Below are 55,122 nucleotides of genomic sequence, written 5' to 3' on the forward strand. Positions count from 1 at the left end.
GACGGCTCCCGCGGCGACCACCACGGCGCGGGCGCGCACCGTGAACTCCGCGCCGTCGGCGGTGACCGCGCGGACGCCCTCGGCGCGGCCGCCGGAGACCTCGACGCGGCGGACGTCGGCGCCGACCACCAGGCGCGCGCCGTGCGCGGCCGCGTCGGCCAGCCAGGTCTTGGTCACGGTCTGCTTCGCGCCGAGCCGGCAGCCGTAGCCGCAGCGACCGCACTCGACGCTCGCGTCGCAGGCCGCGGTGACGTTGCGTGGCAGCGGGGCGACGTCCCAGCCCAGCGCCGCGAGCCCGCGCTCGAGCACCCCGTCGCGCGCCGAGCCGGGCGAGCGGTCGTAGGTGACGCCCAGCCGCTGTTCGACGGCGTCGAGGGCGGCGCCGTATTCGCCCTCGGCGAACTGGGTGGCGCCCAGGCTCGCCCATTCCGCGCGCACCTCGTCCGGTGTGCGCAGCGAGGTGCTCCAGTTGACCACCGTGCCGCCGCCGAGGCACGTGCCCGCCACCAGGGTGAGCTGGCCTTCCGCGGTGGCCGCCGGGCCCGGCGCGTACAACCGCAGCAGCGCGTCGAGTTCCCCGGCACCGAAGTCGGCGTCGTCGTAGTACTCGCCGCGCTCCAGCACGATCACGTCGAGGCCCGCCTCGGCGAGCACCGCCGCCGCCGCGCCGCCGCCCGCACCGGAACCGACGACGACCACATCGCAGTCCAGGGCCGCGCCCGCCTCGGGCCGCACCGGATGCAGGGCGGGCTTCGGCGCGTTGGGCAACGGGCCTGGCGGGGAGGGGTAGCCCATCTCCTTCCACAGCGGATTGCTGCCGTCGGGTCCCGGCGTGGTGTAGTACGCCAGCAGCGCGGCTTGCTTGAGCGCCTGGAAGATCGCGCGCTTGGCGCCGAACCGCGATTCGCCGAGCCGAAGCAGCAGCCGTTCGCGGTCGGCCTGCGAGCGGGCCGAGAACCGGCGCGGACCCATGCCCGCGAGCAGGCCGAGGACCGGCGAATCCCACAGGCCGAGGAGCGTCGCCACCTGTTTGCGTTCGGCCTCACGCGGATTGCGGGAGAGCAGTCGGACCACCACGTCGGCGACGCCGAGCTCGGAGGCGGGCGGCAGCGCGAGACCGTCGCCGGGCGCGAACGTGTCGCAGATCAGCTCCAGCGCCGCCCGCTGCCCTGCCGTGAGTTCCATGGCATTCTCCCCGAGACCGGAAAAGTGTGCGGCGCAATCGGAATTGCTGCTCACATACGTTCAACGAGCTCGAACCCTACTCCGGAGTTTTGTGGGCGTAAAGACCGATTGGCAACCGATTGGGGCCGTGTCCTACCGACGCTCACAGAGAATGCGAAACAACTTCCTTGGGCTGCGCCCTCAGGCCGGTTCCGGTTGGCAGCGAGGGCAATAGTAGATGCCGCGCTCGCGCTGCGTGATGCGATCCGAGGCCGGGTTCGTCTCACCGAGCGGCCGCACCTCGATCCGGGTGCCGCAGCGTTGACACGGACGACGCTGGCGGCCGTAGACCAGCGGTCGCCACGGCGGCCGGTGCACCGCCTCGGTGAGCACCCGGTGCGCCTCGTTGACCAGGGCGAGCAGATCCGGCACCGCGGCGACCGGGGTGGCCGGGTGCACTCTGCGGAGGAAGCAGACCTCGCTGCGGTAGATGTTGCCGATGCCCGCCAGATTGCGCTGATCGAGCAGGGCGAGGCCGACGGGTTGCGCGGGATGTCGCGCCAAGCGCCGAACCGCCTCGGCCGCATCCCAATTCGCGCCGAGCAGATCGGGGCCGAGGTGATCGGTCGCGGTGTGCTCGTCGGCGCGGCGCAGCACCTCGACAGTGCCGAGCGAGAAGCCGACGGCCTCGGTGTCGTCGGTGCCGAGCACCACGCGCGCGCTCACCCGCGGCCGGGTCCAGCGCTCGCCCACGCAGTAAGTGCGCCACTCCCCCTCCATCTTCAGATGGGTGTGGATGCTGGCGGTGGTGGTGCGGATGAACAGGTGCTTGCCGTAGCTGCCGACCTCTTCCACCAGATCGCCGACGAGATCCACCGTCGCATAGCGCGGCACCCGGAAATCGCTGCGCACCAGCGTCTTTCCGGAGAGCGCGAGCCGCAGCCGATGCGCGGTCAGAAAGACCGTGTCACCCTCGGGCATTCACCTCTCCCGCCGTCACGGTTGCCTCCGCAGGCGCAGCCCGCGCGGCGTGGCGGAGAAACCCGCCTCGGCGAGGAAGCCCGCGAAGGTGTTGCCGTGCACCGATTCTCCGTCCACCCGGTCGATCACCAGTGAGTCGACCCTCCGGCGGCGGACCAGCTCGGCGAGTTCCGCGGCGGCGGCCTGGCGCGCGTTCGGGTCCTCGGTGAAGGTGAGCAGCGTCTTGCCGCCGCGCTCGAGATAGAGCACGAGGTCACCGTCCACCAGCACGACGAGCGCGCCCGCCTTGCGGCCGGGGCGGTGGCCGCTGTCGCCGTCGCCCTTGGGCCAGCCGAGGGCCGCGCCGTACGGATTGGCTGGGTCGCAGGCGGCTATCGCCAGCGCCTTGCCCCGCCGCGCCGGATCGCCGGAGCGGGCGCGGTCGGTGTCGAAGGAGCGCAGCCGGTCGACCACGTCGGTGGTGGAGAACTGCGCGCCGCCGAGCGAGTCGACGAAATAGCCACGGCGGCACCGGCCGCGATCCTCGAATTCGGTGAGCACCCGGTACATCAGCGCGAAACCGCCCGCCACGCCCTCGTTCTGCACCGATCCCCTGGTCAGCACGCCGTAGCGCTCCAGAAGCATGTCCGCCGTGGCGTGCGCGCGAATCGTGTTGTCGGCGACGCGTTCCGGCAGCAGCGACCAGCGCCCGGCGACCGCGGGCGGACCCGATCGGGTCGGCATGCTCGGGCGGGGCAGGTAGGCGCGGCCGCGTGGTGCGCGACGCGGCGTCCGGTGCGCGGTCGTGGTGCGCGAGGTGCCCGCGAGCAAGGCGCGCACCGGCGCGAAGGTGTCGCCGGAGACCACCCCCGCCCACACCAGCTCCCACAGGGCCGCGGCCACCGCCGTGTCGTCCAGCAGGCCGGTGGCGTCGGAGAGCTGACGGAAGAAGTACGCGCCGCCGCCGTGCAGTACCGGAGGCAGCCGGATGGGCTCGGCATCGGCGCGGAGCGCAGCACCGGCCGGATGCTCGTCCGCCGACGGCGCGGAACCATCGAGCGGCGAGGCGGTGTCTCCTAGGGTGAGCTGTGTCCGCGCCGCCAAGGACGCGCCGAGCGCGTCGAGCAGGCGCAGGTGTGTCTCGGACAGCTCGATCTCGTCCGGCGGCGCCAGCGTGAACGAGGCCTGCTCGGCCAAGTGCAGCGCGATCCACCCGTCCTTGGCCGTGATGGCGCCGTGCCCTGACCACACCACCTCGCCGGTGGCCATCAGCTCGTCCAGCATCGCGGGCGAATAATCGCGGACCCGGGCGGGCAGGATCAGCGACTCCCACGCCGAGGCCGGAATGGGCACTCCGGCAAGCTGTTCCACCACGGCCGCGACACCGTCGACGCCGCGCAGCTCGCCGGTCTCGACATGCTGCCAGGACGGCAGGAAGCGCCCGAAGGCCGCGGTCGCGACGGGCTCCACCTCGTGCCGCGCCGCGGCGAGCGACCGCCGTCGCAGCCGCCGCAGCACCTGGGTGTCGCACCATTCGGCGCCGTTGGCCCCCGGCGTGAATTCGCCTTCCACCGCCCGCTTTTCGGCTACCAGGCGATGCAACGCAGTAGCGGCGACGGCGGGGCCGATACCGAAGCGCGCGGCGACGGCGTCGGTGGTGAACGGTCCGTGCGTGCGGGCATAGCGGCCGACCAGGTCGCCGAGCGGGTCGGCGACCGGTTCGATGAACGCGGCGGGAGTGCCGATCGGCAGCGGGACGCCGAGCGCGTCGCGCAGGCGGGAGGCGTCCTCGACGGCGACCCACCAGGTCCGGCCCGCGAACGAGACCTCCAGCGCGCGCCGGGCTTTCGCGAGTTCGCCGAACCAGGGACGCGGGTCGGCCGCGGGTTCGTCGACCGCACCCGAATCCGCCCCCTCGTCGGCGGCGCTGGGCACCGCGTCATCGACAAGGCTCGGCACCGCCTCATCGGCACCCTGCGGCCGCTCATCATCGACCTCGTGCGCTGACGCACCATCGACCCCGCGCAGCTGCACATCACCGGCAGCATGCGGCAGCGCACCGTCGACACCCTGCAGCCGCACCGCACCGACACAGCGCAACGCCGCCTCTTCCGGGGTCAGCGGCCCGAGCAAGCGCAGCAGGTCCGCGAGGCCCTCGGCGTCGCGCGCGCGGCGTTCCGGCGTGAGCCGTTGCAGTTCACGCTCGGTCTGCGCCAGCACCACCGGGTCGAGCAGCTCACGCAGTTCGACGCGGCCCAGCAGCTCGGCGAGCAACCCGGAATCCAGCGAGAGCGCGGCGGCCCTTCGCTCGGCCAGCGGACTGTCACCCTCGTACATGAACTGGCCGATGTAGTCGAACAGCAGCGCGCCCGCGAACGGCGAGGGCGTCGCGGTCTCCACCTCGACCAGTCGCACCTGCCTGCGCGCGACCCGGCCGAGCAGATCCCGCAGGTTCGGCAGATCGTAGACGTCGCGCAGGCATTCGCGCACCGTCTCCAACAGGATCGGGAAGTCGGGGAACTTGCGCGCCACGTCCAGCAGCTGCGCCGAGCGCTGCCGCTGCTGCCACAGCGGGGCGCGTTTGCCCGGATCGCGCCGTGGCAGCAGCAGCGCCCGCGCCGCGCATTCGCGAAACCGGGACGCGAAAAGCGCGGAGCCGCCGACCTGTTCGGTGACGATGTCGTCGATCTCGTCCTGTTCGAAGACGAACAGCTCCGCGCCGGGCGGATCGTCGGTGGTGTCCGGCAGCCGCACCACGATGCCGTCGTCGGAGGCGGTCGGCGCGGCGTCCACGCCGAACCTTTCGCGCAGCCGGGAGCCGACCGCGAGCGCCCACGGCGCGTGCACCGGCAGACCGTACGGCGAATGCAGCACCAGCCGCCAGTCGCCCAGTTCGTCGCGGAACCGCTCGACGATCAGCGTCCGGTCGGTGGGCAGCTGACCGGTGGCGGTGCGCTGATCCTCCAGCAGAGTGACGAGATTCGCGGTGGCGTTGTCGTCGAGTCCGGCGGCGCGGGCGAGGCGGCCGAGGCCGTCGGTCTCCACATTCGGTGCGGAATCGCCTGCGGCGCCGCCTTTCCCACGTTCGGCGCGCCGGGACGTGCCCTTCCGGGATGCGGACGGTCCCTCGGCGGCGGCCGTCGGGGCGACCGGTCTGGTGAGCGCCTGGGCGGATTCCCGACCCGCATTGCGGATGAATTCGCCCAGCGCCGCGCCCAATTCGGCGGGCCTGCCGAGGCCGTCACCGTGCCAGAACGGCAGCCTGCCCGGCTGTCCGAAGGCGGGCGTCACCATGACCCGGTCGAAGGTGATCTCCTCGATGCGCCAGCTGGTCGCGCCGAGGGCGAACACGTCACCGACGCGGGATTCGTAGACCATCTCCTCGTCGAGTTCGCCGACCCGTGAGTTCCGTTCGCCCACCATGTACACCGCGAACATGCCGCGGTCCGGGATCGCGCCGCCGGAGGTCACCGCCAGCCGCTGCGCGCCGGGGCGGCCGGTGAGCGTGCCCGCGTCGCGATCCCACACCAGCCGGGGGCGCAGTTCCGCGAATTCGTCGGAGGGATAGCGGCCGGAGAGCAGGTCGAGCACCGACTCGTAGGCAGAGCGCGGCAGCCCGGCGTAGCTGCCGGTCCCGCGCACGATGTCGAACCAGGCGTCCACGTCGATCGGTTCGAGCGCGCAGGCCGCGACCGTCTGCTGGGCCAGGATGTCGAGCGGGTGGGCCGGGATCTGAATCGCCTCGATCTGCCCGGTCACCATCCGCTGCGCGGCGACGGCGCAGTGGATGACGTCGGTGCGGTGCTTCGGGAACAGCACGCCGCGGGAGATCTCGCCGACCTGATGACCAGCGCGCCCGATGCGCTGCAAGCCGCTCGCCACCGAGGGCGGCGCCTCGACCTGCACCACCAGGTCGACCGCGCCCATATCGATACCGAGTTCCAGGCTGCTCGTCGCGACCACGCAACGCAGGCGACCGCTCTTCAGATCGTCCTCGATGAGCGCGCGCTGCTCCTTGCTCACCGATCCGTGGTGCGCGCGGGCCAGCAGCTGGCCGGCCCCGTGGATCACCTCGGTGGACGCGCCCAGCTGCGCGGGCGGCGCGGGCGCTGTGTCGATCGGATCACCGAGCCGGGCCGCGTAGGCCTCGTTGAGCCGGGCCGTGAGCCGTTCGGCCAGCCTGCGCGAATTCGCGAACACGATCGAGGAGTTGTGGTCCAGGACCAGATCGACGATGGCCTCGTCCACGTGCGGCCAGATCGAGCCCGGCTGATCGGATTCTCCGGGCTCGGTCATGTCCGCCACCGGCACCCGCACCGACAGGTCGAAGGTCTTGGGGGCGGGCGGGGACACGATGGTGATCGGCGCGTTGCCCACGAGGAACCGGCCCACCTCCTCCGGCGGGCGCACGGTGGCCGAGAGTCCGATGCGCTGGGCGGGCCGCTCGGTCATCAGATCCAGCCGGGCCAGCGACAGCGCCAGGTGCGAGCCGCGCTTGGAACCGGCGATGGCGTGCACCTCGTCCACGATCACCGTCCGCACGGTGCGCAGGGTCTCGCGCGCCGCGGAGGTGAGCATGAGGAACAGCGACTCCGGCGTGGTGATCAGGATGTCGGGCGGCGTGCGCTGCATCGCGCGCCGGTCAGCGGCGCTGGTGTCGCCCGAGCGCACGCCGACGGTGATGTCGGGCGGGTCGAGACCGAGCCGTTTGGCGGTCTGGGTGACGCCGACCAGCGGCGCGCGCAGGTTGCGCTCCACGTCCACCGCGAGCGCCTTCAGCGGCGACACGTACAGCACCGTGGTGCCCGCGTGCTCGACCTTGCCGTCTCCGGTCTCGCCACCTTGACGGCGCGTCCGGCGCTGGGCCGCCTCGCGGTCCCGGCGCTCCCGCGCGGCCAGTTCGTCGATCGCCCACAGAAACGCCGAGAGTGTCTTGCCCGAGCCCGTCGGCGCGACCACCAGGGTGTGTTCTCCGGCCGCGATGGCCTGCCACGCGCCGAGCTGGGCCGAGGTCGGCGCGGGGAAGGCGCCGTCGAACCATTCCTGGGTCGCGCGGGAGAACATGGCGGTGGAGAAGGTGGCCATGCGATCAGTCTGCACCCCGCCACCGACAGGCACCCGGCCGCGCGGCGGCAACCGGCCGCTCGGAGACGCAGTCGCCGTCGAGCCGGGTCGAGGAAGGCATCAACGCCGCCTACAACCTCTCGGACGAACCCGAAAGCATGGCCACATCGACTAGATGACTTTGGGGAGGGCCCGCTCGATGATCGGGGTGGTGTCGAGGGCTGGTGGCAGAGTTCCGTAGGCGGTTCCCCAGTCGCGGTGCAAGCGGGTGGCGCAGAACGCATCCGCCACCGCTGGGTGTCCGTGCCTGACCAGGAGCGAGCCCTGCAGGGTGAGGGCCATGGTTTCGACGAGGCGCCGGGCTCCGGCTTGGACGCCGTCCAGATCGTCGGTGGTGAGCAGGGCGCCGAGTTCGGTACGCAGACGATCGGCGGCAGCATCGAGGTTCCGGTCGGCGCCGGCGGCTTTGTCGACCTCGGCGAGGAAAGCGGCGACCGTCTCCGGCTGTTTGGCCATGGCGCGCAGCACGTCGAGCGCCGCGACGTTGCCGGAGCCTTCCCAGATCCCCAGCACCGGAGCTTCACGGTAGAGCATGGGCATCCCCGATTCCTCGACATAGCCGTTGCCGCCGAGGCATTCGAGGGCTTCGGCGATATGCGCCGGCCAACGCTTGCACAGCCAGTATTTCGACACGGCGAGCGTGAGCCGTTGGAAGTGGTCCTCGGCCTCGTCGCCGTTCTTCGCCCGGTCGGTCGCGGCCGCGAGCCTGGTCATCAAGGTGGTGGCAGCCTCGGCCTCGACGGCCAGATCCGCCAGGACGTTGCGCATGAGCGGCTGGTCGATGAGCTGGCGGCCGAACGCACGGCGGTGAGCGGTGTGGTGGATAGCTCGAGTGAGGCCGGCGCGCATGCCCGAGGCGGCGCCGATCACACAGTCCAATCGGGTCAGGTTGACCATTTGGAGAATCGTCGGCACACCGCGGCCTTCCTCCCCAACCAACCAGGCCGTCGCTTCGTCGTACTCGACCTCGGCGGAGGCGTTGGAGTGGTTGCCGAGTTTGTCCTTGAGCCGCTGCAAGTGCATGCGGTTGCGGGTGCCGTCGGGTAGGACCCGCGGGAGCAGGAAGCACGACAGCCCGCCGGGCGCCTGGGCCAAGAGCAGGAAGATGTCGCTCATCGGCGCCGAGGTGAACCATTTGTGTCCGGTGACCAGATAGGAGCCGTCGGGCTGCGGGACGGCACGAGTGGTGACGGCGCGCAGATCCGAGCCTCCCTGCTTCTCGGTCATCGACATACCCGCGATCAGGCCCGCCTTGGTGAGCGGCGGTCGAAGCCCGAAATCATAAGACCGCGAGACCAGAAGCGGCTCATAGGAACTCGCCAGGGCGGGGCTGTGCCGCAGCGCGGCCACGCTGGCATAGGTCATCGATATCGGGCAGATGTGACCGGCCTCCGTCGGCCAGACGTACAGCTTCGCCGCCCGAGCGAGATGTGCGTAGGGCCGGTCGTCGTCCCAGGCCGATCCGTGCAGCCCGTGGCCGACCGCGCGAGCCATCACCTCGTGCCAGGCGGGGTCGAACTCGACCTCGTCGATGCGGTGCCCATACCGATCGTGGGTGCGCAGGACTGGTGGATGAGCGTTGGCCTGCCGCGCCCACGCCTGGACCCGTTCCGAGGCGGCCATGGCGCCGACCTCCCGAACCTCGGCCTCGGCCTCGCCGCCCCCGTCCCGGTGCAGACCTTCCAGCAGAGCCGGATCGTCGGCCGGATTGTGGCCGGTCAGCGGGGGAACCTGGTTGAAGACCACATGGGTCATTACGTCTCCCAAACATAACGTAGTTGTGTTACGCTAAAACCATGGCACGCGCACCACTGGGACGTCAACAGCTCCTCACCGCGGCTAGGGCCGAGCTCGTAGCCGGGAACGGCAACCTCGACCTCGCCTCGGTCACCCGGCGAGCCGGGGTCACGAGCGGCGCTCTCTACCACCATTTCGGGTCCAAGGCCGGACTGGTCACGGCGATCTACACGGCGTTCTACGACGGTCTCGACGAGCTCTTGTCCGATGAGGGACTGCCGGACGAGTCCGACTGGAGCGCACGGGAGCGCGAACGCACGCGCCGGATCGTCGACTACCACTTCGCCGATCCGCTGGCCGAGATCTTCCTGAATCGCGCGGCCCCCGATCCGCAGATTGCCGAACTGGAACCTCTGCTGATCCAGCGCGTCAGTGACGCCACGGCACGCAACATCCGGCGCGGCCAGCAACTCGGCCAACTCGACGCCGACATCGACCCCGACAGCGCGGGCGCCTACATCATCGGCGGACTGCGTCACGCACTGGCGCAGCAGCTACGAACCGTGCCACGCGTGTCCACGGAGACGGCCACCGCGCTGCTGTGGCGATACGTCGCAGCCACCCTCGGCCTCACCACACCGGAGCGAGGACAGATCTGACGCGCGCCCGGAAGGCAAACCGCGCGCTACTAGGTGGCACCCGTCGAGCCACCTAGCGAGGGATAAGGGCCCGCTCGCGGGCGGCGGGTAATACGCTTCCACCGTGCAGAAGGTGCTCAGACTCGACCTGGTCAGCCATGGCATGACCGAGGCGATGCGAAAGGCACGCTTTCCAGTCGACGAATCTCTCACCGAGGCGGGCCGCCGCGCCATCGCCGCCTGCACGCCGCTGACCGCGCCGCGAGTGCTCACCGGACCGGAGCGTCGCACCGTCGAGACCGCTGCCCTGCTCGGCCTGCCCGGCGAGGAGGACGACCGGCTGCGTGACCTGGACGCGGGCGCGTGGCGCGGCGGCGAGCTGATGTCGGTGCCGCAGGACGAGCTCTACGCCTGGCTGACCAACCCGCAGTTCCGCGGGCACGGCGGGGAATCGGTGACCGACGTGATCGAGCGGACCAGGTACTGGATGGCCGAGATCGCGTCCGCGGGCATGTCCACCGTCGCCGTGACCCACCCCGCGGTGATCCGCGCGGCGCTGCTGGTGACCCTGGACGCCCCGCCGAAATCGTTCTGGCGGATCGACATTCCGCCGGGCAGCGTCACCCGGCTGCACTATCGCGGCGAGTGGACCCTGCACTTCCCGCCGTGAACGTGGCGAGTACTCATTCGGCGGCGCGCACGGGCGTCGACCGTTCGGCGACGCTCAGCAGCAGCCGCACCGCGTCGGTGATCAACCGGGCCGACAGGGACGGGTCGATGGCGCGCTGAATGCCGAGCCCGAGACCGAGGCTGAGCACCGTGGCCGCGGCGTCCTCGGCGGGCATCGGCAGGACCAACCCGAGACTGTCCGCCAGGGTCTGCAACTGCGCGGCCACCGCGCCGCGCACGGCGTCGAGGCTGGACACCAGCGCGGCCCGCAACTCGGGATCGTCGCGGGAGAGCGTGGCGAATTCGAACTCGAGCATGGTCCAGCCGACGTCGCCGAGGGTGCGTTCGGCCCAGTCCTGAAGTCGCGTGAGCCGGTCGTCCAGGCTCTCGTCCGCGGCGACGAGTTCGGCGACCTCGCCGAACTTGGTGGCGTGGATGTGCTCGAGCACCTCGAGGCACAGCTCCTTCTTGGTGCGGAAGTTGGAGTAGACCGCGCCCTTGGAGTAGCCGGCCTCCTCCGCGACCCGCTCCATCGAGGTCTTCGCGTAGCCGTCGGCGAGGAAGAGATCGCGCGCCGTCGCGACCAGATCGGCCCTGGTGCGGGCCTGACTCTCGGAGCGGGTCAGTCGTGCCATGCGGCGATTCTACGTACCGTGAGATTTCGGATACCGAGAGAATTTGGATTCTGCTAGTGTGCGAAACCATGGGTAACAACAACGGGACACAGCGACGTGGCCTGGCCATCGGGTGCGGAGGCACGGTCGGCGCCGCCTGGATCGTCGCCGCACTGGCCGCCGTGCGCGACGCGCTCGACTGGGATCCGCGCGAGGCCGACGTCCTGATCGGCACGTCGGCGGGCGCGGAGCTGGTGGCCATGCTCGGCAGCGGCATCGGCGTCGAGGAACTGGTCGCCATGCAGGAAGGCCGGAGCACGAACCCGATCCTGCTCGAGCACATGCGCGACGCGCCGGGACGATTCCCGCCGCTGCCCCGCCCCCGCCTCGGCGCACCGCGGCTGAGTCTGCGCGCGGCGGGTTCGGCGCAGCGGCTGCTCACCGCGGGCAGCGGCCTGCTGCCGATCGGCGGCGGCGACGCCGGCTGGTTGCAGCGGCTCGCCGAGCGGCTCAACCCGGGCCGCGACTGGACGCCACACCCCGCGACGTGGCTGGTCGCCATGGATTACGCCACGGGACAACGGGTTCCGTTCGGCGCGCCGGACGCGCCCGATGCCACACTCGGGGCGGCGCTGCGCGCGTCCTGGGCTATCCCCGGCTGGCTGCCGCCGGTCTCGATCGCCGGACGCCGGTTCGTCGACGGTGGCGCCGGATCTACCGCGTCGGTGGATCTGCTCACCGGGCAGGGCTTGGATGAGGTCGTGGTGCTCGCACCGATGGCCTCCGCGGCGCGAGTGCCCGCCACCGGTCCCGGCCATTTCCTGGAACGTCAGCTGCGCGACCGGATGAGCGCCCAGCTCGCCGCGGAGATCGCCGAACTGCGCGCCGGGGGCACCCGGGTGCTGCTGCTCGGCGCGACCGCCGAGGACCTCGCGGTGATGGGCCCCAACTTCATGGACGGCCGCCGCCGTCTCGACACCTTCCGGCACAGTCTGCGCAGCACTCGCCGCGCCCTCGAACAAGGAGCGTTCGCATGAGAATTCTCGGTCACGGATATCCAGCCATCGATGTGCGGGACGCCCGGGTGCTGATCACCGGCGCCGGGCGCGGCATCGGCCGGTCCACCGCCCAGATCTTCGCCGACGCCGGAGCCGAGGTGGCCATCGCCGACGTCGACACCGCGGCAGCCGAAGCCGCAGCAGCGGCCATCGGCGCCCGCGCCTTCGAGCTCGACGTACGCGTCCGCGACCAGTGGGACAAGGCCGTCGCCGAGCTCGGTCGCGTCGACATCCTGGTCAACAACGCGGGCGTGATGCCGGCGGGCGCGTTCCTCGACGAGCCCGACGCGGTCGGCCGCGCCACCATCGACATCAATGTCTGGGGTCTGATCCACGGAATGCGCGCGGTGGCGCCGGGGATGATCGCGCGCGGGCGCGGACACATCGTGAACGTCGCCTCCCTGGCGGGCAAGCTCCCGATTCCCGGCCTGGCCGTCTACAACGCCAGCAAGTTCGCCGCCGTCGGCCTCTCGGCCGCAACGCGTTTGGAGTTCGCCGAGCAAGGCGTGAGCGTCAGCTGTGTGCTGCCCTCCGCGGTGCGCACCAGGCTGTCCTCGGGCCTGACCCTGGGGCGCGGGATGCCCACCGTCGACCCGGAAGACGTCGCCGCCGCCATCGTCCAGACCCTCCAGACGCGCAAAGCCGAAGTGGCCGTGCCGAATTACCTCGGTCCTCTCGACATCGCCCTGGCCGCCGCGCCGGAACGCGCTGTCCAGTTGGTTCGCAAACTCTTCGACGGCAACCGTGCGCTGAATCCCGCCGACGCCGGCGTGCGGGCGAAGTACGAGGAACAGGTCCGCGAGATCACGGACTGAACCATCCCCTCGGTATCGGCATCGAAATCCTCTGGCACGCACTGTCATCGATCAGCATCGTCTGTGCGTCGACGGCCTCGCGCGCCCCGGGCCGTCTGTGCCAGGCACGGTCTGAGGAACGATCACGTCGACGCGAGCACCATGCCGAGCGCGGCGGTGCCGTCCAGCAGGGCGCGCGAGCGGGCATCGATGCTCGCGTCTCGCGCGGCCAGCACGGATGAGATCTCGTGCCATCTGTTCGCGCGGCGCAGTTCCGGCATCAGGGCGCGCAACGGGCCGATCCGGTAACCAGCCCGCCGCAGTTGGTTGACGATCCGCGCGTCTCGGACATCGCTCGGCGTGTACTCGCGCGCCCCGCGCGGACTGCCGCGACGCGGCGCGAGGAGTCCCTCGGATTCCCAGTGCCGCAACGCCGACGGCCGCACGCCGAGCGCACCGGCGAGCTCGGCGACGCTCATCGAATCGGCAGGCCGGACGTCGTCCATCGGCTCGACGGTGATCGCACCCGCCGCCCGCTTGGCCAGCTCCAGTTCCCGGCGCTCGGTGTCGAGCCGGGCATGCGCGGCGTCCAGGAGCGCGAGCAGGGCCGAGCCCGGGTAGGCGTGCGCGGCGCGCATGATTCGCTTGGCCTCCACCGGGCCCGCGCCCACCGCGAAGGCGCGATAGGCCACCGCGGAATGCAGGTGCGATTCCGTGTAGGTCCGGTAACCGGCGGCGGTGCGTGTCGCCGGAGGCAGGACGCCGTCGCGTTCCAGGTTGCGCACCTGCTGGACGGAGCACCCCACCCGTCTGGCGACATCGACCGTGCGCAGTCCAGGCGATTTGCGACTTGTCACGTCGGCAACTCGGCGGTCCCGGACCGAAGTCTCCACAAGCACATGAATGAAACGCTAGAACACATGGAGATGGACGAGATCATCGAATTCGTCGCGGGACTCGACGGAGTCCTGACATTGAAGCCGCAACCCGGCGACGGCTCCCCCGAAATAAGCTGGGGCGACGCGTTCTTCTATTTCGCACCCGACGGCGTCGTCCCGCGAACGCAGCCCTTCGCCACGATCCTGACGAAGGACTACCCCGGCGACGAGACCTCGCGCCTGAGCCGCCCCGACACCTTCCGCGTGAACTTCTTCGCCGGAAAGGACGCCTTCCAGAACTGGACCGGCCGCACACCCCGCGACCCCGCCCCGGAGGACACGGACCCAAGCGCCACCGACATCGTCATGGCGCACCCGGTCTACGGCGGCCAGGGGTGGCTTGCCGCGGTGAATCCGGGCCCGCGGACGGAACCAGCGGTCCTCGACCTACTTCGAGCCGCCCACGACCTCGCCCGCTCCCGCTGGCACCGCCGCGCCGGGAACGATCAGCCCGTGCCCGACCAGCCGATACCCGATCGACCCGGCTCCTGATCGAGTTCGGTACCGCGCCGGATCGCTCCCGCGCATTGCGGTATTCGCCCTCGCGCACGTCTTCGCGAAGGATGGCCTGTTGCGCGGAGTGTGGACCGGCAACGGTTTCGAGTTGTAGGTGCTCGGCTGCATCAGCGGTTCCTTCCGTTCGACGGCGGGCATCGAACGGCCGAAGTGGATGCGCGGTGTGCGCCAGGCTCCCGGCCGGGCGTGATGCGATAGCCCTGGCGGACGAGGCGGTCCTGGATCTGCTGCACCTTCGGTCTCGGCGGTTCGTCCTCGGTGCGGAGGCCAACGGCGAGGATCGCGGCGATCATGACGGCCAGGGCGATCAGGACGAGGGGATCGTGTTGGAGCAGAGTCATTTCGGGGTCTCCGGGATGAGGTCGCGAACCGGCGGCCGGGGCTGCCTCGTGCGCTGGCCATCGACGGCCTCGGTCACGAGATCAGCCCAGCGGGTGGCGAGGTAGCCGACGTGCGACCACGCTCGGTGGAGTTCGTCGGCGGTGTGTTCGGCGCCGAGGACGAGTTCGGCGGCGACGTGTGCGGCGGCCATGCCGTCGACCGCCCGGCCGTAGCCGGTCGCCTGCGACCAGGGTTGGCGCGGTTGGATGTGCACGGCCACCCAGTCATCGATCAGAGTGCACAGTGCGCCGCGACGGCCGTCGATCCGGGTTTGTGTGGCGGGGTCGATGATTCGGGTCCGGTGCAGATGAGCCAGTGCGTGTGCCCACCGCAGCACGAGGTGGTCGCCGGGCTGATGTCCGGCGGCGCCGCGGAACGCGGCCGAAAGCTCACGCCATCCAGGAAGCGTCGGCCGGGAACCGTAACCGGCCGCCCGAACGATGTCCTCCGACATTGCCGCTCAGCCCAAAATCGTCGAGACGCGGGAGAGCGCGGCCAGATACTGGCGGCAGCGCGGGCCGTGCTCGGCGTGCTGCGACAGCACCAGCGCAGCGCGCTCGCGGTCCATGACGATCGGCGGACTTGCGCAGTCCCCGTGTTCGGTTTCCCACTGCTGTATGCGGTTCATCAGCGACGACATTTCGTGCCTCTCCCCTGCGATGGTTAGGGCACACCGGCACCGGTCCGACCGCGCCGAGCCATGAGCCCTACACGACGTCCCGTGCGGCCGGTTCACGTATCCGAGACGAGATAGAGGAAACGCCTGCGGTCCGGCACCGGTGTGCTCTGGAACCATCCCCCGTGATCGCCCCTGCTAGAGCGACATTGCGGGCTACCCTGGTCCAATTCGCGGTCTACTCCGGTCTACTTCGGGTTCATTCGGCGTGGTCGAGGGAGTCACAGTTGGGTATGCAGATTGCATGGACCGGCGCGCAGGTGACGGCTCTGCGCGATGCCCTTGGGCTCACGCAACGACGGTTCGCACAGAAGTCGGGCGTAGGGCTTTCCACCGTGAAGAAGTGGCGGGCAGAAGGCGACACCGTACTCAACGCGAGTTCCGCGAGCATCATGGACACGCTGCTCGCGCGGGCCACCCCCGAACAGCGTGAACGGTTCACCGAGAACATCAACCCGGCAAGCACGGATGCGGTAGTGGCGCAGTGGCCTCCCGATATGTGGACGGCTGAGGCAACGGTGGTCGCCGCCGATCTGACCCGAGAGGACCTGATGATTGATCGCCGCATGATCAGCCGCGTGCTACTCGGCGTAGTCGCCGGTGCGCCGCTGCTCGAACCGCTGGAGCGGTGGCTGCGCAGCGCACCGGACACGCTGAAGGTGCCAGGGCGCGCCCGTCCTGGTATCGGTATGCAAGAGGTCGAGGAGTTGCGCAACGCGGCGCGCGTATTCCGGGCATGGGACGACCAGCACGGCGGCGGCCTGCGCCGCAAAGCTGTTGTCGGGCAGCTGGCCGAGGTGAACGAACTACTCACCGAGTCGCATCCGCCGGAAATCCGCCGCGAACTCGCGGCCACGATGGCACAGCTGGCCGAGACCGCGGCGATGATGTCTTGGGACTCCGGGCATCAGCGGCTGGCACAGCGCTACTACGCGCTGGCGGTGCGTGCCGCACGGGAGGCCGACGATCGCGCGTTCGCGGCGGTCGTGTTAGCCGGGATGGTGCGGCAGCTCTTGTCGCTGAAGCAGCCCGCAGACGCTCTCGAACTGGTCCGCCTGGCGCAGGACTACGCGGGCGGGCACCTCACCCCGACGACCGAGGCGATGCTGTTCACGCGGGAGGCCTGGGCGTACGGGCAGCTCGGCCGCCCGACTGCATTCCACAGCACCTGCGACAGGGCGCATGCGGCGTTCGCCGACTCCGACCATTCGATAGATCCGGACTGGATTCGCTACTTCGACAGTGCCGAGCTGGCGGGCACGATCGGCGGCCGGCTGCTGGATATTGCGCGCCGCGACGGCGACCGCGTGACCGCGTCCGAAGCCGCCGAGTACATCGGGCGGGCGATAGAGTCGCGCAGGCCTGGGCGGCGGCGCAGCGCCGCCCTCGATCAGTTGGGCATGGTCGAGGCACGGCTCATCGAAGGAGAGCTCGAGGAGGCCTGCCGAATCGGTCACACTGCGTTGCAGGTCGTCGAGCAGACCGCTTCGGACCGTGTCGCGAGGAAGCTGGCGAGGGTGTACAACCGCACCGGACAGTTCGCGATGGTGGGCGCGGTGGTCGAGTTGCGGGAGCGGATGTGGCCGCTGGTCGCCGCGACAGCGTGAGGAGCGAAAGCATGGTGCGGGTCGGCGTCACCGGGCATATGAACATCACCGAGACCACCGCGTTGATGGTCTACGAGGCGGTGCGGGCATTGATCGCCGACCACGACCCCGGCGAGTTGGTCGGTGTCAGCTGCATTGCCCGCGGGGCCGACTCGGTGTTCGCTCGCGCGGTGCTCGACGCCGGTGCTCGCTTGGAAGTGGTGCTGCCGTCACGAAACTACCGCGAGGCGAAGGTGAAGCCGGAGCACGCCGCCCTTTTCGATGATCTCTCGGCGCGGGCGGCCAGGGTGCTGGTCATGGACTACGACGACGCGGGCCGGGAAGCTTACGAAGCCGCGAACGAGGCGGTGCTCGGCTCGGTCGATCGGTTGGTCGCGGTGTGGGACGGCGAGACAGGACAGGCAGGCAGCACCGGTTCGGTGGTCGACCTCGCACGCGCGAAGGGCGTGCCGGTACATGTGGTGTGGCCGGAGGGTGCAGCGCGCGGATAGCCTCCGAGCCCGGAGGGGCAGATGCAGACACTCGCACCGCCGCTTCCGGGGTTGGCATAGCCAAGTGTCACCGTGAGAAAGAATGCCAAACCCGTTGGTTCACATCGTAAGTCACGGTGCGATCAACACGTTCTGGAAGCTGGTGACCGAGTCGCCACCGTCCGGCCACTGCGGACAGGTCGACGGTTACCGAATCGTCCGACACGGTACCGAGGCGTCCGACCCAGCACGGGCTTTGCTCGATGAGGGTTTCCGCTATCGCGTCATCGGGATCCGGTACGTCGACCGGCGATTCGTCGACCAACGCGGAGCCGACCAGCAGGGCCATCAGGCGGCCGAGAATCGCTGGGGGCACTACCGAGTTCGTCGACTCGACAGTGACGTAGCAGTCGTCGTGTCCAGAGAACCAGACCCGCGAACCAACCATCTCGGGTAAGGCCGGTTCGTCGAGGTTCATTGTGCCCATAGTCAGGGCGATCTCATCTACTTGTTCGGGCGTCGGCGCACCTGGCACGTCAACCCACGCCAGCTCGTACGGCGACCAGTCGGTGAGAAACCGACGCAGATCGTCCCTACGAATCACCAACACCTCCTCGCTCAGACCGACGACACCAGATGCCAGCCCGTCGAGGCGGTGAGTCTCGTGACCGATGCCCTGCGCTGCCGCGATCGCCGACGACGGCCACTGGCGATACTCCCGACACTGTTCACAGCGAACGCGCCATACGGCCCGATCTCGACCACCATCGCCTCCTCGGTGCACAGTCTTCCCGCCGACCGGCTCTCTGTCATCGAACCCGGCAGCGCACCGCATCCCGAACCGGAAATTCACGCGACAGACGCACCCGCGTCGTAACCCGTTCCGGTTCGCATGACAGTCATCTGAGGGAGGGCGCGGCGCCGGGTCGGCAGGGACGCGCGTCCACCGAGTGTTAGTTGCCACTCAGTTGCTAACAGTTCGGCCCTCGCCGACGACAGCCCTTGCGGCCGACCGCCACTCATTCGACAGGAGCAGGACAGATGACGACCCGATCGGCGCGGTGCACGCGCTCGCTCCGAGCGATTGCCGCGCAGTACGTCGCAGCGCTGGTCGCGCTGCTGGCGACGGTCGTCTTCAGCTATCTGCTGCTGCATGCACCGCAGCCCGCGCGCACCGCGGAAGTTCCGCACTCGAGCGTCACCCAGCACTCACGCTGAACATAACTAGACCGGTCGTCATAGTTCGAGGTACCGTGACCTCGTGTCCCCACGAACCGACTCGCGGCAGCGCTTCCTCGACGCCGCCGCCGACCTCTTCCATACCAAGGGCTATCACGCCACCGGCCTCAATCAGCTGGTCAGCGCGGGCGGCGCCCCGAAGGGGTCGCTGTACTTCCACTTCCCCGGCGGGAAGGAGCAGCTCACGGCGGAGGCGCTGACCCAATCCAGCGCGCAAGTGCGCGACATCCTGCGCGCACTGCTCGCCGAGGGCGATACCGACGCGGTGTTCGCCGCCTTGGAGCAGAACCTGATCGACTCCGATTACCAGCGCGGCTGCCCGCTGGCGACGGTCGCGCTGGACGCCGCCGCCGAGAGTGAACCGATCCGGCAGGCCTGCGTCGCCGGATTCGACTCGTGGCGAGCGGCGATCGACGAGTTCCTGCGAGACAAGGGCGTCGACGAGGACCGCGCAGCGCCGCTTTCGGTCGTCGCGCTGAGCATGCTCGAGGGCGCACTGCTGCTCACCAAGACCCAGCGCGACCTCGCCCCGTTGCGCACCGTCGCCGACCACCTCCGCACCACCATCGAACAGGAGCTCTCCTGATGCGCATCCATCACCTCGACTGCGGCACCATGCGCCCCTTCGGCGGGAAGCTGCTCGACGGCGCGCCCGGCCTGCTGCGCCGGGCCGAAATGGTCTGCCACTGCTTGCTTCTCGAACTCGATGATCGGCTCGTCCTCATCGAGACCGGGATGGGCGAGCAGAGCGTGCTCCGCCCGCGCGAATGGCTCGGCCGCCGCTTCATCAACCTCACCCGTCCGGTCTTCGACCTCGAGCGGACCGCGGTGCGACAGGTGGAGGCGCTCGGCTTCCGCCGTGAGGACGTGCGCGACATCGTGCTCACCCACCTCGACCTGGATCACGCGGGCGGCCTCGCCGACTTCCCGCACGCCACCGTGCACGTCTATGACGAAGAGCTGCGCGCCTTCCGCGGCGCACACACCGCGCAGGAGCGATTCCGTTACCGCGCGGCACAATTCGAGCACGGACCGAAGTGGCAGTCCTACGCCGATCACGGCGAGCAGTGGTTCGGCTTCGAGGCCGTCCGCGAACTGGCCGGACTGCCGCCGAGCCTGCTGCTGGTGCCACTGGCCGGGCACACCCGAGGTCACGCGGGCGTCGCCGTCGACACCGGTGACGGCTGGCTGCTGGCCGCGGGCGACGCGTATTTCCACCCCGGCCAATTGGATCTCGCCCATCCGCACCAACCGCTCGGCGTCACGCTGTTCGAGCGCAGCGTCGAGACCCTCGGCGGGCCGCGGCGCGAGAACCAGCAGCGCCTGCGCGATCTGCTCCGCGACCACGGCGCGCAGGTGCGGATCTTCTCCGCGCACAACGCCGCCGAGCTGCACGCGTTCCAGCGCGTATCCGCCTGAAACCCTTGACCGCTCAACCCTTCCCGCTTAACTTGCAATATGTAAGTTAAGCGGGAAGGGTGCGGCCATGGACGATCCGCGGCGCTATGTGGTCATCGGCGGAGGACTGGCGGGGCTCGCGTCCGCGGTCTGGCTGGCCGAAGCAGGGAAACGGGTCACGCTCCTGGAGCGCCGCGGACGGCTCGGCGGGCGCACCCACGCCATGCGCGTCGATGCCGTCGACGATCCGCCCGACAACGGCCAGCACGTGATCGCCAGCGGCTACGAGCATTTGTTCCGCTATCTCACCAGCGTCGGCACCCGCGAATTCGTCGCCTTCCCGCACCGGGCCACGCTGCGCTGGCCGGACGGACGCGCGGCGAGCATGTCCACCAACGGATTCGGGGCGCTGCGCACCTTCCTGGGCGCGCATCCCGACGCGAGCCCCCAGGATCGGCTGCGCGCGGCCCGCGCCACGCTGCGCCTCGGGTGGCAATGTCTGCGCCAGCCGACGGATCTGGCCGATCTCACCACCGAACAGTGGTTCCAGCGGGTCGGCATGCCCGCGACAGCCCGTGAGGCGCTGTGGGATTGGCTGGCGCTCGGCATCGCCGCCGAACCGGTGCAGCGAGAGTCGGCGAAGGTGTTCGCCGACGTGCTGGCGACCGGCATCCGGCTCGGCGTCCGGCACCGCCGCGCGGTCACCATCGGCTACCCGACGACTGACCTCGACACGCTGTATGTCGCTGGGGCACAACGGGTTTTCCAGCGACACGGGGTGGATGTCAGGCATCGCGCCGTGGCGCGGCGCATCCACATCGCCGATGGCAAGGTGACCGGCGTCGCGCTGGCCGACGGCTCGGTGCTGCCCGCCGACGCGGTGGTCTGCGCGGTGCCCAACTCCTCGATCGCGGGCCTGCTCGACGATCTGCCGGAGCACGCCGAAATCTACGCCGCGGCAGACAAACTCGGCTACACGCCGATCGTGAGCACCAACCTCTACCTGGACCGTCCGCTCGGCACGACGGCCGAGTTCGAGGCGCTGATCGGCGGCACCGGCGTCATCGACGAAGTCTTCGATCGTCAGCTGATGACCGGGCGGAGCACCGACAAGGCCTGGTTGTACTGCCTCACCACAAGCGGCGCCTACGAGCAGATCCACAAGACCAACGACGAGATCGTCGCCGAACAAATCGACCTGCTGCGCCGCTACTACCCTGCGGCGGCCTCGGCCCGCGTCGTGCGGGCCCACGTGGTGCGCATGCCGAAGGCGACCTTCTCACAGGTGCTCGGCACCCACGGGCTGCGACCCGAGCAGCGCACCTCGGTTCCCACCCTCGCGCTGGCGGGCGACTGGACCGCCACCGACTGGTCGGCGACCATGGAGAGCGCGGTGCAGAGTGCGGCCAAGGCGGTGGATCTCCTGCTTGCGCTACCGTCTGTGCCGTGACCACGGAGCGAGCCTCCCGCGCGCCGAAGCGGCGCATGTCCGCGGCCGATCGACGCGCCCAACTCCTGGACGTGGCCCGCGATATCGCCGCGGCCGAGGGATTCGGCGCCGTGAGCATCGAGCGCGTCGCCCGCACCGCCGACGTCGCCCGTGCGCTGGTCTATCAGCAGTTCACCGATCTGCCCGGGCTCATGTCCGCACTGCTGGACAGGGAGACCGCGATCGCGCTGGCAGGCGTGCGCAGCGTGGACTGGGTCGGCACCGCCGACGACGTCGACCAGGTCGGCCGCGGAGTACTGGCCTACTTGCACGCCGCGCCGACCAGCTGGCGGATCATGCTCAGCCCGCCCGACGGCGGCCCGCCCGAACTGCGCGACCGGCTCGAGACGGGTCGCGCCTACGCGCGAGCCATCGGCGCGCGGCACCTCTCCCGCTACGCCGGGGTCACCGTCGATCCGAACGGCGCGACGGAACGAATCATGCTGGCCGCCATCGAGGAACTGGCCCGCCTGCATCTCACCGACCCGGTCGCCCATCCGGACGAGCTCGTCCTGCGCTACCTGCGCTCGCTGGTGGACTGGGCGGTCGGCGTCGAGTCGGCGCTCGATCGAACCTGAGCGGGCTGTTCAGCCGTCGGTGGGCACCGGCTCCAGGATCTGCGCGCGCGGCTCGGGCGCGGCGGCCCGCAGTGCGTCGGCCGCGGCGTCGTCCGGCTGGGTCTGCGAGTGGATCTCGGCATCGACCCTGGCCTGATAGGTCCTGATCTCGCGGTCGATCTCGGCCTCGTCCCAGCCGAGCACCGGCGCCACCAGCCGGGCCACCTGTTCGGCGCAGTGCGCGCCGCGGTGCGAGTACTCGATGGAGATCCTGGTGCGCCGGGCCAGAATGTCGTCCAGGTGCAGCGCGCCCTCGGCCGCCGCCGCGTACACCGCCTCCACCTGGAGATACGAGGGCGCCTCGGTGATCGGCTGCAACAGCTCCGGCTTGCCCGCGGCCATCGCCATCACCTCGTCGATGAGCGACCCGTAGCGGTCGAGCAGGTGCTTGACGCGGTACGGGTGCACGCCGTACGCCTCGGCCAGCTGCACGGTTTGATTGACCAGCGCGAAATAGCCGTCCGCGCCGAGCAGCGGCACCTTCTCGGTGATCGACGGCGAGACCCGCGCCGGAATGTCCTGTGCCGCTTCGTCCATCGCGTCGTAGGCCATCACCCGGTAGGTGGTGTACTTGCCGCCCGCGATGGCGACCAGACCCGGCGCGATCCGGGCGACGGCGTGCTCCCTGGAGAGCTTGGAGGTGGAATCGCTCTCACCTGCCAGCAGCGGCCGCAGGCCCGCGTAGACGCCGGTGATGTCGTCGCTCGTCAGCGGGGTGACGAGCACCTGATTCACCCGGTCGAGCAGGTAGTCGATGTCGGCTTTGGTGGCGGCCGGGTGCGCCAGGTCCAGATTCCAGTCGGTGTCGGTGGTGCCGATGATCCAGAACGCGCCCCACGGGATGACGAAGAGCACCGAGGTGGCCGTGCGCAGGATGATCGCGGTGTCGCTGACGATCCGGTCGCGCGGCACCACGATGTGCACGCCCTTGGAGGCGCGCACGTGGAACCGGCCGCGGTTGTGCGAGAGCGCCTGGACCTCGTCGGTCCACACGCCGGTCGCGTTGATGACGACGTGCCCCCGCGCCTCGCCGGAACGCCCGTCCTCGGTGTCGCGGAACCGCACGCCGACGATCCGATCCGACTCCCGCAGGAATCCGACGACCTGGGTGGAGGTGCGGATGACCGCGCCGTAGTGCGCGGCCGTGCGCGCCACCATCATGGTGTGGCGGGCGTCGTCGACGACCGTGTCGTAGTAGCCGACGCCGCCGATCAAAGAGTCGTGCCGCAGACCGGGCGCCAGCCGCAGCGCGCCCGCCCGCGTCAGATGATGCTGTCCGGGAACGGATTTCGCGCCGCCCATGGTGTCGTAGAGCATCAGACCCGAGGCGACGTACGGCCGCTCCCACACCCGGCGGGTCAGCGGATAGAGGAAGCGAAGCGGCTTCACCAGGTGCGGCGCCAGCCTGGCCAGCGCCAGCTCTCGCTCCCGCAGCGCCTCGCGCACCAGCCCGAACTCCAGCTGCTCCAGATACCGCAGCCCGCCGTGGAACATCTTCGACGACCGGCTCGAGGTGCCCGAGGCCAGATCCCGCGCCTCCACCAGCGCGACCGAGAGACCGCGGGTCGCCGCGTCGAGCGCGATGCCCGCACCGACCACACCGCCACCGATGACGATCACGTCGAAGTGTTCCTTGCCCAATCGCTGCCAGGCCGTATGGCGCTGCTCCGGGCCGAGGAACTGCGATTCCGGTTTCATGGTCATGCTCGACTCCTCCAGCCGACGCGCCTGCGTCGGACGTTTGGGTCTTCACGGGCACCGATCGAGCTGTTCTCGTACAGGCTATGCGAATCGCCGCGCCGAGCGCCGCCCGCCGCGGCTCCGTGTGTCGTGCGGAACTACTCGTCGGTAACCACCTCAGCCTAATCCCGCGGCGATCATGCCGCGATGTGATACCGAGCCCGCTGGTCGTTTAGTAGCCTGCTGCAATGCGTCGCTATGTGGCCGCCATCGATCAGGGCACGACATCGAGCAGGTGCATCGTCTTCGACCGGCATGGCCGCGTCGTCGGGGTGGCCCAGCGCGAACACGAGCAGCTCTTCCCGCGGCCGGGCTGGGTCGAGCACGATGCCGAAACGATATGGCGCAATACCGAATTCGTGATCGGCGAGGTGCTGGAGCGCAACGGTCTCGACGCAGGCGACATCGCCGCCGTCGGCGTGACCAATCAGCGCGAGACCACCGTGGTCTGGGACCGCGCCACCGGCAAGCCGATTCACCACGCCATCGTCTGGCAGGACACGCGCACCGATCGGCTCGTCACCGAACTCGGCGGCGAGGCGGGCCCGACCCGCTATCAGGACCGCACCGGACTGCCGCTGTCCACCTACTTCGCGGGCCCCAAGCTGCGCTGGATCCTCGACCACGAACCGGGGGCGCAGGAGCGCGCCGAGGCGGGCGAGCTCTGCTTCGGCACCATCGACAGCTGGGTGCTGTGGAACCTGACCGGACGACACATCACCGACGTCACCAACGCCTCCCGCACCATGCTCATGGATCTGCGCACCCTGCAATGGGATTCGGAGATCTGCGCGGAATTCCGGGTACCCGAGGCGATGCTGCCGGAGATCCGCAGTTCCTCGGAGGTGTACGGCGAGATCGGCTCCGGACCGCTGCGCGGCGTGCCGGTCGCGGGCATCCTCGGCGATCAGCAGGCCGCCACCTTCGGCCAGGCCTGCCTCGTCCCCGGCGAGGCCAAGAACACCTACGGGACAGGCAATTTCATGCTGCTCAACACCGGAACCACCCCGGTGTTCAGCAAGCACGGGCTGCTCACCACGGTCTGCTACCGGCTCGGTGACCAGCCCGCGGTCTACGCCTTGGAAGGCTCCATCGCGGTGACCGGGTCACTGGTGCAGTGGTTCCGAGACAATCTCGGCATCATCGACTCCGCCGAGGAGATCGAGCAACTGGCGGGCAGCGTCGAGGACAACGGCGGCGCCTACATCGTGCCCGCGTTCTCCGGGCTGTTCGCCCCGCGCTGGCGGCCCGACGCCCGCGGCGTGATCGCCGGGCTGACCCGCTTCGTCAACAAGGCGCACCTGGCGCGAGCGGTTCTCGAATCCACCGCGTTCCAGACCATGGAGGTGGTCGACGCGATGCGCGCCGACGCCGAATCCCAGCGGCTCGATCTGGAACTGACCATGCTGAAGGTCGACGGCGGCATGACCGGCAACGACCTGCTCATGCAGTTCCAGTCCGACATCCTGAACGTCCCCGTGGTCCGGCCGGTCGTCACCGAGACCACCGCGCTCGGCGCGGCCTACGCCGCGGGCCTTGCCGTCGGCTACTGGTCCGGCACCGACGACATCCGCGCCAACTGGGCCGCCGACACCACCTGGCAGCCGAACATGAGCGCCGAGGACCGCGAGCAGCACATCGCTGCGTGGAACAAGGCCGTCGAACGCACCTACAACTGGGTCGACTGACGCGCTATCCGGCGTGCGCCGTGGCCAGCCGGTCGACCGCCTGCTCGAGCACGGCCGCGTCGGACGTGGTGAAACACATGCGCATCGAGTTGCGGTAGCCGTTCTCGACGGCGAACGCGGCGCCGGGCACGTACGCGACGCCGGCGTCCAGGGCGCGCGGCAGCAGCAGCCCCGTGTCGGTGCCGTCGGTGAAGTCGGCCCAGACGAACATGCCGCCCGCGGCGTCGGTGCAGACGACGCGGTCACCGAAGCGGGTGCGCACGGCGTGCACCAGGGCCTTGGCCCGCTCGCCGTAGGCGCCACGGACGTGGTCGACGTGGGAGGTCAGCCAGTCCCGGTCCGCCAAGAGCTCCGCCGCGATCTGCTGGGTGAGCGCCGAACCACACAGATCCGCACCCTGTTTCAGCAGTTCCACCGCGCGGCACACCGCATCGGGGGCGACCATCCAGCCGACCCGCAGGCTCGGCGACAGGATCTTGGACGCGCTGGAGAGCCGAATCACGTTGGGCGAGTAGGTCGCCACCGGTTCCGGGGCGGGCTGGTCGAACCAGAGTTCGCCGTACGGGTCGTCCTCGATCACCCAGAAGCCTTGCGCCTCGGCGAGTTCGGCGAGTTCGCGGCGGCGAGCGGGGCTCATGGTCACCCCGCCCGGGTTGTGGAAGTTGCTCACCGTGTGCACCACCGCGGGCCGTTCGCCGCGCGCGAGCAACTCGCGCAGCACGTCGACGCGCATACCCTCGCCGTCCAGCGGGACCGCGACGATGCGCGCACCGGCGGCGCGGAAGACCTGGAGCGCTCCCACATACGCCGGGTCCTCGACGACCACCAGCGCGCCTGGATCGAGCAGCACCTCGGCCAGCAGCGACAGCGCCTGCTGCGAACCGTGCGTCACGAACACCTCGGCGAGCGGCACCCGGCGCCCGAGGCGGCCGGACTCGCGCTCGGCGAGCACGTCGCGCAGCGGAGCCCACCCGGGCGATTCGGTGTACTGGAGACAGCCGGGGCCGCGCAGCGCCGCCTCGGCGGCCGTCGCGATGCGCTCGCGCGGCATCAGCTCCGCGTCCGGTAGTCCGCCCGCGAGGCTGACCACCTCGGCCCGCGCGGTCAGTTTGAGCAGGTCACGAATCGCCGAGCTCTTCAGTCCGCCGAGCTTGCCTGCCAGCGGTAGAACAGTCGGCGACATGGAAACCTCCCAGGGGAACGCCACGGTACGCGATACCCCACTGTCGCACATCGCTACCAGAATGTGAAATTGTTGTCTCAAATAATGAGACTTTTACGGGCGCTCCTTGATGGACGAGACCAAGGTCTTGCCGTCCTTCTCCACCGTGATCACGGTCTGCTTGTAGACGATCGTCGAGCCGTCCGGTCGATGCTCGCGCAGGTCCACCTCGTAGGTGCCCGGCGCGACCTCGAACATCCACAGGCAGTGCGTCGTCCCCTTCGGGATCTGCTCATCGATGGCCTTCTGGATGACCTCGCCGGTCGAGATGTTCGCCGCGTCCGGCGCGACGAACTTGCGCACCCGTTCACCGCTGCGCTCGACGTAGAAGGCGTACTGGAAGCCGAGGATGGCGTCCGGACCGGTGTCGGTGCTGCCCGCGCCGTTGCCACGGGTCATGTTGCCGTCGCGCGCGGGCGGGCAGCCGCCCGCGGCGCTCGTCGCGGGCGGCGGCGTGGCGGTCGTGCCTTCGTCACCGCCCCCGTTGACCGCGACGATGGTCACGACGAGACCGATCAGCACGGCGAGCGCGGCCGCGACACCCAGCACGATCCAGCGGGTGTTGCCGCCGCCGGAGCTGGGGGAGGACGCGACGGGCGCGCTGGGCGCGAGCCGCTTGGCGATCGGATCGTCGGCCCAGGACAGCCCGGAGTCGGACTTGCGCGGCTCCTGCGGCGGCTTGGGCACCTCGCCGGATTCGCTCGCGCTGTTCCACCATCGTTCGGGCGCCCCGCCCGCCGGCGCGACGGTGTGCCGGACGGTCGCATCGGAGGACACGTCCCGTTCGAAGTCGGGCGCGGGGCGAGACTGCGATGCGGGACGAGCCTGCGGCACGGGGGGGTTGTCCGGGAAGACCGTGGTGTCGGGCGCGCGATACTGCGGCGGCGGCGGCGGGACCGACGGCGCCTCGGCGGCGGGTCGCCAACCCACATCCGGATGATCGCCCGCGGGCTCCGGCCACTGCGGACCGACCTCGCCCAGCTGCGGACCGCCGAACTCGCTCACCGGCGGACCGAAACCGCCGCCGCCGACCGGCGGACCGAAATCTCCGACCGGCGGACCGAAATCTCCGACCGGCGGGCCGAAATCGCTCAGCGGCGGACCGAATTGCGACCCGGGCTGGTCGGCTTCGTTGTCCTTCGCGTCACCCTCGGAGCCCACACCCAATCCTTTCCACAGAACACACGGGTGGGGCGGTCGCGAACGACCGCCCCACCCGCTGAACAGCTCGTGTCAGTACTGGAACGAGCCACCCCACTGCGTGGTCACGCCAGCCACGTCGACCGTCTGCGGAGCCAAGTCGCCCGGCGGAACAATCGGCGGAAGTTTAACCTGCGCGGCGGCTTCCAGCGCGGCGGCGCCACCCGGCTGAGCGGCGATCCACTGCTCGACCGACGCCTTGGCCAGGTTCACCTGGGTGGTGTCGAGCACGAAGGAGTTGGTGTTGGGCGCGAGACCCTCGCCACCGGTGTAGCTGGTGACCTTGATCGTGTTGACGTCGATGAACTCGACCGACACACCGGCCTCGCCCTTACCGGTCGGGGTGTTGTAGCCGACGGTGCCGACGTAACCGGCCTCGTTCCGGAAGTGGTGAGTGTTGGCCACGTAACCGGGCAGCACGGCGCCGCCGTCGATGTTGGCGCCGAATTCCTGGTGCGGGCCGCTCATCTCGACGACCGGGGCGGCGGGCGCGGACTGCAGGCGCGGGGCCTCCCAGCGCGGCTGCTGCACCAGCGTCTCCGACTCGGACGGCGTGGCGGAGCGCGGCCGTTCCGGCTGCGCGGCGCGCGCGTCGGCGTCGCCGCCCGGCTGGGCGCCGTTCTCGCCGCCCGGCCGCGTGCCGCCCGGCTGTCCCGGCTTCGGGTCGTTCGACTCGGTGCCGGGAACGACGACGGGCTGCACGGGCTCGACCTGCCCCGGCACCGGCAACGGCGCGACACGCGGGGTGGTGACACCCGGCTGGGTCGGCGCGGCTAGTTTCGGGTCCTTCTTCGGATCCGGCATCACCTGGTCCGGATCGGGGGTGGTGACACCCGGCTGGCTCGGAGTCGGTTTCGTCTCCGGCTTGTTCGGGTCCGCCTGTTCCGGCTTGCCCGGCTGCGGCTGAGTGGTCTCCGGAGTGTTCTCGGCCTGCGGCGTCTCGGTGCCCGGTTGGACCGGAGCCGGTGTGGTCGGTGTGCTCGGATCGTTCGGAACTGCCCCCGCCGGCGCCGCGAACAATGTAGCCACAGCGGCCGCGGTGGCCAGTGGCAACGATGTGCTAGCCATCGCTCGCTGCGCCCGACTCGGCTTACGATGTTTCACTTTTCGCCAATCCCTTTCCCGGGTGCGATCGAATCGACCGCACTCAGTTGTCCCTGGAGAGACGCGCGCGATCGCCGAACGTCCCGAGGGCCGTTCGCTGTTCGGCTTCGGAAAGGACCTTCCCCCCACACCAGAACCACGCGACCGCCCGCCGATCGCATCTCTGCGGGCAGTCAACCACAGTTGTGCCGTGCAGGCAACGCAGTGAAATCCCCGAGCCGACAACGTCACTCGACGCGTCGGCCGTCAGCGCCGCGAGAACCGGCCCGCGGCGCGTCAATCCAGGTCGTCGTGGCGCATGAGCAGGCGAGCGGCCTCGGTGACCGAACCGGTCAGCGATGGGTAGACCGAGAAGGTCTGGGCGAGATCGTTGACCGTCAGGTTGTTCTGCACCGCGAGGGCGATCGGCAGGATCAGCTCGGAGGCGATCGGCGCGACCACGACGCCGCCGATCACCACACCGGTGGCCGGGCGGCAGAAGATCTTGACGAAACCGCGGCGCAGTCCCGACATCTTGGCCCGCGGATTGGTGTTCAGCGGCAGCATCACGGTGCGCGCGGGCACCTCGCCGTTGTCGATCGCGTTCTGGCTGACGCCGACCGTGGCGATTTCCGGCCTGGTGAAAACGGCCGAGGCGACGGTCTTGAGCCGGATCGGGCTGACGCCCTCGCCCAGCGCGTGATACATCGCGATGCGCCCCTGCATGGCGGCCACCGAGGCCAGCGGGAGCAGGCCGGTGCAGTCACCCGCGGCGTAGATGCCGGACACCGAAGTGCGCGAGACACGATCGACCCGCAGGTAGCCGCCGCGATCGAGCTCGACACCCGCCTCCTTCAGGCCGAGGTCCTCGGTGTTCGGTGTGGAACCGACGGTCATCAGCGCGTGCGTGCCCGCGACGGTGCGGCCGTCGGAAAGCTTGACCACGATGCCTTCCGCGGTGCGCTCGACGGCGTCGGCTCTGGCGTGCTTCACCAGCTCGACGCCGCGCTCGGCCAGCGCCTCCTCGAGCACGAGGGCGGCATCGGCATCCTCGTGCGGCAGCACCCGGTCGCGGCTGGACACCAGCTTCACCCGGACGCCCAATTCCGTGTAGGCGGAGACGAATTCGGCGCCGGTCACACCGGAACCGACCACCACCAGCGTCTCCGGCAGCTCGCGCAGGTCGTAGAGCTGACGCCAGTTCAGGATGCGCTCGCCGTCGGGTTCGGCGCCGGGCAGCACGCGCGGGCTCGCTCCGGTGGCGATCAGCACCACCTCGGCCTCGATCGTCCGTTCGCGCTCGCGGCCCGCCTCGAGCTTCACCAGCACTCGGTGCGGCGCCCGCCCTCCCCCGTTTTCGGCCACCCGCGCGCAGCCGGAGAGCACGGTCACGCCCGCGGACTGCAACTTGGACCTGATGTCGGAGGACTGGGCCAGCGCCAGCGCCTTGACGCGCGCGTTCACCTCGGGCAGCTGGACGCCCGCCTGGCTCGGGTCGAGCGTGATTCCGAGGTCCCTGGCCCGGCGCAGATCGGTGCGCACCCCGGTCGAGGCGATGAAGGTCTTGGAGGGGACACAGTCCCACAACACACACGCGCCACCGATACCGTCGCGGTCGATCAGTGTCACGTCCGCGCCGTGCTGGGCCGCGACGAGGGCCGCCTCATAGCCGGCCGGTCCGCCACCGATGATCGCAATGCGGGTCATGGATACCTCCGCTCGAGCTGTGGACCGGGATCTCCGGTACCTGGCTAACGTTAGTGGTCGGGCCCTTGTCGGTCGCGCCACACCTGGCCGTTGCGCCGCGAACACGGCGCCATGTGGGCGGGATAGCGGCGATCCGGCGACATCATTGGCTACCCTTTGCAGGTGCCGATCTACGCCGCCTACGGGTCCAACATGGACTCGACCCAAATGCTCGAGCGCTGTCCGCACTCCCCCATGTCCGGAACCGGGTGGCTGGAGGGCTGGCGACTGACCTTCGCCGGCGACGACATCGGGTGGGAAGGGCCGCTGGCGACGGTCGTCGAGGAACCGGGCTCGCGGGTGTTCGTCGTGCTCTACGACGTCTCGCCGGAGGACGAACAACTCCTCGACCGCTGGGAGGGCTCGGACTTCGGCATCCACAAGAAGATCCGGCTGCGCGTCACGCCGAGTCCGGGCAGCGGGACCGAGCCGCGACTGGCCTGGCTGTACGTACTCGACGCCTACGAGGGCGGCCTGCCCTCGGCGCGCTACCTCGGCGTGATGGCGGACGCGGCCGAAAAGGCAGGCGCGCCGGAGGAATACGTACACGCGCTACGCACCAGGAACAGCCGCAACGTGGGACCGGGCAACTACTCGACCTGAGACGACGAACCCCCGCCGCCGGGCGCTCACCCGGGCGGCGGGGTTCTTTCGTTTCGGGTTACTCGGCGCTGTGTGAAACTCAGCTCGGCTGCTGCTGGAGCACGATGTTCGACAACACCCGCACGCCCACCGCGAGCGCGCGCTCGTCGAGGTCGAAGGTCGGCTGGTGCAGGTCGAGCTGCTCGCCGTGGCCGGACCAGACGCCGAGACGCGCCATCGCGCCCGGCACCTCCTCCAGGTACCAGGAGAAGTCCTCGCCGCCGCCGGACTGGATGGTGTCGGCCAGCGCGTCGGGGCCGAGCGCGCGAATCGCGTCCTCGAAGATCCTGGTCGAGTGCTCGTCGTTGACCACGGGCGGCACGCCGCGGCGGTAGTTGAGCTGGTATCGCACCCCGGTCGGCGCGAGCAGCCCGTCGACGATCTCGTGCACCATCGGCTCGAGCAGCGACCACGTCGCGTGGTCGCCGGTGCGGACGGTGCCGGTGAGCATGCCCGTCTGGGGTATGGCGTTCGGCGCCTTGCCCGCCGACACCGCGCCCCACACCATCACGGTGCTGGTCCGCGGGTCGATGCGGCGGCTGAGCAGGCCGGGCAGGCCGGTGATCACGGTGCCGATGGCGTAGACGAGGTCGCTGGTCAGGTGCGGCCGCGAGGTGTGGCCGCCCGGCGAGTCCAGCACCAGCTCGATGGTGTCGGCCGCCGAGGTGATCGCGCCGACGCGAATACCGACGCGGCCGACCTCCAGGCGCGGATCGCAGTGCAGCGCGAAGATCCGGTCCACACCCTCCATCACACCCGCGGCGACCAGGTCGATCGCGCCGCCCGGCATCACTTCCTCGGCGGGCTGGAAGACCAGCCGCACGCCGACCGGCAGGTCGGGCACCTCCGCGAGCGCCAGCGCGGTGCCGAGCAGGATCGTGGTGTGCGCGTCGTGGCCGCAGGCGTGCGAGACGCCGGGCACGGTCGAGGCGAAGGGGAGGCCGGTGAACTCCTGCAGCGGGAGCGCGTCCATGTCGGCGCGCAGGCCGATGCGCGGGCTCTCGGGGCCGATGTCACAGATCAGGCCGGTGCCGCCGGGCATCTTCTGCGGCGACAGACCTGCCTTGGTCAGCCAGGCCGCGACGAACTCGGTGGTGCCGAACTCGGTGCGGGACAACTCCGGGTTGGCGTGGATGTGCCTGCGCCATTGCACGAGGTCGACTGCGTGCTCGGCCAGCCACGATTCGACCGCATCCCGGCCGGTCACGACGGTGTTCGTCGCGACGCCTGCCGGCGACTCCTGGTTCAGGCACGCCGCGCCCTTGGGCCCGGTGGCTCGCGCCGAGGTGTTCGACAATGCGGCACTCGCGGGGCCCTCCGTGGTAGCGCGCGCCGCCTCCTGGCCCGTCGCTCGCGCCGCCGGTCGGCCTGTAGTGCTCACCGAATGTCCTCCTGTCGTTGAACGAGTCGTTGCAACAACCTGTCTCTGTGTTCTTCATCGCGGGCGACGGCGATTGCGGTACGCGCGAGCGCGACCGCGCCATCGGTGACGGCGCGATCCGCAGAGGCGTTGACACTGGCCGCGGCGAAGCCCGGCTGATGTGTCACCGCCCCACCGGCATCTATGCCGATGACCGGATGAATGCCCGGGATGACGTTGGTGACATTGCCCATATCGGTGCTGCCGAGCGGTCGCTGCGCCTCGAGCTCCGGTGCGATCGGCACCCGTCCCAGGTCGGCGATCTGCTCGCGATAGGCACACAGTAATGCCGGATCGGGTGTCAGCTCGGTATATGTAGGTGCGAGCGTCCGGATTTCGTGGGTGCAGCCGGTCGCTAGGGCGCCCGCCTCGAAACAAGCCGACGCTCGTCGCATCAGATCGTCGAGGGATGCGGAGTCGACTGCGCGTAGGTAGTACAGCAGTTCCGCACGTCCGGGCACGATGTTGGGGGCTACGCCACCGTCGCTGACTATACCGTGAAGTTGCTGACCAGGGTGGAGATGCTGCCTCAGCAAACCAAGAGCTACCTGCGCGACGGTGACCGCGTCCCCCGCGTTGCGGCCGCGCTCGGGAGCCGCGCTGGCGTGCGCCTCGTGCCCGTGGAAGACCACGCCGATGTCGGCGAGGGCCAGCGAGTGCGCGCCCGCGATGTCGTACGGACCGGGGTGCACCATCATGGCCATCGCGACGTCGTCGAAGACGCCGCGCTCCAGCATGAGCACCTTGCCGCCGCCGCTCTCCTCGGCGGGCGTCCCGAGCACCACCACGGTGATGCCGAGTTCGTCCGCCACCTCGGCGAGACCGAGAGCCGCGCCGACGGCCGACGCGGCGATGATGTTGTGCCCACAGGCGTGCCCGATCTCGGGCAGGGCGTCGTATTCGGCGCAGATGCCGATCGTCAGCGGACCGCTCCCGTAGGCGGCGCGAAACGCCGTCGGGAGGTCCGCGACGCCGGTCCTGATCTCGAAACCGCGCTCGGCGAGCGGCGCGAGGACCTTGGCGACGCTGCGCGTCTCCTCGAAGGCCAGCTCCGGCTCGGCGTGGATGGCGTGCGAGAGATCGACCAGTCGCGCGGCCGCGGCCGCCACGGCGGCATCGGACGCCGCCGCGGCGTCGTCGGTGCTGCTCGGTGGTGGCATGGGACACAGTCTGGCACTGTGTCGCGATTCGAGCGCGCCGGTGCCCGTGCGTCCGGTCACATCGGAGCCGGACCAGGGGTTATCCGGCGGCGAACGCCAGGTTCTCCTTGGTGGTCGGCACGGCGAGTCCGGCCAGCGCTTCGGCGTGCAGCGCCCGCTTGATGACCGGCAGGTTCGGCTTGCGGTTGCCCGCGAGTGCCGCGGCGTATCCGACGGCGGTGTCCAGCAACGCGTCGGCTTCGGCGGCCTGGTCCACGATGGCCGCCGCGACGGCCTGGTCGGCCGGGTAGCGGTGGCCGGTGGTCATGGCCTGCACGCAGACCTGGTTGCTCAGGCGATTGGTGAGCAGGGCGTTCATGCCGACGGTGAACGGCATGCCGAGGTGCACCTCGGGCAGGCTCCAGAAGCCGCGATCGGCCCGCATGACGCGGAAGTCGTGCGAGGTGGCCAGCATCGCGCCCGCGCCGAACGCGTGCCCGTTGATCGCGGCGACCGTCGGCATCGGGAAGGTCAGCAGCCGGGTGTAGAGCGAATGCACCTTGTCCAGGTAGCCGTGGATCTCGCCGAGGTTGCCGAACAGCCAGTCGGTGTCGAGACCGTTGCTGAAGAACTTGCCGGTGGCCGTGGTGACCAGCGCCGCAGGCCCCTCGGACGCCTCGACCTCGTCGAACAGCCGGTGCACCTCATCGATCCAGTCCGGATGGAAGCGGTTCTCGCTGTCGGTCTGTCCCTCGTTCCCGAGGTACAGCACGAACACATCACCCTGACGATCCAGATACGGCATGCGTGCAGCGTATCCGCCCTGGACACTTCCCCTACTCGCGGGTAGCACGCCGACGTGGGCGTGGCGCGGCAAAGCTCGATAGGGTGACGGCATGCTTGCCGAACAGGCCGCCGAGGCGATCGCGGAACGTACGGGAGTCGAGCGCCACCAGGTGGCCGTCGTGTTGGGATCGGGGTGGCAGCAGGCGGCCGCCGAGGTCGGCGCGCCGTCGGCGTCGGTGCCGATGCCAGAACTGCCCGGATTCGGCGAACCGACCGCGCAGGGCCACGTCGGCATGGTGCATTCGGTGCACGTCGACGAGACGCCGGTGTTGCTGCTGATGGGCCGCCAGCATCTCTACGAGGGCTATCAGCCCGCCGACGTGGTGCACCCGGTGTCCGCGGCGGTGGCGGCGGGCGCGGAGATCGTGGTGCTGACCAACGCGGCGGGCGGCATCCGGCCCGGCCTTCAGGTCGGCGAGCCGGTCCTGATCAGCGACCACCTCAATCTCACCGGCCGCACCCCGCTGGCCGGGGCGACCTTCGTCGACCTCGTCGACGCGTGGGATCCCGAATTGCGTGCGCTGGCAAGGGAAGTCGACCCGAGCCTGGCCGAGGGCGTGTACGCGGGCCTGACCGGGCCTCAGTACGAGACGCCCGCCGAGATCCGCATGCTGCGCACCCTCGGCGCCGACCTGGTCGGCATGTCGACGGTGCTGGAGGCGATCGCCTGCCGCGCGCTCGGCGCCAGGGTCCTCGGCATCTCGCTGGTGACCAACCTGGCCGCGGGCGTGACCGGCGAACATCTGTCGCACGCCGAGGTGCTCGCCGAGGGCAACGCGGCCGCGCCCCGGCTCGGCAAGCTGCTGCGCGGCGTCCTGGAGCGGCTCTAGATGCTGCGATTCGGGACCGCGGGTCTGCGCGGGCCGCTGCGCGAGGGCCCGGACGGCATGAACGTGACGACCGTGAGCAGGGCGACGGAGGGCGTGGTCGACTGGCTGCGCGGCCGGTGCCTGGGAGGCGGGCGCGTCGTGGTGGGCCGCGACGCCAGGCACGGGTCCGCCGATTTCGCCGCCGCGGTCGCGGAAATCTTTGCGGCGGCGGGCTTTCCGGTCACGCTGCTGCCCGGCGCGGTACCGACGCCGGTGGTCGCGTACGCGGTGCGTGAGGTGGGCGCGGTGGCAGGCGTGCAGATCACCGCGTCGCACAACCCGCCCGCGGACAACGGCTACAAGCTGTATCTCGACGGCGGCTCGCAGTTGATCGCCCCGGCGGACACCGAGATCGAGCGCTGCATCGAGGCGGTCGGCGAGCCGATCCCGCGCGTCCCGGTCGCGGAGTCCGACGACGAACTCGTGCATCGCTATCTCGCGCGGGTGGCCCGGCTGCCCGAACTCGTCGGCGGTCCTGGCGCGCGCGCCGACGTCCGGATCGCGTTGACTCCGCTGCACGGGGTCGGCGGCGAGGTCGCCGTGCGGGCGCTGGCCGCGGCGGGCTTCCCCGACGTGCACGTGGTGGCCGAGCAATTCGCGCCCGACCCCGACTTCCCCACCGTCGCCTTCCCGAATCCGGAGGAGCCCGGAGCGGCCGATCGGCTGCTGGCGCTGGCCGAGCGGGTGGGCGCCGACGTGGCCATCGCGCTCGATCCCGACGCGGATCGCTGCGCGGTCGGCGTGCCGGGCCCGGACGGCTGGCGCATGCTGCGCGGCGACGAAACCGGTGTGCTGCTCGGCGATTGCGTGCTGCGCACCGCGCCGCCGGACGCGCTGGTGGCCACCACGATCGTGTCGTCGCGGCTGCTGTCGAAGCTGGCGCAGGCCCGCGGCGCTCGCTACGCCGAGACGCTCACCGGTTTCAAATGGCTGGCCCGCGCCGGTGACGGTCTGGCGTACGCCTACGAGGAAGCCATCGGTCACTGCGTCGACCCGGCGGCCGTTCGGGACAAGGACGGCATCTCCGCGGCCGTCCTCACCGCCGACCTGGTGGCCAGGCTGAAGGCCGAGCGGCGCACGCTGCTCGACGAACTCGACGATCTCGCCGTCGAATTCGGCCTGCACGCGGGCGATCAGGTCGCGCTGCGGCTGGCCGACGCCGACGCCGCCGCGGCGGTGGTGGAGCGGCTGCGCGCCGACCCACCCGGCGAGATCGCGGGCGAGCCGATGAAATACGCGGATCTGCTCCGGGCGCGCGGCCGGATGCGCACCGACGCGCTGGTCTTCGAGGGCACGGGCTCCCGCGTGGTGATCCGCCCGTCCGGCACGGAACCGAAACTCAAGTGCTACCTGGAGGTCGTCGAACCGGTCACCGATCGCGCCGGGCTACCCGCCGCGAGAAGCGCTGCCGCCCAACGACTCTCCACACTCGCCGAGTTCTGTCGCGCTCTGTAGCCGCGGGCGTGGAGTTGTCCGCCCGCCCGCGCCGAGCGCGTCAGCGCGGACCGAACTGGCGGTCGCCCGCGTCGCCGAGGCCGGGGACGATGTACGCGTCGGCGTTCAGGCCCGTGTCGACGGTCGCGGTCACCAGTCGTTCCAGCAGGCCCGACTTCTCCAGCACCGCAAGGCCTTCCGGCGCGGCGACGACGCAGACCGCGGTGATGTCCGTCGCGCCGCGGGCGGCGAGCAGTTCGAGGGTGTGCCGCATGGAGCCGCCGGTGGCCACCATCGGATCCAGCACGTACACCGGGATTCCGGCGAGATCCGCGGGCAGCGACTCCATGTACGGCATCGGCTGATGCGTGGTCTCGTCGCGGGCGATGCCGACGAAACCGACCTGGGCGTTGGGGATCAGCTCGGCCGCGGCGTCGACCATGCCGAGCCCGGCGCGCAGCACCGGGACGAGCAGCGGCGGCTGGGCCAGCCGCACGCCCTCGGCGAATGCCACAGGAGTTTCGATTTCGTACCTGGTCACGGGCGCCTCGCGCAGCGCCTCGTAGACGAGGATGCCGGTGAGATCGCGCAACGCGTTGCGGAAGACCGCGTTCGGCGTGCGCGCGTCGCGCATCGTCGTCAGCAGGGTGGCGGCGAGTGGGTGGTCCACGGTGTGCGTACGCATGAAGGAACGATAAGGTTCGAGACGAGTTCGGCGTCGAACGTCCTCGGGAAATTTTTTTCGGACGCGGCGGAACCGAATGGCAAGGCGACGCGTCGAAACAGTTGGATGACGTACTCTGCCTGGGAACGAACAGATGGGGGAAGCACTATGGCAAAGATGTCGGCTGACACCGAAGGCATCGTCGCCTACGGCGCCACCGCCGAGGTGATGGCCGGTGAAATGGCCGGTGCCGCAGCGGGGGCCGCGGGCGCCTCGCCCGCGTTGCTCGGTCCGATCATGGGCCTCATCGGCGGGGATTTCATGGCCGCGTATTCCGCGGCGCACGCCGGACACGTCGCGTCGATCGCGCAGCTGTCGGCGGTCCTTTCCAGCATGGGCGGCGCGGCGGCCGGAGCGGCGACCGTGCTCACCGAGACCGATATGAACAACGCGGCCGCGCTGAGGTCCGCCGACCTGGACGGATGAGCCGGTGATCGACGTCAACCTCTTGGTCAAGCCCCTGCTCGATCTGCTCGGAAGCTTCGGCACCGGCGTGCTGCCCACCGGCGGCCCGGCCGACGCGCTGACCACCACGTCGGCGGCGCTGGATCAGCTGCACCAGTTGGGCCGCAACAGCATCAACCAGATGAACACCGCGTGGGACGGCGTCGCCGCCGACGCGGCGACCGCGAAGGCGCTGCGCGTGCAGACCTCCGCGGCCAATATCTCGGACCGCGGCAACGAGATGGCAACCGTCGTCGAACAGGCCGCCACCGAGGTCGAGACCGGGCAGAAGGATCTCGACACCATCGTGCAGTCCTTCGTGACCACCGCGACGGCGCTCGGGCCGACGATCACGACGCCGCCGGGTTTCATGGCGCTGGTCGGCACCGCCATCGACCATTTGAACCAGGGGCTCGGCGTGGTCGGCCGGGTACGCAACGAGCTGGACACGCAGACCGCGTCGATGACCCAGCTGACTCCGGCACCGTCCAGCCCGTCGCTCGCGTCGCTGCCCAGCGCGCTCACCAGTTCGGCGAGCTCCGGCATCTCGGGCCTGATGGGCGTCGTCGGCCAGGCCGGTTCGCTGGTCAGCAGCATCGCGAGCAGCTCGGCACAGAACGTCTCCAAGACGACCCCCGGCACCGGCAACAACTCGAGCTCGTCCAACTCCCAGAAACCCGGCAGCAGCAACACCACCGCCACGCCGAGCGGCAAGGACGGCGTGAAGATCACCCTGCCCGACGGCAGCGTCGTGGAGGCGCCGAACGAGAAGGCCGCGACCGCGGTCCAGTCGGCGCTGAGCGCGGTCGGTACCCCCTACGTCTGGGGCGGCAACTCCCCGGGCTCCGGCATCGACTGCAGCGGCCTGACCAAATACGCCTACAGCGAGGCGGGCGTCGAACTGCCGCGCCTGGCCCAAGAGCAGCACATCGGGCACCCGCAGGTCTCGCCCGGCGATCTGATGCCCGGTGACCTGGCCGTATGGGACGGCCACGTCGCCATGGTCGTCGGCAACGGGCAACTCGTCGAGGCCGGCGATCCGGTCTCGGTCAGTTCCATCCGAACGGAGAACATGGGTATGGAGTTCTACGGCTTCTACAGGCCGACAGCATGACCGAGCAGCAGGTCCCGAACGTCACCCTCGCGGTCAGCCAGAACCGGTCCGGCACCATCGCGGTGCGCGCGACCGACCAGGGCATGCCGGTCGAGATCAAGTTCGAACGCAGCGAATACCGTTACGGCGCCCAGGCTCTCGCCAACGAGATCCTGCGCCTGACCCAACGCTCGGCCATCGCCGCGCGCGCCAAGCGCCGCGAGGTCCTCGCCGAGGCGGGCATGCCCGCCGACGTCCTCGACCGGCTCGGACTGCCCACCCGGCAGCAGGCGGTCGACGAGCTGGACCGCATCGACGACGCCGACACGGGACCGACGAGCTGGATGAGGCCGGTATGACCGAGCGAAGCGAGCGAAACGAGGAGCTGGCCCCAATGAGCGAACGCAGTGAGCGAATCATGTGCCAGCGCGCCGCGCGCATGCCGGAACCGAGCGTCAGCGAGGTGCAGGCATGAGTGCGGAGATGGACGCGCTCGTCGCGAGTGCGACCCAGAAACTGGAGGCGCTCGAGGCCGCGCTGTACGGCCTCAAGCAGGTGCGCGGCCAGTTCACGACCGAGGACGGCGCGGTCACCGTCGAGATGAACAGCGAGGGCGCCCTGGTCGGCCTGACGCTGTCCGAGGCGGTCACGTCGATGGCGCCCGCCGACGTCTCCCAGCTGATCGTCTGGGCCTGCCGGCAGGCCTCCGAGGACGCGGGAGCGCAGCGCTCCAAGGTCGTTGCGACACTGAATGAGTCGTTCGCCCCGGCGCCCAACGGCGCGGCGGGCACTATTGGAGGCGGGCCGGATAGTGCCTGAGCCGGAAGGTCGATAGGCTTCCGCACATGGCTTCTGGAGACATCGTCCCGATCGAGCTCGGCCTGACCGACGGCGATCTCGTCACCCTGTGGGCACCGCGCTGGCGTGACGGTGACGACGAGTGGATGGCATTCCTCGGGCACGAGGATTCCCTCTACGGTTTCGACACCGTCGCCGAACTGGCCGCGTTCATTCGGACCAACTCCGACAACGATCTGGTCGACCATCCCGCGTGGAAGGTCGTCGCCGGTCTCTCGGCGGTGGAACTGGAGCCGGAGGAGAATTTCAGCTTCGACCTGGTCGCGGTGCCCGAGCTGGCCGCGGGCGACCCCGACGTGGAGAGCATCGCCGAGCTGGAGGACACCCTCGGCATGGTCCGCAATATCGGCGAGGTGTGCGAGCTGGAGACCGTCACCAAGTTCTTCGGCTCGCACCCCGTGCTCGGCGCGCTGCCGGGCGGGGTGAGCGCGTTCGTCGGGCGCGACGGTGAGGAACTCTGGGACCAGATCGGCGCCGCCATCGCCAAGGACTGGGACGCGGTGCTCGACGCCATCGACTCGGTGGTCGCCACCCCGGACGTGGACGCCGCGGCCGTCGCGGTCGCCGAAGCCGAATTGCTCGCGGCCGAGGAGAACGTGGTCGACGCCGACGACGCGGCCGACAGCGACGAGGACGAGGAATTCGAGTCTGTCGACCTGGACGAAGAGGACGAAGACGAGGACGACTCGTTCTGGCACGAGGTCGGCATCGACCCGGTCAAGATCGTGACCGCGGACGGCACCCACTTCACGCTGCGCTGCTACCTCGACGACGAACCGATCTTCCTCGGCAAGAACGGCTCGATCACCGTGTTCGGTTCCGAGCGCGCCCTCGCCCGCTACCTCGCCGACCAGCACGATCACGATCTGGCGAAGGTGAGCACCTACGGTGAGGTGCAGACCGCCGCCGTGGACGGTTCGCTCGAGGTCGAGGTGGACGACGAGAACGTCTACGTGCTGCCCGGCCTGGCCGATGATCTGGCCGAGGGCCCGGAGGCGGTCGACATCGAACAGCTCGATCTGGCCTACGAGCTGTTCACCGATGCCGCCGAGTACGCCGGGGACGACACCGTGGACCAGGCGCTGGCCCAGTCCACTCCTCTGGGCTGGTACGTCTCCTACCTGCTCAACCCGGACCCGACCCGGATGGCGCCGAACCCGCCGTTCGCCGCGGAGGCGCAGAGCTGGCGCGAGCTCGAGCGCGCGTTCGAGGCTCGGCTCACGCCGCAGTAGTCCACCGAGGTTGGGGCCGAATTCGTTCGGCCCCAACTTATTTCAGCCGGATCCAGATGTGCTCGGAGTGCCCGAGCAGCCGCTCGTCCGCGCCGTACACCGCGGCGGCGGTGTAGATCTTGCGGCCCTGCTCGCCGCGGCTTTCCCCGACCACCACGCACGGCTCACCCGCCTCGGGCAGGCCGAGCACCGCGGCCGTCATCGAGCCGAGCAACGCGGGCCGGTCCAGCATGTTCGGCACCGACCAGCCACCAGGACAGTCCAGCGCCGCCCACAGCAGCGCGGCTCCGATCGGCAGCGATTCGTCCGGCGTCCACGGGGTCGCGACCACGTTCGCACGCACCGGGCCCGGAGTGAGACGCAGGCCGTCCTCGCGGGCGTTTCCGCACACGAAGCAGTACGCGAACATCTCGTTGGTCTCGTACGAGCCCGCGGCCGTTTCCGCCACCTCGCGCGGGACCGGTCCCGGGGTGTCCCGTTCGAACGCGCCCGCTCGCGATTCGGCGATCAGGCGCTCGCCGTCGAACAACTTGCCGTCCTCCAGCCGCAACGGCGTGTCCAGCGGGGCCGGATTGCGCAGCATGACCGTCACCGTGCCCTCGTCATGGTGTTCGGCGAGGCGTCCGGCGACGTAGCCGCCGTTACCCGAATCCGGCGGGCCGTTGAATCGACCGGGAATCTGCACAATCGTCACGACATCCCACGATAGACCGCCCTATCGGACTGCGCGCCGGACGTCCGTCCCCGCCCGCGCTCAGCCGAGCAGCACCGCGTACCCCGGCTTGATGATGTCGTCGATGATGCGCAGCCGTTCCGGGAACGGGATGAAGGCCGATTTCATCGCGTTGATGGTGAACCGCTCCAGATCGCTCCAGCCGTAGCCGAAGGTCTCGACCAGCTTCAGCATCTCCGCGCTCATCGTGGTGTCGCTCATCAGGCGGTTGTCGGTGTTGACGGTGACGCGGAAACGCAGCCGGGCCAGCAGGTCGAAGGGGTGCTTGTCCAGCGCGGGCACCGCACCGGTCTGCACATTCGACGACGGACACAGCTCGAGCGGAATCCGCATATCCCGCACGTAGTTGGCGACGAGCCCCAGTTCCGCGTCCTCCAGCGCGCCTGGCACGTGGATGTCGTCGGTGATCCGCACACCGTGCCCGAGCCGGTCGGCGCCGCAGAACGCCAGCGCCTCGTGGATCGACGGCAGCCCGAACGCCTCGCCCGCGTGGATGGTGAAGTGCGCGCTGTTCGCCCGCATGTACTCGAACGCGTCCAGGTGCCTGCTCGGCGGGAAGCCCGCCTCCGCGCCCGCGATGTCGAAGCCGCCGACGCCACGGTCGCGCCAGCGCACCGCGAGCTCGGCGATCTCGAGTGAGCGCGCCGCGTGCCGCATGGCCGTCAGCAGGCAGGTCACCACGATGGAATGTCCCGCCTCGGCGGCGGCCGCCTCACCTTCGCGGAAGCCTGCCAGGGTGTGCTCGACCACCTCGTCCAGGCTCAGGCCGCGCTCCAGATGTTGCTCGGGCGCGAAACGCACTTCCGCGTACACCACGCCATCGGCGGCCAGGTCCTCGGCGCATTCCCTGGCCACCCGGCGCAAGCCCTCCGGCGTCTGCATCACCGCGACGGTGTGCGCGAAGGTCTCCAGATAGCGCTCCAGCGACCCGCTGTCGGCCGCGGCGCGGAACCAGTCGCCGAGGGCGGCCTCGTCGGCGGCGGGTAGGTCGTCGTAACCGCAATCGGCGGCGAGCTCCAGCACCGTCGCGGGCCGCAGACCACCGTCGAGGTGATCGTGCAGCAGTGCCTTGGGAGCTTGGCGGATCGAGGCAAGGGTGAGCGGCATCGGTCCTGTCATGACCACACGTTAGCCGCGCCGCGCGGAATCGGCAGCGAACTTCCGGCGTGGCAACCATCTCGTTGCCGTCCGGCTACGACGTGGTCCACAGTGCGTCCATTCGGCGTTGCCGATCACGGTCGGCCGCACGCACGGAACCCGCGCTCAGGAAACGATTCGGTCCAAGATCAACGGGGCCTCCCCGGAAGGGGCGACGGCCTCGATGGTGATCGAATCCTTCAGTGCGGCAATGGCTCCGGGGATCACGTCGGGAGTGTCGGTGTGCAGGGTGAGCAACGCCGCTCCCGCGACGACCGAATCCCCCGGTTTGGCGTGCATCTCGATACCCGCGCCGAACTGCACCGGGTCGCCCTGGCGGGCGCGGCCCGCACCGAGGCGCCACGCGGCGATGCCGACACCCATGGCGTCCAGGCGGGTCAGGACGCCGTCGCGGTCGGCGCGCAGGGTTTCGGTGTGCCTGGCCCGCGGCAGGAGTGCGTCGGGGTCGCCGCCCTGGGCGCGGATCATCGCACGCCAGCAGTCCATCGCCCTGCCGTCGGCGAGTACGTCGGCCGGATCGACGTCCAGACCGGCCAGCGCCACCATCTCCCGGGCCAGCGCCAGGGTGAGCGTGACGACGTCGGCGGGTCCGCCACCGGCCAGCACCTCGACCGATTCGGCCACCTCGAGCGCGTTGCCCGCGGTACGGCCCAGCGGGGTGTCCATCGCGGTGAGCAGCGCGACGGTCCGCACCCCCTCGTCCTGGCCGAGCTCGACCATGGTGGTGGCCAGTTCGCGGGCGGCGCCCAGTTCCTTCATGAACGCGCCTGCGCCGACCTTCACGTCGAGCACCAGCGCGCCGGTGCCCTCGGCGATCTTCTTGCTCATGATCGAGCTGGCGATCAGCGGGATCGATTCGACCGTGCCCGTGACGTCGCGCAGGGCGTAGAGACGCTTGTCGGCCGGGGCGAGATCGGCGCCCGCGGCGCAGACCACCGCGCCGATCTTCGGATCGGCGAGGATCCCGCGCATGCGCGGCGTCGCGAGGTCGGCACGCCAGCCGGGGATCGACTCCAGTTTGTCCAAGGTGCCGCCGGTGTGGCCGAGCCCACGACCGGACAGCTGGGGCACCGCCGCGCCGCAAGCCGCGACCAAGGGCGCGAGCGGCAGCGTGATCTTGTCCCCGACCCCGCCCGTCGAATGCTTGTCGACCGTGGGGCGCGGCAGATCCGTGAAGTCCATCCGCCGCCCCGACGCGATCATGGCGGAGGTCCAGCGGGCCGTCTCCCTGCGCGTCATCCCGCGCCAGACGATGGCCATGGCCAGCGCCGACATCTGCTCGTCTGCGACCGCGCCCCGGGTGAACCCGTCGACCACCCAGTCGATCTGCGCGTCCGAGAGCTCCCCTCCGTCGCGCTTGGTCGTGATGATGGAAACCGCGTCCAAACCCGTCACCCGGCCAGTCTGGCACGACACCCCGGCGCGCCTGGTTCTTGTCGGACCGCTCCGATAGCCTCCCCGCATCAATCGATCGCCGAAAGCCGACTGCCGACAAGGGGGCAACCATGACCTGTTCGGATCTGGACCGTCGGATGGCCAGGATGGAGACGCGCGTCGCCGACCTCGAGGAGACGCTGCTGCGGGATGTTCGCGGCGTGAAGATCTTCGCGAAGCGGCTCGCGGCCCAGTCGTCGACCATCGGCGAGGGTGTCGCGCTCATGATGCAACGAATGGGCCTCACGCCTGTTCGGGTGCCGAATGCCGAGATGCCGACGCAGGCGGAGATCGACGAATCGTTCGAGGCCGACTGCTGACGAACGGCGACTACTGCTGCCCGGCGTCCAGGTCGTCGGGGCCGAAGGCGTCGGGTAGCAGTGTGCCGAGCCGGACGGGGCCCGCGCGGTGGTCCACCAGAAGATCCGGGCCGCCGTGCTCGTAGAGAAGTTGGCGGCAGCGACCGCACGGCATCAGGATTTCGCCGCGGGAATCGCAGACCGAGACGGCCGTCAGACGCCCGCCGCCACTCGCGAATAAGTTACCGACGAGTACGCATTCGGCGCAGAGGCCCAATCCATATGAGACATTTTCCACATTGCAACCGCTCACAATTCGACCATCCGGAGTGAGAGCTGCGGCGCCCACCGGGAAACGCGAGTAGGGCGCATAGGCGTTGCGCATTACTCGAATAGCATTGTCGTGCAAAACATTCCACTCGATTTCGGGCATCGAGAACCTCCCGCCGAACAACCGCGACAACGCCGCGCGACAGCAGCCGCACAGCCCATTACGCATCAACAAAGGTAAACCTAACCCAGCTGAATGTCGCGCAACGCACGGCACGCCGAATTAGTTCCGCGAAACCGAGAGGATTAGAGTCCACAACAGATCGGTTCAGGTTCCCGGCGGGCCCCGTGCAAACGGAGCACGTGCCACGGCACACATGGAGCACAGCGCAGCAACCTGGGCATTCGCCCCCTTCACGCGGCCGGCCCGGGACCTGAAACCGGGTCCATCAACGACGTTGGAGGCACCGCACTCTATGACCACGATCGAAGCTCCGGCCCAGCCGAAGCGGAAGACGCTGTACCGAGGCGACCCCGGAATGTGGTCCTGGGCGCTGCACCGGATCACCGGTGTCACCATCTTCTTCTTCCTCTTCGTGCACGTCTTGGACACCGCGCTGGTCCGGGTCAGCCCGGACACCTACGACCAGGCGATCGAGACCTACAAGAACCCGCTCGTCGCGCTGATGGAGATGGGTCTCGTGGTCTGCGTGCTGTTCCACGCGCTCAACGGCGTCCGCGTGATTCTCGTCGACTTCTGGGCGAAGGGCCCGCGCTACCAGCGCCAGATGCTCTGGATCGTGCTGGCCATCTGGGTCCTGGTCTCCGCCGCCGGTGTCGGCCGCCAGTTCTTCTACCTGTTCACGGAGCACTGATCACCATGACTGCACCTGTTCTCGGTAAGTCTCACGACCGGCCGGCCAGCCTGGATCTGCCCCGCTCGCCGCGTGCCCGCTCCAGCAACAACTTCGAGAAGTACGCGTGGCTGTTCATGCGCCTCTCGGGCCTGCTGCTGATCGTCCTCGTGATCGGCCACATGTTCATCATGCTGATGATCGACGGCGGCGTGCAGCGTCTGAACTTCGCCTTCGTCGCGGGCCGCTGGGCTTCCCCGTTCTGGCAGATCTGGGATCTCACCATGCTCTGGCTGGCCCAGCTGCACGGCGGCAACGGCCTGCGCACCGTGATCGACGACTACTCCCGCAAGGACTCGACCCGGTTCTGGCTCAAGACCCTGCTGGTCATCTCGATGATCCTGGTCATGGGCGTTGGCACCTACGTCATCTTCACCTTCGACCCCAACATCAGTTAGGAACAGGCCCTCGATGAGTGAATCGCGACCGATTCAGGAACACCGCTACGACGTCGTCATCGTCGGTGCCGGTGGCGCGGGCATGCGCGCGGCGATCGAGGCCGGTCCCCGGGTCCGCACCGCAGTGCTGACCAAGCTGTACCCGACCCGTAGCCACACCGGTGCGGCCCAGGGCGGCATGTGCGCCGCGCTGGCCAACGTCGAAGAGGACAACTGGGAATGGCACACCTTCGACACCGTCAAGGGTGGTGACTACCTGGTCGATCAGGACGCCGCGGAGATCATGGCCAAGGAGGCCATCGACGCGGTGATGGACCTCGAGAAGATGGGTCTGCCGTTCAACCGGACCCCCGAGGGCAAGATCGACCAGCGCCGCTTCGGCGGGCACACCCGCGATCACGGCAAGGCCCCGGTCCGCCGCGCGTGCTACGCCGCCGACCGCACCGGCCACATGATCCTGCAGACGCTGTACCAGAACTGCGTCAAGCACGACGTGGAGTTCTACAACGAGTTCTACGTGCTCGACCTGGTGCTCACCGAGACCGAGCGCGGTCCGGTCGCCACCGGCGTGGTCGCCTACGAGCTGGCCACCGGCGAGCTGCACGTCTTCCACGCCAAGTCGATCGTGTTCGCCACGGGCGGCTCGGGCCGGATGTACAAGACCACCTCGAACGCGCACACGCTGACCGGCGACGGCATGGCGATCGTGTTCCGCAAGGGTCTGCCGCTGGAGGACATGGAGTTCCACCAGTTCCACCCGACAGGTCTGGCCGGCCTCGGCATCCTGATCTCGGAAGCGGTCCGCGGTGAGGGCGGCATCCTGCGCAACGCCTCCGGCGAGCGCTTCATGGAGCGCTACGCCCCCACCATCAAGGACCTCGCGCCGCGCGACATCGTCGCCCGCTCGATGGTGCTCGAGGTGCTCGAAGGTCGCGGCGCCGGTCCGAACAAGGACTACGTGCTCATCGACGTGACCCACCTCGGCGAGGACGTGCTCGAGGAGAAGCTGCCCGATATCACCGAGTTCTCCCGCACCTACCTGGGCGTGGACCCGGTGAAGGAGCCGGTGCCGGTCATGCCGACCTGTCACTACGTGATGGGTGGCATCCCGACCCGTATCCGTGGCGAGGTGCTGCGCAACAACACCGACGTCGTCCCCGGCCTCTACGCGGCGGGCGAGTGCGCGTGCGTCTCGGTGCACGGCTCCAACCGCCTCGGCACCAACTCGCTGCTCGACATCAACGTGTTCGGACGCCGCGCGGGCATCGCCGCCGCGGAGTACGCCCAGCGCACCGAGTTCGTCGACATGCCGGAGAAGCCGGCGCAGATGGTGACCGAGTGGCTGGAGATGCTGCTGTCGGAGCACGGTAACGAGCGCGTCGCCGACATCCGCACCGAGCTGCAGTACACGATGGACATGAATGCCGCGGTGTTCCGCACCGAGGACACGCTCAAGCAGGCCCTCACCGACATCCACGCGCTCAAGGAGCGGTACGCGCGGATCACGGTGCAGGACAAGGGCAAGCGGTACAACAGCGACCTGCTGGAGGCCGTCGAGCTCGGCTTCCTGCTGGAACTGGCCGAAGTCACCGTCGTCGGCGCGCTGAACCGGAAGGAGTCGCGCGGCGGCCACGCCCGCGAGGACTACCCGGATCGCGACGACGTGAACTTCATGCGGCACACGATGGCCTACAAGGAGAGCCCGGAGCTCATCTCCGACATCCGCCTCGACTTCAAGCCGGTGGTGCAGACCCGTTACGAGCCGATGGAGCGTAAGTACTGATGACTGCTGTAGCCGAAGCACCCTCCTCGCAGAAGCCGGCTCCGGTCCCCGAGGGCTCGGTGATGATCACCGTCAAGGTGGCCAGGTTCAACCCGGAGGACGAGAAGGGCGCGCACTGGGAATCCTTCCAGGTGCCGGTCCTGCCGACCGACCGCTTCCTGAACGTGCTCATCTACATCAAGTCCTACCTGGACGGCACGCTCACCTTCCGCCGCTCGTGCGCGCACGGCGTCTGCGGTTCGGACGCGATGCGGATCAACGGCGTGAACCGGCTGGCCTGCAAGGTGCTGATGAAGGACATGCTGCCCAAGGGCGGCAAGTCGCTCACCGTCACCGTCGAGCCGATCCGCGGCCTGCCCGTGGAGAAGGACCTCGTGGTGGACATGGAGCCGTTCTTCGACGCGTTCCGCGCGGTGAAGCCGTACCTGATCACCACGGGTAACGAGCCCACCCGCGAGCGCATCCAGAGCCAGGCCGACCGCGCCCGGTTCGATGACACCACCAAGTGCATCCTGTGCGCCTGCTGCACCACCTCCTGCCCCGTGTACTGGAGCGACGGCAGCTACTTCGGCCCGGCCGCGATCGTGAACGCCCACCGCTTCATCTTCGACAGCCGCGACGAAGCCGCCCGCGAGCGCCTCGACATCCTCAACGACGTCGAAGGCGTCTGGCGCTGCCGCACCACCTTCAACTGCACCGACGCGTGCCCCCGCGGCATCGAGGTCACCAAGGCCATCCAGGAAGTCAAGCGAGCCCTGCTCTTCACCCGCTGATCTCCGGACCCGAACGGATCCACCAGCCAACGGCGAAGGCCGCCACCATCCAAAAATGGTGGCGGCCTTCGCCGTTGGCGCTTCTCCACGACCGGCACGCACCGATCCACGGCAGCGATGGTTACGAACATCTATCGATATTGCTGGGCACACAGCTGGAGATTTATCGTGAGACACATGAAGACCATGATCGACCTCAACGACGAAGCGCTGGCGCTGGCCGCCAAGGAGCTGGGCACGACCACGAAGAAGGACACGGTCAACGCCGCGCTCGAGTTCGTGGCCGATCGCAGGCGACGGATCGAGCAGGTGTTGAACGACCCCTACGGTTTCGGGGTAGGACCGGACATCGACGATCCGGAGATCATGCGCCAGGCTCGCCGTTGACCGAAACGACACCGCTGCGACTCCATCTCGTCGACACCTCGGCGGCCGCCCGGATCAGGCATCCACCGGTACGCAGCGTCATCGCGGGCCTCGTCGCCGATCGCGCCGCCGCGACCTGCGTCACCGTCGACCTCGAGACCGGGTACTCCGGCCGCAACCTCGCCGACGTACAGAACATCGGCCAGCGACGCCGTTCCCTGTACGTGAATCTGCCCATCAACGAAACCATCGCCGACCGCGCCCGCGAGGTTCACCTTCTGATGGCGCGCAGGAATCAACACCGCTCGGCCGGAATCATCGACCTCCTGACCGCCGCTGTGGCCGAGTTCCACGGCGCGGTCCTCGTCCACTACGACGCCGACTTCGAGCACATCGCCGCGGTAACCCGGCAACCACAGGTATGGGTCGTCCCCCAGGGAAGCCTGAACTGACTCATTCGCGGCCGAGGGTGGTTGGGGTGGCGCGGGACCATTGTTCGCCCGCGAGGACGACGTGGTCGAGGAAGCGCAGGCCTACGGTGCGGGCGGCATCGATGAGGAGGGTGGTGGTGCGGCGGTCGTCGAGGCTGGGAGTGGCGGTGCCGGAGGGGTGGTTGTGGACGAGGGCGAAGGCGCGTCCGTCGTGGCGGAGCACGGTGTTGAGGATCTCGCGGATCGGGACGGCGACCTGATCGACCGCGCCTTCGGCGACGAACACCTTCTGCCGCAAGCGATTCTGGGAGTCGCAGACGAGGACGAGGATCCGTTCCACGCGGGCGCCGTCGAACAGCGGCCTGGCGATGCGGACGACGTCGGAGGCGCTTTCCAGGCGCGGCACTGCCTCGGGTTCGGTGCGCGCTCTGCTGCCGAGCTGGAAGGCCGCGCTGATCGCGGCGGCCTTGGCCACCCCGACCCCGGCCCTGCGAAACAGTTCCTCGGGCCGGGCCGCGGCGAGCCCGGGGATGCCGCCGTATTCGGCGAGCAGCTCCGCGGCCAGTTCCAGCGCGCTCTCGCCTCGGCGGCCCTGGCCGAGCAGCAGGGCGAGCAGCTCGCTGTCGCTGAGCGCGGCGGGGCCGACCGCGAGCAGTCGCTCGCGCGGGCGCTGGCCGAAGGGCAGGGCGGCGATCGGTACCGACATCACAATCCCCCTCGAATGCGTTGGAGGATTCGCATCATGCCAGCGGCCACCGACAGGTCGGGTGGGCGCGGTTCGGGCAGAATGAGGGGACAACCGATCTCGGGGGGTAGCCGAATGTCTGGTCGTCGCAAGCACACAGCGGTCCGCGTCGGGCGGACGATCGGCACGGCGGCGCTGTCCGTCCCGGCGACGAGGGCCGGACGAGTCCTCACCGCACTCGCGCTGACCACCCTCGCGGCGTGCGGCGCCGACACCGCGGCGAGCCCAGATCTCGGCAGGTACTACAACCAGCGCGTCGAATTCGGCTCGTGCGCCGGCTATCCGCACGGCGCCGAGCTGACCGCAGGCGGCCTGGAATGCGCGCGGGTGACCGTCCCGCTCGACTACGACGAGCCAGAAGGCGCCACGGCCTCGATCGTGATCTCGCGTCTGCCCGCCCACGGCGAGCGGGTCGCCGCGCTGCTGACCAACCCCGGCGGCCCCGGCTCGCCCGGTCTGGCGATGCCGTTGATGTTCGCGAAAAGCGAGGTGGCGCAACGCTTCGACATGATCGGCGTCGATGTGCGCGGCCTCGGCGCCTCCACACCAAAGGTGGTGTGCCTGACCCCGGAGGAGTTCCAGGCCGAGCGCAACGAACTCGACGTCGACTACTCGGCGGAAGGCATCGCGCAGACCGAGCGCGAGAACCGCGACTACGTCGCGAAATGCGTACAGCGCACGGGTGTCGACGTGCTGGACAATGTCGGAACCCGGAATGTGGCGCGGGATTTCGACATCATCCGCGCGGCGCTCGGCGACGAGAAGCTGACCTACTACGGCGGCTCCTACGGCACCCGCCTCGGCTCCACCTTCGCCGAGATGTTCCCGGACCGCGTGCGCGCCATGGTCTTGGACGGCGGCGTCGACCCGGCCACCGACATGATCGACGTGGTGGCGTTCTCCGCCGGATTCCAGCGAGCCTTCGACACCTATGCCGCCGACTGTGTGAAAGCGCCGGACTGCCCTCTCGGCACCGACCCGGCCCGCGCCACGGAGGCTTTCCGCGCCCTCGTCCTCCCGCTGATCGACCGGCCCGCCGCTACCGCGGACCCTCGCGGTCTCCGCTACCGTGACGCGCTCAGCGGGGTGACCAATTCCCTGTACCACCCGGCGGGCTGGCCCCGCATCACCAAGGGTCTGAGGGAGCTGGCCGGTGGTCATGGCGACACACTGCTGGCCATCGCGGATGTCATCGCGGACGCGAGCACCGTCGAGCGGGATTTGCAGATGGCGGTGTGGTGCCTGGAGGAGAAGCGCGTCACCGACCCCGCGGCGGCCGCCGAGCTGGATCGCAAGTTCCGTGCCGCCGCACCGATTTTCGACGACGGCCGCGCCACCGGTCGAGCTCCGCTCGACGTCTGCGCCTTCTGGCCGGTGCCGCCGAACTCCCAGCCGCACGTCCCCTCCGTGCCGAATCTGCCGAAGGTCGTTGTCGTCTCCGTCACCGGCGATCCGGCCACTCCGCACCAGGGCGGGCAGAACCTGGCCCGCGCGCTCGGCGCCACCCTGGTCACCTACGAGGGCGTGCAGCACGGCGCCTTCGGCCAGGGTGTGGCCTGCGTCGACGAGCCGGTATTGCGTTATCTGGTAGACCTCACCCCACCGCCGGACGGGCTCACCTGCCCGTCGGCCTGAACCATGCCCTCGGCTTCGGAGTCGGATTCGTCGACCTAGGCCACATCGAGCGTCGCGCGCCGCTCCGACCTACCGCGGGCGGAGTCGGCCGACGCACGAGCAAATGGCGTCGAGCGCTACTAGCTGGACGGCCACCCGGCCCGCGAGGGCCTACGGGTGGTCGAGAGTCGGAGGAGCTACGACCGACCGTCGACTACGGCGACGACCTCCGGTGCCGGTAGCGCACAGAGCACCCCCGCCGCCAGCTTCTCCAGATGATGGAGTTGCCGCTCGTGCACCACGATTCGGCGCAACGCCTCGTTGACGGTGGCGTTGCTGTTGGACGTCCCCATGATCTCGGCGGCGGCGGCCAACAGCTTCTGGTCGAGATCGATCCGCACGGTATGCATGCGTCCTCCTTCGTACTTTCGCCATCTTGCGCCATCGCCCTCGCTCATGTCCGGCAAATCGCGTACACACGCCGACATCGACAGCCGGGCACGCAGGCCATTCCACCCCACCGTCACACGGTGGGCACCCGGCCGACGACCGCCGACGGCCGCAGCGAAGGCCGAGCTACGGCACGATTGCCACCGAATCGCCGGCTGCCACTGTTTTCCATGCACGAGGCCGGTAATCGACGGAAACGGCTCGGCCAGCTAGGCAGTGTGTACAGCTGGACGGGCTTTCGTTGTCGGAACGGACAGGCGGTGCTTGCATCGAAGTATGTTCACCGAGGCTCAGCTGTACTCACCGGTCACCCGTACCGGTGACGGCGACGTGACGGTGCACCTGAGCGATGAGCACCCCGGCGTGCACGACCCCGTGTACCGTGCCCGCCGCAATGCCATCGCCGCCCTCGCGCTGGCCTACGCGCCGGGGGAACCCGCACCGAAGATCGACTACACCGACGAAGAACAGCAGGTCTGGCGGATCGTCTCCGCCGAACTGGCCCTCAAGCACCGCACCTACGCTTGCTCGGAGGTGCTGGACGCCACGGCCCGGCTCGACCTGCCCGCCGACCACATCCCACAACTGGACGAGGTGACCGCGGCCCTGGCCCCGCTCACCGGTTTCCGCTATGTCCCCGCCGCGGGGCTCGTGCCGCTGCGCGAGTTCTTCGGCTCGTTCGCCGAACGCGTGTTCCACTCCACCCAGTACATCCGGCACCACTCCGCGCCGCTCTACACCCCCGAACCGGACGCCATCCACGAGATCATCGGGCACGCCAATCAGATCGCCAGCCCGCGCTTCGCCGCCATCTACGAGACCGTCGGCGCGGCGGTCGCCAGGCTGACCACCGAGACGGCGCTGAAGTTCCTCGCCGATGTGTTCTGGTTCTCGATGGAGTTCGGCGTCGTACGCGAGCGGGGCGAAATCCGCTGCTACGGCGCGGGATTGTTGTCCTCCTACGGCGAGCTGGACGAGTTCCGGCACGCCGAGCTGCGGCCGCTCGACGTGGTCACGATGGGGACCGCTGTCTACGACATCACCCACTACCAGCCGATTCTCTACTGCGCCGAGTCGATCTCGGAGATCGAGGACGTGATCGGCGTCTTCTTCGCCGAGATGGACGACGACACTCCCCTGCGCGCGCAGCACGACAAGAAGCGCCCGTCGGTGGCCGGGGCGAGCTGAACCGGGCTATTCGGCAGGTCGGCCGAGCGGAAGACCAGCTTCGAGGAAGTCCATCGCACGCCCGAGGTTCGTCGCGTTGACCGGCGCGCGCAGCGAAATGGCGATGCCAACACCGGCGATCGCACCGGCCATCACCCGAACCTCGAAATCGTCGGCGGGGCGGCCGACGTATTCGGCGATCAGTTCGACGACCATCTCGATGCTGCGCTCGAGCTCGATGCCGATAGCGGCGCGCAACTCGGGGACGTGGTAGAGCAGAGCTTGGCGCTCCTGTTCGAAGGCCAGGTCCTCGGGTGCCAGGGTGGTGAGCGCCGCGCCGATCGCATTGCGGAAGGCACGGATCGGGGGAAGACCGCGCGGCTGGTTGCGAACCTCCTCGATCAGCACGGGATCGAGATCATCGGCGATGACCAACTGCTCCTTGGTCGGGAAGTAGCGGAAGAAAGTGCTCGGCGAGACGTCGGCCGCCGCGGCGATCTGCTCGATGGTGGTCTCGCTGTAGCCCTGCTCGCGGAACAGCCGGAACGCCTCGGTGCGAATCGTCCGCCGAGTCCGCTCCTTCTTGCGCTCCCGCAGTCCCGGCGCCACGACACCTTCACCCGTTGCATCAACCGACATGTGTCGATTCTGACTCATCGCGCGGCGCTGCGACGGCAGGTGTGTCCACCGGCGCCGGCGCGCGGCGCGGCAACACCCGCAGCGCCAGCGGTACCGACACCGCGCAGACGGCCGCGCAGACCCACAGCATCAGGCTCATCCCGCCGACGAACGCCGACTGAACCTGCGCGAGCGCATCGGCGCTTCCGCTCACCTTCGCGGCGGCCGCCCCACTGCTCACCCCGTCGTCGTAGGGTGCGACGTTCAGCGCGCCGAGTTCGGCCCGGTACCGGGTGACCAGCACGGTGCCGAGCAGGGCGACGCCGATGGTGCCCGCCGCCTGCCGCAACGCCTGCAACAGCGCGGATCCGACACCGGCCCGCGCGACGTCCAGATCGTCGATCGCGACCGCCATCGCGACCGGCATCGCCATGCCCATGCCCGCGCCGACCAGCGTGATCCAGCACGCGGTGAACCAGTAGGCGGTGTCGACCTCGGTC

57 protein-coding genes and 1 pseudogene (2 of these 58 running past the window's edge) are annotated in these 55,122 nt (G+C 69.5%); 30 read left to right on the top strand and 28 right to left on the bottom strand.

Features of this window, described 5'->3' with window-relative positions; genetic code table 11:
• From AC3EO7_RS29885 to AC3EO7_RS29905, 5 genes and pseudogenes are all read right to left on the bottom strand, one after another.
• Positions 1–1,185: the 5' portion of an FAD-dependent oxidoreductase gene (locus tag AC3EO7_RS29885; RefSeq protein WP_435593044.1), read on the bottom strand. Its footprint begins 771 nt before the window's first position; the window shows 1,185 of its 1,956 coding nt (coding positions 1–1,185); it begins with the start codon at positions 1,183–1,185; its stop codon lies off the left edge, out of view.
• Positions 1,186–1,365: 180 nt separating this feature from the next.
• Positions 1,366–2,145, bottom strand: coding sequence for a DNA-formamidopyrimidine glycosylase family protein (locus AC3EO7_RS29890; RefSeq protein WP_431964435.1), 780 nt, complete (start codon positions 2,143–2,145; stop codon positions 1,366–1,368).
• Between the two features lie 15 nt (positions 2,146–2,160).
• Positions 2,161–5,169 carry an Lhr family ATP-dependent helicase gene (locus AC3EO7_RS29895; protein WP_435593071.1) on the bottom strand — a complete coding sequence of 1,003 codons (3,009 nt, stop codon included), beginning with the start codon at positions 5,167–5,169 and terminating at the stop codon, positions 2,161–2,163.
• Positions 5,170–5,306: 137 nt separating this feature from the next.
• Positions 5,307–7,209 (bottom strand): annotated as a pseudogene (locus tag AC3EO7_RS29900) (DEAD/DEAH box helicase); the annotation flags it as partial.
• A gap of 150 nt (positions 7,210–7,359) precedes the next feature.
• Entirely contained in the window at positions 7,360–9,003 is a 1,644-nt protein-coding gene (locus AC3EO7_RS29905) for an acyl-CoA dehydrogenase family protein (RefSeq protein ID WP_431964433.1), read from the bottom strand.
• A gap of 41 nt (positions 9,004–9,044) precedes the next feature.
• On the opposite strand from AC3EO7_RS29905, the gene AC3EO7_RS29910 reads away from it, so the two are divergent.
• Positions 9,045–9,644, top strand: a complete 600-nt coding sequence (locus tag AC3EO7_RS29910; RefSeq protein ID WP_431964431.1) for a TetR/AcrR family transcriptional regulator — start codon at positions 9,045–9,047, stop codon at positions 9,642–9,644.
• Positions 9,645–9,747: 103 nt separating this feature from the next.
• Positions 9,748–10,293: a histidine phosphatase family protein gene (locus AC3EO7_RS29915; protein ID WP_431964429.1), complete on the top strand. Its 546-nt coding sequence runs from the start codon at positions 9,748–9,750 to the stop codon at positions 10,291–10,293.
• Positions 10,294–10,306: 13 nt separating this feature from the next.
• Here the strand turns inward: AC3EO7_RS29915 and AC3EO7_RS29920 are convergent, their stop codons facing one another.
• The gene (locus AC3EO7_RS29920; protein ID WP_435593045.1) at positions 10,307–10,927 is read right to left on the bottom strand and encodes a TetR/AcrR family transcriptional regulator; all 621 of its coding nucleotides are present in this window, start codon (positions 10,925–10,927) and stop codon (positions 10,307–10,309) included.
• 68 nt (positions 10,928–10,995) lie between these two features.
• Between AC3EO7_RS29920 and AC3EO7_RS29925 the strand changes: the two genes are divergently transcribed.
• Positions 10,996–11,943: a patatin-like phospholipase family protein gene (locus AC3EO7_RS29925; RefSeq protein ID WP_435593046.1), complete on the top strand. Its 948-nt coding sequence runs from the start codon at positions 10,996–10,998 to the stop codon at positions 11,941–11,943.
• The gene (locus tag AC3EO7_RS29930) at positions 11,940–12,779 is read left to right on the top strand and encodes an SDR family oxidoreductase (protein WP_435593047.1); all 840 of its coding nucleotides are present in this window, start codon (positions 11,940–11,942) and stop codon (positions 12,777–12,779) included. The genes AC3EO7_RS29925 and AC3EO7_RS29930 overlap by 4 nt, the downstream gene beginning before the upstream one ends.
• A 122-nt stretch (positions 12,780–12,901) precedes the next feature.
• Here AC3EO7_RS29930 and AC3EO7_RS29935 read toward each other — a convergent pair whose 3' ends face one another.
• Complete coding sequence (locus tag AC3EO7_RS29935; RefSeq protein ID WP_435593048.1) at positions 12,902–13,615, bottom strand: MerR family transcriptional regulator; 714 nt, start codon at positions 13,613–13,615, stop codon at positions 12,902–12,904.
• Between the two features lie 63 nt (positions 13,616–13,678).
• On the opposite strand from AC3EO7_RS29935, the gene AC3EO7_RS29940 reads away from it, so the two are divergent.
• Entirely contained in the window at positions 13,679–14,188 is a 510-nt protein-coding gene (locus AC3EO7_RS29940) for a DUF6194 family protein (protein WP_431964548.1), read from the top strand.
• A 131-nt stretch (positions 14,189–14,319) separates the two neighbouring features.
• Here the strand turns inward: AC3EO7_RS29940 and AC3EO7_RS29945 are convergent, their stop codons facing one another.
• Genes AC3EO7_RS29945 through AC3EO7_RS29955 form a run of 3 tightly spaced genes read right to left on the bottom strand, consistent with a single transcriptional unit; the run spans position 14,320 to position 15,233 of the window.
• A complete protein-coding gene (locus AC3EO7_RS29945) occupies positions 14,320–14,553 on the bottom strand; it encodes a hypothetical protein (RefSeq protein ID WP_431964419.1) in 234 nt (77 codons plus the stop codon).
• Positions 14,550–15,047, bottom strand: a complete 498-nt coding sequence (locus AC3EO7_RS29950; protein WP_431964417.1) for a DUF4254 domain-containing protein — start codon at positions 15,045–15,047, stop codon at positions 14,550–14,552. Before AC3EO7_RS29950 ends, AC3EO7_RS29945 begins: the two co-directional genes overlap by 4 nt.
• 6 nt (positions 15,048–15,053) lie before the next feature.
• Complete coding sequence (locus tag AC3EO7_RS29955) at positions 15,054–15,233, bottom strand: hypothetical protein (protein ID WP_431964415.1); 180 nt, start codon at positions 15,231–15,233, stop codon at positions 15,054–15,056.
• Between the two features lie 269 nt (positions 15,234–15,502).
• Here AC3EO7_RS29955 and AC3EO7_RS29960 point away from each other — a divergent pair, with 269 nt between their 5' ends.
• On the top strand, positions 15,503–16,876 hold the full coding sequence (locus tag AC3EO7_RS29960; protein ID WP_488186299.1) for a helix-turn-helix domain-containing protein: 1,374 nt from the start codon (positions 15,503–15,505) through the stop codon (positions 16,874–16,876).
• 11 nt (positions 16,877–16,887) lie between these two features.
• Positions 16,888–17,367, top strand: coding sequence for a hypothetical protein (locus tag AC3EO7_RS29965; RefSeq protein ID WP_435593050.1), 480 nt, complete (start codon positions 16,888–16,890; stop codon positions 17,365–17,367).
• Between the two features lie 67 nt (positions 17,368–17,434).
• Here AC3EO7_RS29965 and AC3EO7_RS29970 read toward each other — a convergent pair whose 3' ends face one another.
• Complete coding sequence (locus AC3EO7_RS29970; protein ID WP_435593051.1) at positions 17,435–17,950, bottom strand: hypothetical protein; 516 nt, start codon at positions 17,948–17,950, stop codon at positions 17,435–17,437.
• 437 nt (positions 17,951–18,387) lie between these two features.
• Here AC3EO7_RS29970 and AC3EO7_RS29975 point away from each other — a divergent pair, with 437 nt between their 5' ends.
• From AC3EO7_RS29975 to AC3EO7_RS29995, 5 genes are all read left to right on the top strand, one after another.
• Complete coding sequence (locus tag AC3EO7_RS29975; protein ID WP_431964407.1) at positions 18,388–18,564, top strand: hypothetical protein; 177 nt, start codon at positions 18,388–18,390, stop codon at positions 18,562–18,564.
• Between the two features lie 43 nt (positions 18,565–18,607).
• Entirely contained in the window at positions 18,608–19,171 is a 564-nt protein-coding gene (locus AC3EO7_RS29980) for a TetR/AcrR family transcriptional regulator (RefSeq protein WP_431964406.1), read from the top strand.
• A complete protein-coding gene (locus AC3EO7_RS29985; RefSeq protein ID WP_431964404.1) occupies positions 19,171–20,004 on the top strand; it encodes an MBL fold metallo-hydrolase in 834 nt (277 codons plus the stop codon). The genes AC3EO7_RS29980 and AC3EO7_RS29985 overlap by 1 nt, the downstream gene beginning before the upstream one ends.
• A gap of 67 nt (positions 20,005–20,071) precedes the next feature.
• Positions 20,072–21,433 carry a hydroxysqualene dehydroxylase HpnE gene (hpnE, locus tag AC3EO7_RS29990; RefSeq protein ID WP_435593052.1) on the top strand — a complete coding sequence of 454 codons (1,362 nt, stop codon included), beginning with the start codon at positions 20,072–20,074 and terminating at the stop codon, positions 21,431–21,433.
• A gap of 35 nt (positions 21,434–21,468) precedes the next feature.
• A complete protein-coding gene (locus AC3EO7_RS29995) occupies positions 21,469–22,050 on the top strand; it encodes a TetR/AcrR family transcriptional regulator (RefSeq protein ID WP_431964546.1) in 582 nt (193 codons plus the stop codon).
• A 9-nt stretch (positions 22,051–22,059) separates the two neighbouring features.
• Here the strand turns inward: AC3EO7_RS29995 and AC3EO7_RS30000 are convergent, their stop codons facing one another.
• Entirely contained in the window at positions 22,060–23,793 is a 1,734-nt protein-coding gene (locus AC3EO7_RS30000; protein ID WP_431964400.1) for a glycerol-3-phosphate dehydrogenase/oxidase, read from the bottom strand.
• 224 nt (positions 23,794–24,017) lie between these two features.
• On the opposite strand from AC3EO7_RS30000, the gene glpK reads away from it, so the two are divergent.
• Positions 24,018–25,517: a glycerol kinase GlpK gene (glpK, locus tag AC3EO7_RS30005; RefSeq protein WP_435593053.1), complete on the top strand. Its 1,500-nt coding sequence runs from the start codon at positions 24,018–24,020 to the stop codon at positions 25,515–25,517.
• 4 nt (positions 25,518–25,521) lie between these two features.
• On the opposite strand, the gene AC3EO7_RS30010 is transcribed toward glpK, so the two are convergent.
• From AC3EO7_RS30010 to AC3EO7_RS30025, 4 genes are all read right to left on the bottom strand, one after another.
• Positions 25,522–26,700, bottom strand: coding sequence for an aminotransferase-like domain-containing protein (locus AC3EO7_RS30010; RefSeq protein WP_431964396.1), 1,179 nt, complete (start codon positions 26,698–26,700; stop codon positions 25,522–25,524).
• Between the two features lie 93 nt (positions 26,701–26,793).
• Complete coding sequence (locus tag AC3EO7_RS30015; RefSeq protein WP_435593054.1) at positions 26,794–27,900, bottom strand: DUF8176 domain-containing protein; 1,107 nt, start codon at positions 27,898–27,900, stop codon at positions 26,794–26,796.
• Between the two features lie 72 nt (positions 27,901–27,972).
• Positions 27,973–29,007, bottom strand: coding sequence for a hypothetical protein (locus tag AC3EO7_RS30020; RefSeq protein WP_431964392.1), 1,035 nt, complete (start codon positions 29,005–29,007; stop codon positions 27,973–27,975).
• Between the two features lie 312 nt (positions 29,008–29,319).
• Positions 29,320–30,729 (bottom strand): NAD(P)H-quinone dehydrogenase, encoded by a 1,410-nt coding sequence (locus tag AC3EO7_RS30025; RefSeq protein WP_431964390.1) that lies wholly within the window; start codon positions 30,727–30,729, stop codon positions 29,320–29,322.
• A gap of 162 nt (positions 30,730–30,891) precedes the next feature.
• On the opposite strand from AC3EO7_RS30025, the gene AC3EO7_RS30030 reads away from it, so the two are divergent.
• Positions 30,892–31,371, top strand: a complete 480-nt coding sequence (locus tag AC3EO7_RS30030; protein WP_431964388.1) for a gamma-glutamylcyclotransferase family protein — start codon at positions 30,892–30,894, stop codon at positions 31,369–31,371.
• 79 nt (positions 31,372–31,450) lie between these two features.
• Here the strand turns inward: AC3EO7_RS30030 and AC3EO7_RS30035 are convergent, their stop codons facing one another.
• From AC3EO7_RS30035 to AC3EO7_RS30045, 3 genes are all read right to left on the bottom strand, one after another.
• Positions 31,451–32,617, bottom strand: a complete 1,167-nt coding sequence (locus AC3EO7_RS30035; RefSeq protein WP_435593072.1) for a M20 family metallopeptidase — start codon at positions 32,615–32,617, stop codon at positions 31,451–31,453.
• Between the two features lie 170 nt (positions 32,618–32,787).
• A complete protein-coding gene (locus AC3EO7_RS30040; RefSeq protein ID WP_431964386.1) occupies positions 32,788–33,990 on the bottom strand; it encodes a M20 family metallopeptidase in 1,203 nt (400 codons plus the stop codon).
• 79 nt (positions 33,991–34,069) lie between these two features.
• The gene (locus AC3EO7_RS30045; protein WP_431964384.1) at positions 34,070–34,774 is read right to left on the bottom strand and encodes an enoyl-CoA hydratase-related protein; all 705 of its coding nucleotides are present in this window, start codon (positions 34,772–34,774) and stop codon (positions 34,070–34,072) included.
• A gap of 91 nt (positions 34,775–34,865) precedes the next feature.
• Between AC3EO7_RS30045 and AC3EO7_RS30050 the strand changes: the two genes are divergently transcribed.
• Positions 34,866–35,645, top strand: a complete 780-nt coding sequence (locus AC3EO7_RS30050; protein WP_435593055.1) for a purine-nucleoside phosphorylase — start codon at positions 34,866–34,868, stop codon at positions 35,643–35,645.
• The gene (locus AC3EO7_RS30055) at positions 35,646–37,139 is read left to right on the top strand and encodes a phospho-sugar mutase (protein ID WP_435593056.1); all 1,494 of its coding nucleotides are present in this window, start codon (positions 35,646–35,648) and stop codon (positions 37,137–37,139) included.
• Between the two features lie 40 nt (positions 37,140–37,179).
• Here the strand turns inward: AC3EO7_RS30055 and upp are convergent, their stop codons facing one another.
• Complete coding sequence (gene upp, locus AC3EO7_RS30060; protein ID WP_431964378.1) at positions 37,180–37,803, bottom strand: uracil phosphoribosyltransferase; 624 nt, start codon at positions 37,801–37,803, stop codon at positions 37,180–37,182.
• Positions 37,804–37,959: 156 nt separating this feature from the next.
• Here upp and AC3EO7_RS30065 point away from each other — a divergent pair, with 156 nt between their 5' ends.
• From AC3EO7_RS30065 to AC3EO7_RS30085, 5 genes are all read left to right on the top strand, one after another.
• On the top strand, positions 37,960–38,268 hold the full coding sequence (locus AC3EO7_RS30065) for a hypothetical protein (RefSeq protein ID WP_431964376.1): 309 nt from the start codon (positions 37,960–37,962) through the stop codon (positions 38,266–38,268).
• Positions 38,269–38,272: 4 nt separating this feature from the next.
• Entirely contained in the window at positions 38,273–39,400 is a 1,128-nt protein-coding gene (locus AC3EO7_RS30070; RefSeq protein WP_431964374.1) for a C40 family peptidase, read from the top strand.
• Positions 39,397–39,738, top strand: a complete 342-nt coding sequence (locus AC3EO7_RS30075) for a hypothetical protein (protein WP_431964372.1) — start codon at positions 39,397–39,399, stop codon at positions 39,736–39,738. Before AC3EO7_RS30070 ends, AC3EO7_RS30075 begins: the two co-directional genes overlap by 4 nt.
• A gap of 112 nt (positions 39,739–39,850) precedes the next feature.
• On the top strand, positions 39,851–40,198 hold the full coding sequence (locus AC3EO7_RS30080; RefSeq protein ID WP_431964370.1) for a YbaB/EbfC family nucleoid-associated protein: 348 nt from the start codon (positions 39,851–39,853) through the stop codon (positions 40,196–40,198).
• Positions 40,199–40,224: 26 nt separating this feature from the next.
• Positions 40,225–41,469: a primosomal protein gene (locus AC3EO7_RS30085; RefSeq protein WP_431964368.1), complete on the top strand. Its 1,245-nt coding sequence runs from the start codon at positions 40,225–40,227 to the stop codon at positions 41,467–41,469.
• A gap of 37 nt (positions 41,470–41,506) precedes the next feature.
• Here the strand turns inward: AC3EO7_RS30085 and AC3EO7_RS30090 are convergent, their stop codons facing one another.
• The 3 genes from AC3EO7_RS30090 to AC3EO7_RS30100 all read right to left on the bottom strand — a co-directional run bounded on the left by AC3EO7_RS30090 (position 41,507) and on the right by AC3EO7_RS30100 (position 44,755).
• Positions 41,507–42,163 carry a hypothetical protein gene (locus AC3EO7_RS30090; RefSeq protein ID WP_431964366.1) on the bottom strand — a complete coding sequence of 219 codons (657 nt, stop codon included), beginning with the start codon at positions 42,161–42,163 and terminating at the stop codon, positions 41,507–41,509.
• A 60-nt stretch (positions 42,164–42,223) separates the two neighbouring features.
• On the bottom strand, positions 42,224–43,321 hold the full coding sequence (locus AC3EO7_RS30095) for an adenosine deaminase (RefSeq protein WP_431964364.1): 1,098 nt from the start codon (positions 43,319–43,321) through the stop codon (positions 42,224–42,226).
• A gap of 144 nt (positions 43,322–43,465) precedes the next feature.
• Positions 43,466–44,755: a thymidine phosphorylase gene (locus tag AC3EO7_RS30100; protein ID WP_435593057.1), complete on the bottom strand. Its 1,290-nt coding sequence runs from the start codon at positions 44,753–44,755 to the stop codon at positions 43,466–43,468.
• Positions 44,756–44,901: 146 nt separating this feature from the next.
• Here AC3EO7_RS30100 and AC3EO7_RS30105 point away from each other — a divergent pair, with 146 nt between their 5' ends.
• The gene (locus tag AC3EO7_RS30105) at positions 44,902–45,114 is read left to right on the top strand and encodes a hypothetical protein (protein ID WP_435593058.1); all 213 of its coding nucleotides are present in this window, start codon (positions 44,902–44,904) and stop codon (positions 45,112–45,114) included.
• A gap of 10 nt (positions 45,115–45,124) precedes the next feature.
• Here AC3EO7_RS30105 and AC3EO7_RS30110 read toward each other — a convergent pair whose 3' ends face one another.
• Positions 45,125–45,526, bottom strand: a complete 402-nt coding sequence (locus tag AC3EO7_RS30110) for a cytidine deaminase (RefSeq protein ID WP_431964358.1) — start codon at positions 45,524–45,526, stop codon at positions 45,125–45,127.
• A gap of 313 nt (positions 45,527–45,839) precedes the next feature.
• Here AC3EO7_RS30110 and sdhC point away from each other — a divergent pair, with 313 nt between their 5' ends.
• From sdhC to AC3EO7_RS30140, 6 genes are all read left to right on the top strand, one after another.
• Positions 45,840–46,238: a succinate dehydrogenase, cytochrome b556 subunit gene (sdhC, locus tag AC3EO7_RS30115; protein WP_431964356.1), complete on the top strand. Its 399-nt coding sequence runs from the start codon at positions 45,840–45,842 to the stop codon at positions 46,236–46,238.
• 5 nt (positions 46,239–46,243) lie between these two features.
• Positions 46,244–46,675: a succinate dehydrogenase hydrophobic membrane anchor subunit gene (locus AC3EO7_RS30120; RefSeq protein ID WP_431964354.1), complete on the top strand. Its 432-nt coding sequence runs from the start codon at positions 46,244–46,246 to the stop codon at positions 46,673–46,675.
• 13 nt (positions 46,676–46,688) lie between these two features.
• The gene (sdhA, locus tag AC3EO7_RS30125) at positions 46,689–48,458 is read left to right on the top strand and encodes a succinate dehydrogenase flavoprotein subunit (protein ID WP_431964352.1); all 1,770 of its coding nucleotides are present in this window, start codon (positions 46,689–46,691) and stop codon (positions 48,456–48,458) included.
• Positions 48,458–49,231: a succinate dehydrogenase iron-sulfur subunit gene (locus tag AC3EO7_RS30130; RefSeq protein WP_357460030.1), complete on the top strand. Its 774-nt coding sequence runs from the start codon at positions 48,458–48,460 to the stop codon at positions 49,229–49,231. Before sdhA ends, AC3EO7_RS30130 begins: the two co-directional genes overlap by 1 nt.
• A 177-nt stretch (positions 49,232–49,408) precedes the next feature.
• Entirely contained in the window at positions 49,409–49,618 is a 210-nt protein-coding gene (locus AC3EO7_RS30135; RefSeq protein WP_084501563.1) for a type II toxin-antitoxin system VapB family antitoxin, read from the top strand.
• Positions 49,615–50,049, top strand: a complete 435-nt coding sequence (locus AC3EO7_RS30140; protein WP_435593059.1) for a PIN domain-containing protein — start codon at positions 49,615–49,617, stop codon at positions 50,047–50,049. The genes AC3EO7_RS30135 and AC3EO7_RS30140 overlap by 4 nt, the downstream gene beginning before the upstream one ends.
• 1 nt (position 50,050) lies before the next feature.
• On the opposite strand, the gene AC3EO7_RS30145 is transcribed toward AC3EO7_RS30140, so the two are convergent.
• A complete protein-coding gene (locus AC3EO7_RS30145; RefSeq protein ID WP_435593060.1) occupies positions 50,051–50,734 on the bottom strand; it encodes a JAB domain-containing protein in 684 nt (227 codons plus the stop codon).
• Between the two features lie 114 nt (positions 50,735–50,848).
• Here AC3EO7_RS30145 and AC3EO7_RS30150 point away from each other — a divergent pair, with 114 nt between their 5' ends.
• Entirely contained in the window at positions 50,849–52,408 is a 1,560-nt protein-coding gene (locus tag AC3EO7_RS30150; RefSeq protein WP_435593061.1) for an alpha/beta hydrolase, read from the top strand.
• A 176-nt stretch (positions 52,409–52,584) separates the two neighbouring features.
• Here the strand turns inward: AC3EO7_RS30150 and AC3EO7_RS30155 are convergent, their stop codons facing one another.
• Positions 52,585–52,797 (bottom strand): type II toxin-antitoxin system VapB family antitoxin, encoded by a 213-nt coding sequence (locus AC3EO7_RS30155; protein WP_431964343.1) that lies wholly within the window; start codon positions 52,795–52,797, stop codon positions 52,585–52,587.
• A gap of 316 nt (positions 52,798–53,113) precedes the next feature.
• On the opposite strand from AC3EO7_RS30155, the gene AC3EO7_RS30160 reads away from it, so the two are divergent.
• A complete protein-coding gene (locus tag AC3EO7_RS30160; RefSeq protein WP_431964341.1) occupies positions 53,114–54,025 on the top strand; it encodes a phenylalanine 4-monooxygenase in 912 nt (303 codons plus the stop codon).
• A 6-nt stretch (positions 54,026–54,031) separates the two neighbouring features.
• Here the strand turns inward: AC3EO7_RS30160 and AC3EO7_RS30165 are convergent, their stop codons facing one another.
• Positions 54,032–54,643 (bottom strand): TetR family transcriptional regulator, encoded by a 612-nt coding sequence (locus AC3EO7_RS30165; protein WP_431964339.1) that lies wholly within the window; start codon positions 54,641–54,643, stop codon positions 54,032–54,034.
• Positions 54,633–55,122, bottom strand: the 3' end of a protein-coding gene (locus AC3EO7_RS30170) for an MFS transporter (RefSeq protein WP_435593062.1). It continues 1,040 nt past the right edge of the window; 490 of the gene's 1,530 nt are visible here — the last part of the coding sequence; the start codon falls outside the window, past its right edge; its stop codon occupies positions 54,633–54,635. The genes AC3EO7_RS30165 and AC3EO7_RS30170 overlap by 11 nt, the downstream gene beginning before the upstream one ends.

It is taken from the genome of Nocardia sp. bgisy118, from assembly GCF_057708605.1.

Coding starts and splice junctions, on each gene's coding strand:
- AC3EO7_RS29890 (WP_431964435.1), bottom strand. CDS start 2,145: ATGCCCGAGGGTGACACGGTCTTTCTGACCGCGCATCGGCTGCGGCTC.
- AC3EO7_RS29905 (WP_431964433.1), bottom strand. CDS start 9,003: ATGACCCATGTGGTCTTCAACCAGGTTCCCCCGCTGACCGGCCACAAT.
- AC3EO7_RS29910 (WP_431964431.1), top strand. CDS start 9,045: ATGGCACGCGCACCACTGGGACGTCAACAGCTCCTCACCGCGGCTAGG.
- AC3EO7_RS29920 (WP_435593045.1), bottom strand. CDS start 10,927: ATGGCACGACTGACCCGCTCCGAGAGTCAGGCCCGCACCAGGGCCGAT.
- AC3EO7_RS29925 (WP_435593046.1), top strand. CDS start 10,996: ATGGGTAACAACAACGGGACACAGCGACGTGGCCTGGCCATCGGGTGC.
- AC3EO7_RS29930 (WP_435593047.1), top strand. CDS start 11,940: ATGAGAATTCTCGGTCACGGATATCCAGCCATCGATGTGCGGGACGCC.
- AC3EO7_RS29940 (WP_431964548.1), top strand. CDS start 13,679: ATGGAGATGGACGAGATCATCGAATTCGTCGCGGGACTCGACGGAGTC.
- AC3EO7_RS29945 (WP_431964419.1), bottom strand. CDS start 14,553: ATGACTCTGCTCCAACACGATCCCCTCGTCCTGATCGCCCTGGCCGTC.
- AC3EO7_RS29950 (WP_431964417.1), bottom strand. CDS start 15,047: ATGTCGGAGGACATCGTTCGGGCGGCCGGTTACGGTTCCCGGCCGACG.
- AC3EO7_RS29955 (WP_431964415.1), bottom strand. CDS start 15,233: ATGTCGTCGCTGATGAACCGCATACAGCAGTGGGAAACCGAACACGGG.
- AC3EO7_RS29960 (WP_488186299.1), top strand. CDS start 15,503: ATGCAGATTGCATGGACCGGCGCGCAGGTGACGGCTCTGCGCGATGCC.
- AC3EO7_RS29965 (WP_435593050.1), top strand. CDS start 16,888: ATGGTGCGGGTCGGCGTCACCGGGCATATGAACATCACCGAGACCACC.
- AC3EO7_RS29975 (WP_431964407.1), top strand. CDS start 18,388: ATGACGACCCGATCGGCGCGGTGCACGCGCTCGCTCCGAGCGATTGCC.
- AC3EO7_RS29985 (WP_431964404.1), top strand. CDS start 19,171: ATGCGCATCCATCACCTCGACTGCGGCACCATGCGCCCCTTCGGCGGG.
- hpnE (WP_435593052.1), top strand. CDS start 20,072: ATGGACGATCCGCGGCGCTATGTGGTCATCGGCGGAGGACTGGCGGGG.
- AC3EO7_RS29995 (WP_431964546.1), top strand. CDS start 21,469: ATGTCCGCGGCCGATCGACGCGCCCAACTCCTGGACGTGGCCCGCGAT.
- AC3EO7_RS30000 (WP_431964400.1), bottom strand. CDS start 23,793: ATGACCATGAAACCGGAATCGCAGTTCCTCGGCCCGGAGCAGCGCCAT.
- glpK (WP_435593053.1), top strand. CDS start 24,018: ATGCGTCGCTATGTGGCCGCCATCGATCAGGGCACGACATCGAGCAGG.
- AC3EO7_RS30010 (WP_431964396.1), bottom strand. CDS start 26,700: ATGTCGCCGACTGTTCTACCGCTGGCAGGCAAGCTCGGCGGACTGAAG.
- AC3EO7_RS30020 (WP_431964392.1), bottom strand. CDS start 29,007: ATGGCTAGCACATCGTTGCCACTGGCCACCGCGGCCGCTGTGGCTACA.
- AC3EO7_RS30025 (WP_431964390.1), bottom strand. CDS start 30,729: ATGACCCGCATTGCGATCATCGGTGGCGGACCGGCCGGCTATGAGGCG.
- AC3EO7_RS30040 (WP_431964386.1), bottom strand. CDS start 33,990: ATGCCACCACCGAGCAGCACCGACGACGCCGCGGCGGCGTCCGATGCC.
- AC3EO7_RS30045 (WP_431964384.1), bottom strand. CDS start 34,774: ATGCCGTATCTGGATCGTCAGGGTGATGTGTTCGTGCTGTACCTCGGG.
- AC3EO7_RS30050 (WP_435593055.1), top strand. CDS start 34,866: ATGCTTGCCGAACAGGCCGCCGAGGCGATCGCGGAACGTACGGGAGTC.
- AC3EO7_RS30055 (WP_435593056.1), top strand. CDS start 35,646: ATGCTGCGATTCGGGACCGCGGGTCTGCGCGGGCCGCTGCGCGAGGGC.
- upp (WP_431964378.1), bottom strand. CDS start 37,803: ATGCGTACGCACACCGTGGACCACCCACTCGCCGCCACCCTGCTGACG.
- AC3EO7_RS30065 (WP_431964376.1), top strand. CDS start 37,960: ATGTCGGCTGACACCGAAGGCATCGTCGCCTACGGCGCCACCGCCGAG.
- AC3EO7_RS30075 (WP_431964372.1), top strand. CDS start 39,397: ATGACCGAGCAGCAGGTCCCGAACGTCACCCTCGCGGTCAGCCAGAAC.
- AC3EO7_RS30080 (WP_431964370.1), top strand. CDS start 39,851: ATGAGTGCGGAGATGGACGCGCTCGTCGCGAGTGCGACCCAGAAACTG.
- AC3EO7_RS30085 (WP_431964368.1), top strand. CDS start 40,225: ATGGCTTCTGGAGACATCGTCCCGATCGAGCTCGGCCTGACCGACGGC.
- AC3EO7_RS30095 (WP_431964364.1), bottom strand. CDS start 43,321: ATGACAGGACCGATGCCGCTCACCCTTGCCTCGATCCGCCAAGCTCCC.
- AC3EO7_RS30105 (WP_435593058.1), top strand. CDS start 44,902: ATGGAGACGCGCGTCGCCGACCTCGAGGAGACGCTGCTGCGGGATGTT.
- AC3EO7_RS30110 (WP_431964358.1), bottom strand. CDS start 45,526: ATGCCCGAAATCGAGTGGAATGTTTTGCACGACAATGCTATTCGAGTA.
- sdhC (WP_431964356.1), top strand. CDS start 45,840: ATGACCACGATCGAAGCTCCGGCCCAGCCGAAGCGGAAGACGCTGTAC.
- AC3EO7_RS30120 (WP_431964354.1), top strand. CDS start 46,244: ATGACTGCACCTGTTCTCGGTAAGTCTCACGACCGGCCGGCCAGCCTG.
- sdhA (WP_431964352.1), top strand. CDS start 46,689: ATGAGTGAATCGCGACCGATTCAGGAACACCGCTACGACGTCGTCATC.
- AC3EO7_RS30130 (WP_357460030.1), top strand. CDS start 48,458: ATGACTGCTGTAGCCGAAGCACCCTCCTCGCAGAAGCCGGCTCCGGTC.
- AC3EO7_RS30135 (WP_084501563.1), top strand. CDS start 49,409: ATGAAGACCATGATCGACCTCAACGACGAAGCGCTGGCGCTGGCCGCC.
- AC3EO7_RS30145 (WP_435593060.1), bottom strand. CDS start 50,734: ATGTCGGTACCGATCGCCGCCCTGCCCTTCGGCCAGCGCCCGCGCGAG.
- AC3EO7_RS30150 (WP_435593061.1), top strand. CDS start 50,849: ATGTCTGGTCGTCGCAAGCACACAGCGGTCCGCGTCGGGCGGACGATC.
- AC3EO7_RS30155 (WP_431964343.1), bottom strand. CDS start 52,797: ATGCATACCGTGCGGATCGATCTCGACCAGAAGCTGTTGGCCGCCGCC.
- AC3EO7_RS30160 (WP_431964341.1), top strand. CDS start 53,114: ATGTTCACCGAGGCTCAGCTGTACTCACCGGTCACCCGTACCGGTGAC.
- AC3EO7_RS30165 (WP_431964339.1), bottom strand. CDS start 54,643: ATGTCGGTTGATGCAACGGGTGAAGGTGTCGTGGCGCCGGGACTGCGG.